Annotated in this window: 58 protein-coding genes (2 of these 58 running past the window's edge); 46 read left to right on the top strand and 12 right to left on the bottom strand. The window is 62.1% G+C overall.

Going from position 1 to position 55,923, the window contains the following annotated elements:
- The 6 genes from RTCK_RS20385 to motA form a co-directional block, all read right to left on the bottom strand.
- On the bottom strand, positions 1 to 248 hold the 5' portion of the coding sequence (locus RTCK_RS20385; RefSeq protein ID WP_142521817.1) for a hypothetical protein. The gene continues 193 nt to the left of window position 1, outside the view; 248 of the gene's 441 nt are visible here — the first part of the coding sequence; the start codon lies at positions 246 to 248; its stop codon lies off the left edge, out of view.
- Positions 249 to 253: 5 nt separating this feature from the next.
- Entirely contained in the window at positions 254 to 1,330 is a 1,077-nt protein-coding gene (gene flhB, locus RTCK_RS20380; RefSeq protein ID WP_142521816.1) for a flagellar biosynthesis protein FlhB, read from the bottom strand.
- 152 nt (positions 1,331 to 1,482) lie between these two features.
- On the bottom strand, positions 1,483 to 2,526 hold the full coding sequence (fliG, locus tag RTCK_RS20375; protein ID WP_142594216.1) for a flagellar motor switch protein FliG: 1,044 nt from the start codon (positions 2,524 to 2,526) through the stop codon (positions 1,483 to 1,485).
- 28 nt (positions 2,527 to 2,554) lie between these two features.
- On the bottom strand, positions 2,555 to 3,166 hold the full coding sequence (fliN, locus tag RTCK_RS20370) for a flagellar motor switch protein FliN (RefSeq protein ID WP_142594215.1): 612 nt from the start codon (positions 3,164 to 3,166) through the stop codon (positions 2,555 to 2,557).
- A 64-nt stretch (positions 3,167 to 3,230) separates the two neighbouring features.
- On the bottom strand, positions 3,231 to 4,184 hold the full coding sequence (locus RTCK_RS20365) for a FliM/FliN family flagellar motor switch protein (protein ID WP_408004580.1): 954 nt from the start codon (positions 4,182 to 4,184) through the stop codon (positions 3,231 to 3,233).
- Positions 4,184 to 5,056, bottom strand: coding sequence for a flagellar motor stator protein MotA (motA, locus tag RTCK_RS20360; protein WP_142521812.1), 873 nt, complete (start codon positions 5,054 to 5,056; stop codon positions 4,184 to 4,186). Before motA ends, RTCK_RS20365 begins: the two co-directional genes overlap by 1 nt.
- 164 nt (positions 5,057 to 5,220) lie before the next feature.
- On the opposite strand from motA, the gene RTCK_RS20355 reads away from it, so the two are divergent.
- From RTCK_RS20355 to folD, 40 genes are all read left to right on the top strand, one after another.
- Positions 5,221 to 5,997, top strand: a complete 777-nt coding sequence (locus tag RTCK_RS20355; protein ID WP_185928083.1) for a DUF1217 domain-containing protein — start codon at positions 5,221 to 5,223, stop codon at positions 5,995 to 5,997.
- A 1-nt stretch (position 5,998) separates the two neighbouring features.
- Positions 5,999 to 6,733, top strand: a complete 735-nt coding sequence (gene flgF / locus RTCK_RS20350) for a flagellar basal-body rod protein FlgF (protein WP_142594213.1) — start codon at positions 5,999 to 6,001, stop codon at positions 6,731 to 6,733.
- 13 nt (positions 6,734 to 6,746) lie between these two features.
- Positions 6,747 to 8,150, top strand: coding sequence for a flagellar protein export ATPase FliI (gene fliI / locus RTCK_RS20345; protein ID WP_142521810.1), 1,404 nt, complete (start codon positions 6,747 to 6,749; stop codon positions 8,148 to 8,150).
- 3 nt (positions 8,151 to 8,153) lie between these two features.
- The gene (locus tag RTCK_RS20340) at positions 8,154 to 8,726 is read left to right on the top strand and encodes a flagellar protein (RefSeq protein WP_408004579.1); all 573 of its coding nucleotides are present in this window, start codon (positions 8,154 to 8,156) and stop codon (positions 8,724 to 8,726) included.
- Positions 8,727 to 8,778: 52 nt separating this feature from the next.
- Entirely contained in the window at positions 8,779 to 9,165 is a 387-nt protein-coding gene (gene flgB, locus RTCK_RS20335; protein ID WP_142521809.1) for a flagellar basal body rod protein FlgB, read from the top strand.
- 4 nt (positions 9,166 to 9,169) lie between these two features.
- Entirely contained in the window at positions 9,170 to 9,589 is a 420-nt protein-coding gene (gene flgC, locus RTCK_RS20330; RefSeq protein ID WP_142521808.1) for a flagellar basal body rod protein FlgC, read from the top strand.
- The gene (locus tag RTCK_RS20325) at positions 9,586 to 9,915 is read left to right on the top strand and encodes a flagellar hook-basal body complex protein FliE (RefSeq protein WP_142521807.1); all 330 of its coding nucleotides are present in this window, start codon (positions 9,586 to 9,588) and stop codon (positions 9,913 to 9,915) included. The genes flgC and RTCK_RS20325 overlap by 4 nt, the downstream gene beginning before the upstream one ends.
- A gap of 18 nt (positions 9,916 to 9,933) precedes the next feature.
- Positions 9,934 to 10,722: a flagellar basal-body rod protein FlgG gene (gene flgG / locus RTCK_RS20320; RefSeq protein ID WP_142521806.1), complete on the top strand. Its 789-nt coding sequence runs from the start codon at positions 9,934 to 9,936 to the stop codon at positions 10,720 to 10,722.
- A gap of 18 nt (positions 10,723 to 10,740) precedes the next feature.
- Positions 10,741 to 11,223 carry a flagellar basal body P-ring formation chaperone FlgA gene (gene flgA / locus RTCK_RS20315; RefSeq protein WP_142594212.1) on the top strand — a complete coding sequence of 161 codons (483 nt, stop codon included), beginning with the start codon at positions 10,741 to 10,743 and terminating at the stop codon, positions 11,221 to 11,223.
- On the top strand, positions 11,220 to 12,341 hold the full coding sequence (locus RTCK_RS20310) for a flagellar basal body P-ring protein FlgI (protein WP_142594211.1): 1,122 nt from the start codon (positions 11,220 to 11,222) through the stop codon (positions 12,339 to 12,341). The genes flgA and RTCK_RS20310 overlap by 4 nt, the downstream gene beginning before the upstream one ends.
- The gene (locus RTCK_RS20305; RefSeq protein WP_142594210.1) at positions 12,338 to 12,874 is read left to right on the top strand and encodes a MotE family protein; all 537 of its coding nucleotides are present in this window, start codon (positions 12,338 to 12,340) and stop codon (positions 12,872 to 12,874) included. Before RTCK_RS20310 ends, RTCK_RS20305 begins: the two co-directional genes overlap by 4 nt.
- Positions 12,871 to 13,587 (top strand): flagellar basal body L-ring protein FlgH, encoded by a 717-nt coding sequence (flgH, locus tag RTCK_RS20300; protein WP_142594209.1) that lies wholly within the window; start codon positions 12,871 to 12,873, stop codon positions 13,585 to 13,587. Before RTCK_RS20305 ends, flgH begins: the two co-directional genes overlap by 4 nt.
- Before the next feature lie 28 nt (positions 13,588 to 13,615).
- Positions 13,616 to 14,113 (top strand): flagellar basal body-associated FliL family protein, encoded by a 498-nt coding sequence (locus tag RTCK_RS20295; RefSeq protein WP_142594208.1) that lies wholly within the window; start codon positions 13,616 to 13,618, stop codon positions 14,111 to 14,113.
- 109 nt (positions 14,114 to 14,222) lie between these two features.
- Positions 14,223 to 14,960: a flagellar type III secretion system pore protein FliP gene (fliP, locus tag RTCK_RS20290; RefSeq protein WP_142594207.1), complete on the top strand. Its 738-nt coding sequence runs from the start codon at positions 14,223 to 14,225 to the stop codon at positions 14,958 to 14,960.
- A 226-nt stretch (positions 14,961 to 15,186) separates the two neighbouring features.
- Positions 15,187 to 16,206, top strand: a complete 1,020-nt coding sequence (locus RTCK_RS20285) for a flagellin N-terminal helical domain-containing protein (protein WP_142594206.1) — start codon at positions 15,187 to 15,189, stop codon at positions 16,204 to 16,206.
- A 399-nt stretch (positions 16,207 to 16,605) separates the two neighbouring features.
- Positions 16,606 to 17,796, top strand: coding sequence for a flagellin N-terminal helical domain-containing protein (locus RTCK_RS20280; RefSeq protein ID WP_142594205.1), 1,191 nt, complete (start codon positions 16,606 to 16,608; stop codon positions 17,794 to 17,796).
- Between the two features lie 246 nt (positions 17,797 to 18,042).
- A complete protein-coding gene (locus RTCK_RS20275) occupies positions 18,043 to 19,236 on the top strand; it encodes a flagellin N-terminal helical domain-containing protein (RefSeq protein WP_142594204.1) in 1,194 nt (397 codons plus the stop codon).
- 297 nt (positions 19,237 to 19,533) lie between these two features.
- On the top strand, positions 19,534 to 20,526 hold the full coding sequence (locus tag RTCK_RS20270; RefSeq protein ID WP_142594203.1) for a flagellin N-terminal helical domain-containing protein: 993 nt from the start codon (positions 19,534 to 19,536) through the stop codon (positions 20,524 to 20,526).
- A 189-nt stretch (positions 20,527 to 20,715) separates the two neighbouring features.
- On the top strand, positions 20,716 to 21,354 hold the full coding sequence (locus tag RTCK_RS20265; RefSeq protein WP_142594202.1) for a hypothetical protein: 639 nt from the start codon (positions 20,716 to 20,718) through the stop codon (positions 21,352 to 21,354).
- Positions 21,351 to 22,634 carry a MotB family protein gene (locus RTCK_RS20260; protein ID WP_142594201.1) on the top strand — a complete coding sequence of 428 codons (1,284 nt, stop codon included), beginning with the start codon at positions 21,351 to 21,353 and terminating at the stop codon, positions 22,632 to 22,634. Before RTCK_RS20265 ends, RTCK_RS20260 begins: the two co-directional genes overlap by 4 nt.
- Before the next feature lie 2 nt (positions 22,635 to 22,636).
- The gene (gene motC / locus RTCK_RS20255) at positions 22,637 to 23,920 is read left to right on the top strand and encodes a chemotaxis protein MotC (RefSeq protein WP_142594200.1); all 1,284 of its coding nucleotides are present in this window, start codon (positions 22,637 to 22,639) and stop codon (positions 23,918 to 23,920) included.
- A complete protein-coding gene (fliK, locus tag RTCK_RS20250; protein WP_142594199.1) occupies positions 23,917 to 25,287 on the top strand; it encodes a flagellar hook-length control protein FliK in 1,371 nt (456 codons plus the stop codon). The genes motC and fliK overlap by 4 nt, the downstream gene beginning before the upstream one ends.
- Positions 25,217 to 25,792 carry a transglycosylase SLT domain-containing protein gene (locus RTCK_RS20245; protein WP_142594198.1) on the top strand — a complete coding sequence of 192 codons (576 nt, stop codon included), beginning with the start codon at positions 25,217 to 25,219 and terminating at the stop codon, positions 25,790 to 25,792. The genes fliK and RTCK_RS20245 overlap by 71 nt, the downstream gene beginning before the upstream one ends.
- A 283-nt stretch (positions 25,793 to 26,075) precedes the next feature.
- The gene (locus tag RTCK_RS20240) at positions 26,076 to 26,747 is read left to right on the top strand and encodes a response regulator transcription factor (protein ID WP_142594197.1); all 672 of its coding nucleotides are present in this window, start codon (positions 26,076 to 26,078) and stop codon (positions 26,745 to 26,747) included.
- Positions 26,748 to 26,850: 103 nt separating this feature from the next.
- The gene (locus tag RTCK_RS20235; RefSeq protein WP_142594196.1) at positions 26,851 to 28,077 is read left to right on the top strand and encodes a flagellar hook protein FlgE; all 1,227 of its coding nucleotides are present in this window, start codon (positions 26,851 to 26,853) and stop codon (positions 28,075 to 28,077) included.
- Between the two features lie 27 nt (positions 28,078 to 28,104).
- Positions 28,105 to 29,571 (top strand): flagellar hook-associated protein FlgK, encoded by a 1,467-nt coding sequence (gene flgK, locus RTCK_RS20230; RefSeq protein ID WP_142594195.1) that lies wholly within the window; start codon positions 28,105 to 28,107, stop codon positions 29,569 to 29,571.
- 2 nt (positions 29,572 to 29,573) lie between these two features.
- A complete protein-coding gene (locus RTCK_RS20225) occupies positions 29,574 to 30,695 on the top strand; it encodes a flagellar hook-associated family protein (protein ID WP_142594194.1) in 1,122 nt (373 codons plus the stop codon).
- A 33-nt stretch (positions 30,696 to 30,728) separates the two neighbouring features.
- Complete coding sequence (flaF, locus tag RTCK_RS20220) at positions 30,729 to 31,076, top strand: flagellar biosynthesis regulator FlaF (protein ID WP_142521786.1); 348 nt, start codon at positions 30,729 to 30,731, stop codon at positions 31,074 to 31,076.
- On the top strand, positions 31,073 to 31,522 hold the full coding sequence (gene flbT / locus RTCK_RS20215) for a flagellar biosynthesis repressor FlbT (RefSeq protein WP_142594193.1): 450 nt from the start codon (positions 31,073 to 31,075) through the stop codon (positions 31,520 to 31,522). The genes flaF and flbT overlap by 4 nt, the downstream gene beginning before the upstream one ends.
- Complete coding sequence (gene flgD / locus RTCK_RS20210) at positions 31,513 to 32,028, top strand: flagellar hook assembly protein FlgD (RefSeq protein WP_142594192.1); 516 nt, start codon at positions 31,513 to 31,515, stop codon at positions 32,026 to 32,028. Before flbT ends, flgD begins: the two co-directional genes overlap by 10 nt.
- A 40-nt stretch (positions 32,029 to 32,068) precedes the next feature.
- Positions 32,069 to 32,335 (top strand): flagellar biosynthesis protein FliQ, encoded by a 267-nt coding sequence (fliQ, locus tag RTCK_RS20205; RefSeq protein WP_142521783.1) that lies wholly within the window; start codon positions 32,069 to 32,071, stop codon positions 32,333 to 32,335.
- A 98-nt stretch (positions 32,336 to 32,433) separates the two neighbouring features.
- A complete protein-coding gene (gene flhA, locus RTCK_RS20200; protein ID WP_142594191.1) occupies positions 32,434 to 34,521 on the top strand; it encodes a flagellar biosynthesis protein FlhA in 2,088 nt (695 codons plus the stop codon).
- Between the two features lie 28 nt (positions 34,522 to 34,549).
- Positions 34,550 to 35,302 (top strand): flagellar biosynthetic protein FliR, encoded by a 753-nt coding sequence (gene fliR, locus RTCK_RS20195; protein WP_142521781.1) that lies wholly within the window; start codon positions 34,550 to 34,552, stop codon positions 35,300 to 35,302.
- An 8-nt stretch (positions 35,303 to 35,310) separates the two neighbouring features.
- Entirely contained in the window at positions 35,311 to 35,727 is a 417-nt protein-coding gene (locus tag RTCK_RS20190) for a hypothetical protein (RefSeq protein WP_142594190.1), read from the top strand.
- A gap of 105 nt (positions 35,728 to 35,832) precedes the next feature.
- On the top strand, positions 35,833 to 36,387 hold the full coding sequence (locus RTCK_RS20185) for a rod-binding protein (protein ID WP_142594189.1): 555 nt from the start codon (positions 35,833 to 35,835) through the stop codon (positions 36,385 to 36,387).
- Between the two features lie 25 nt (positions 36,388 to 36,412).
- The gene (locus RTCK_RS20180) at positions 36,413 to 36,778 is read left to right on the top strand and encodes a hypothetical protein (RefSeq protein WP_142522955.1); all 366 of its coding nucleotides are present in this window, start codon (positions 36,413 to 36,415) and stop codon (positions 36,776 to 36,778) included.
- Positions 36,778 to 37,317 (top strand): hypothetical protein, encoded by a 540-nt coding sequence (locus RTCK_RS20175; RefSeq protein WP_142594188.1) that lies wholly within the window; start codon positions 36,778 to 36,780, stop codon positions 37,315 to 37,317. Before RTCK_RS20180 ends, RTCK_RS20175 begins: the two co-directional genes overlap by 1 nt.
- Positions 37,318 to 37,417: 100 nt before the next feature.
- Positions 37,418 to 38,134 (top strand): hypothetical protein, encoded by a 717-nt coding sequence (locus RTCK_RS20170; RefSeq protein ID WP_142594187.1) that lies wholly within the window; start codon positions 37,418 to 37,420, stop codon positions 38,132 to 38,134.
- Positions 38,135 to 38,223: 89 nt separating this feature from the next.
- Entirely contained in the window at positions 38,224 to 39,894 is a 1,671-nt protein-coding gene (locus RTCK_RS20165; RefSeq protein WP_142594186.1) for a GumC domain-containing protein, read from the top strand.
- A 95-nt stretch (positions 39,895 to 39,989) separates the two neighbouring features.
- A complete protein-coding gene (gene folD, locus RTCK_RS20160; RefSeq protein WP_142594185.1) occupies positions 39,990 to 40,889 on the top strand; it encodes a bifunctional methylenetetrahydrofolate dehydrogenase/methenyltetrahydrofolate cyclohydrolase FolD in 900 nt (299 codons plus the stop codon).
- A 15-nt stretch (positions 40,890 to 40,904) separates the two neighbouring features.
- Here folD and RTCK_RS20155 read toward each other — a convergent pair whose 3' ends face one another.
- Positions 40,905 to 41,927, bottom strand: a complete 1,023-nt coding sequence (locus RTCK_RS20155) for a LacI family DNA-binding transcriptional regulator (RefSeq protein ID WP_142594184.1) — start codon at positions 41,925 to 41,927, stop codon at positions 40,905 to 40,907.
- A 230-nt stretch (positions 41,928 to 42,157) separates the two neighbouring features.
- Here RTCK_RS20155 and RTCK_RS20150 point away from each other — a divergent pair, with 230 nt between their 5' ends.
- The 6 genes from RTCK_RS20150 to RTCK_RS20125 all read left to right on the top strand — a co-directional run bounded on the left by RTCK_RS20150 (position 42,158) and on the right by RTCK_RS20125 (position 49,120).
- Positions 42,158 to 43,519: an ABC transporter substrate-binding protein gene (locus RTCK_RS20150; protein WP_142594183.1), complete on the top strand. Its 1,362-nt coding sequence runs from the start codon at positions 42,158 to 42,160 to the stop codon at positions 43,517 to 43,519.
- A gap of 100 nt (positions 43,520 to 43,619) precedes the next feature.
- Positions 43,620 to 44,633: a carbohydrate ABC transporter permease gene (locus tag RTCK_RS20145; RefSeq protein ID WP_142594182.1), complete on the top strand. Its 1,014-nt coding sequence runs from the start codon at positions 43,620 to 43,622 to the stop codon at positions 44,631 to 44,633.
- A gap of 1 nt (position 44,634) precedes the next feature.
- The gene (locus tag RTCK_RS20140; protein ID WP_142594181.1) at positions 44,635 to 45,798 is read left to right on the top strand and encodes a carbohydrate ABC transporter permease; all 1,164 of its coding nucleotides are present in this window, start codon (positions 44,635 to 44,637) and stop codon (positions 45,796 to 45,798) included.
- Between the two features lie 32 nt (positions 45,799 to 45,830).
- The gene (bglA, locus tag RTCK_RS20135) at positions 45,831 to 47,486 is read left to right on the top strand and encodes a beta-galactosidase BglA (RefSeq protein ID WP_142594180.1); all 1,656 of its coding nucleotides are present in this window, start codon (positions 45,831 to 45,833) and stop codon (positions 47,484 to 47,486) included.
- 13 nt (positions 47,487 to 47,499) lie between these two features.
- Positions 47,500 to 48,594, top strand: coding sequence for an ABC transporter ATP-binding protein (locus tag RTCK_RS20130; protein WP_142594179.1), 1,095 nt, complete (start codon positions 47,500 to 47,502; stop codon positions 48,592 to 48,594).
- 169 nt (positions 48,595 to 48,763) lie between these two features.
- Positions 48,764 to 49,120 (top strand): hypothetical protein, encoded by a 357-nt coding sequence (locus RTCK_RS20125; protein ID WP_142594178.1) that lies wholly within the window; start codon positions 48,764 to 48,766, stop codon positions 49,118 to 49,120.
- Positions 49,121 to 49,146: 26 nt separating this feature from the next.
- On the opposite strand, the gene edd is transcribed toward RTCK_RS20125, so the two are convergent.
- The 5 genes from edd to RTCK_RS20100 all read right to left on the bottom strand — a co-directional run.
- On the bottom strand, positions 49,147 to 50,964 hold the full coding sequence (edd, locus tag RTCK_RS20120; RefSeq protein WP_142594177.1) for a phosphogluconate dehydratase: 1,818 nt from the start codon (positions 50,962 to 50,964) through the stop codon (positions 49,147 to 49,149).
- 85 nt (positions 50,965 to 51,049) lie between these two features.
- Positions 51,050 to 51,748 (bottom strand): 6-phosphogluconolactonase, encoded by a 699-nt coding sequence (gene pgl, locus RTCK_RS20115; protein ID WP_142594176.1) that lies wholly within the window; start codon positions 51,746 to 51,748, stop codon positions 51,050 to 51,052.
- Positions 51,749 to 51,751: 3 nt separating this feature from the next.
- Complete coding sequence (gene zwf / locus RTCK_RS20110) at positions 51,752 to 53,224, bottom strand: glucose-6-phosphate dehydrogenase (protein ID WP_142594175.1); 1,473 nt, start codon at positions 53,222 to 53,224, stop codon at positions 51,752 to 51,754.
- 90 nt (positions 53,225 to 53,314) lie between these two features.
- On the bottom strand, positions 53,315 to 54,604 hold the full coding sequence (locus tag RTCK_RS20105) for an NAD(P)/FAD-dependent oxidoreductase (RefSeq protein ID WP_142594174.1): 1,290 nt from the start codon (positions 54,602 to 54,604) through the stop codon (positions 53,315 to 53,317).
- 9 nt (positions 54,605 to 54,613) lie between these two features.
- Positions 54,614 to 55,923, bottom strand: the 3' portion of a protein-coding gene (locus RTCK_RS20100) for a glutamine synthetase family protein (protein ID WP_142594173.1). Its footprint extends 142 nt past the window's final position; only the last 1,310 of its 1,452 coding nucleotides appear in the window; its start codon lies off the right edge, out of view; it ends in the stop codon at positions 54,614 to 54,616.

Raw genomic sequence — 55,923 nt, 5'->3', positions numbered from 1 at the left:
TCAAGAACGACCTGCGGCTGACCGCTCCATTCGAGAACGTATTCGCCGCCGGCGCCGAAGTTCACGGTGCCCGGATGGAAATAGAGCTCTGCAGCCGACGACACCAGATCGGCCAGGTTCCCGTAGCACTCCAGGCGGAGCAGGGCGATCAGGTCACCGGCATCGAGCAGGCGTAGCTCCGTTGCCACCGGACTGATCGCCTCGGCCAGTATTTTTTCCCGTTCCGCAGAGTGGTCGCATTTTTTCATCGCGCTCAATGTGTCCGTTGCTTGAGCGACCGGGAGGCATAGACCCGGTGCACGAGTTCCGCCACCGCCTTGTAGAAGGCTGGCGGAATGACGCTATCAACCGAGACTTGCGCAAACATGGAGCGGGCGAGTGGGGGATCCTCGAACACGGGTATGCCGTTTGCCTCGGCGATCTCTCGGATCTTGAGGGCGATCAGGTCCTGCCCCTTGGCCACGACCACCGGCGCGTCGTTCTCTTCCCGGGCATAACGCAGCGCCACGGCGAAATGGGTCGGATTGGCGATGACGAGGGTGGCGCGGGGCACGCTGTCCATCATGCGGCGGCGGGCGCGGTCGCGCGCCAGAGAGCGCTGGCGGGACTTCACGAGCGGATCGCCCTGGGCCTGCTTGTATTCGTCCTTCACTTCCTGCTTGGTCATCTTGAGTTGGGTGAACCAGTGGTGACGGGACCAGGCCACGTCCGCAGCTGCCAGAAGCGCCGTCGCCAGCAGGATGATCACCATCATCTTCCGCACGATGGCGTCGAGCTTCACCAGGATGACCTGCGGGTCGGAGAACATTGCATTCAACGTGGCGAAGAACTCGCCGCGCAACGCAAAATACATGATCGCGGACACGATCAGGATCTTGAAGAACGATTTGAGGAATTCCACCAGTCCGGGAAGGCTGTAGATCCGCTCAAAGCCCTTTTTGGGGGAGATGCGCGAAGCCTGGGGTCGAATCCGCTCCAGCACCATCGACGGCATGTTCTGGGCGAGGGAGGATCCGAGCCCGAACAGAACGAAGAGCAGCATGACGGGAACCAGGAAGCCTGCCACCGCCCACGCAAGATGCACGCCCAGCGAAACGACGTCGGGCGTATTTTCAAGCCGCCACTGATCCGGTTGGGAGAACAGGTCCTTCAGCGTTTCCGTAAGGTCGGCAACGCCCGACGGCAGAAAGAAGATGAGAAAGATGTAGAAGGCCAGCGCCGACGCGAATATCGGCACTTCGCGGGAGAAGGGGACATTGCCCTTGGCCGCCGCATCCGTCAGTTTCTTGGCGGTCGGGTTTTCTGTTTTACTGTCTTTATCTTCTGACAAGACGTCTCATCCCGACGAATCGATCATGCTGGAAGCACGCTACAGCATGGCTGCGCTAGACGAGAATCGAGTCCACAAAAAGACTGTGGGTTGCTGCCGCCGAACATCGGCGCCAGGCGAGACGACTGCGGCCTCCGAGGTTGACCGCCGGGCTACGCCGCCTGGACGTCGCTGCCTTCTTCGGGCTCCTTGAGGAGGATCTGGCCCGAATTGGCCAGCCGGATGGCTTCCTGTGCCACGGCCCGTCGGGCGATCGCCACTTCACGCGGATTGAGTGCAGCAGCCGGTACGGCGAGATCGGATTCGATCATGCGGCGCTGGCGCGGACTGATGGCGGACAGCACGCATTCCTTGATCTCGTTGCTGGCCCCGCGCAGCGCCATCGTCAGGATGTCGGCCGCGACGTCGTTGAGGAGCAGCACGCGACTGCGCTGCGGCATGTAGAGCAGGTCCTCGAACAGGAAGATCTTCGGACGAACCTTGTTGACGGCTTCCTTGCTGATCGTACCCAGCGACGTGAGCAGCGTGTCGACCTGCGGCTTCTCCAACTCGTTCATGAGGTCCGCCACCTTCGCCGTACCATTCGAGTTGCGCTCGGCTTCGATTGCATTGATCAGCTCGACGACGCGGTTCTCGATGATCTGGGCGGCCTTGGGACTGACGTCCTTCATGTTGACGGTACGGTTCATGATGTCGGCGCGCCGGCTCTCGGGCAGCTGCAGCAAGACTTTTGCGCCGAAGGAAGACGGCAGCATCGACAGGATATAGGCCATTGTCTGCGGATGTTCGCGCGACAGGAACTTGCCGATGAAGGCAGGCTCGGCATCCTGCAGCCGGTCCCATATGGACGATTCATAGGCCTGGAAGGCGGTACGCCGGCCGAGCAGCCCGTCGACTTCCTCCGGCGTGAGACCTTCTTCGAGGATGGCCTCGATCGCTGCGGCATTGTCCATGAGGCCCGTTCCTTCCGTGAACAAGTCCTCGAATTCGTTGACGAGCAGGAGAAGCTCGTCCGGAGGGATGGCGCGCAGGCGCTGGGCCGACGCGATGATGGTCTGCAGTTCGGCCTGCGTAAAGTACTTCAAGAGCTTGCCGGCCACGCCTTTGCCCATCGCCAGGAGCACGGCGGCTGCCTTTTCGGCTTGGGACAACGGCTTCTCGGCAACAGCGCCACCGAAATCGTCAAAGTCCATCATGGTCTTCCCTCTCTGTCCCTAACCGGGATCAGGCTTTTTTCGTACTGAGGACTTCAGTCACCTTCACGCCGAACCGCGTGTCGTCATTCTCCAGGACGGTGATTTCACCTTTACCAATTCGACGACCGTTGACCATGATCTCGACCGGCTCGCCGATCTTCTTGTCGAGAGCGATCGTGGCGCCCTCCTCCAGGTCCATCAGACCGGAAACCTGCATCCTGCTGGAGCCGAGGACGATCTCGACATCGATCGGGATGTCCATGATAAGGTCGAGATTGGCGGTCAATGCGCTTCCCGGCTCCTGATCGCTGGTGGCGAAGGAGGGTTCGTCGAAGCTCGATCCGCCGAAGCTCGATCCGCCGAGGTCCGATGAACCGAACTCGCCGCCGCCGAACTCGCTGCCGAAGTCGGAGTTGCCCGTTCCCGCAAGGTCCGAGCCGAATTCAGCGCCGAACGAAGGCATCTCGCCCGCTACCGGATCACCTCCGACGTTGCCGAAGTCGGCATCGAATCCCGGAACGCCGCCGCTGTCGGCCTTCAGTACGCCGCGCAGGTCGTCGATCGCCTGATCAAGCTCGCCGCCTGCCAGGTCCGACAGCACCGCGTCATCTTCGGTCACTGGTGTTTTCTTCGTAGCCATGCGCTCATTATTCCCGTTGAAACTTGCGTCAACCTGCCTTGCGAACGGATCACCGTTCGCCGCTTCAGCCCATCAAGTGATTGAGGATCTCGTCGTCCGTACTGATGTTGTCCTTTACGCGAACGGTGTAGCGCTCGCCGGAGCGCCCCAGTTCGCAGGAATACATGTCCTTGCCGTTTGCGCTTACCTGCACCGAGACATCCTTCTTGTCCTGGAAGGTGATGACGTCGCCGACCGCGAGCCGCGAAATCGTGCCGAGCGTCAGCGGTTGCAGGCGGATACGTGCCTGGAGCGTCACATGGGAGCGCCGGACCTGTTCCTTGATCCGTTCGTGCCACTCCTCCTTGCTCTTGGAGGATTGGCCTTTCGCCTTCGGCATCACGACCTTCGTCTTCAGGAAGGCGCGCTGCGGAATGACCAGGGCAAGCTCCGAGGTGACCTTGCCGAGCTCGATCGTCATGCGGATGGTCACGCCGAACTCGGCCGGAATCCCCTCGTCGGGTTGCGGCCGGTCCTCCGCGTTGTGCGCGCGCTCCAGCAGCGCCTCGAAGCCGCCCGGTGCATTCACACCCGACCTCAGCACATCGCCCATCTTGCCCACGACCATCTGGGCAAGGTCGAGTTCGATGTCGGACAATGGCCGTTCGAAAGGCTGCTCGACCGTTTCCGGCAGCGCCCCGAGCATGCGTTCCATCAGGCCGATGACGAAGCTGTTGCCGCAGGCGAGCACGAAATTGGCGCACCAGTTGCGAAGTGAGCCATCTGCCAGGGCGAAGGTATCGCCGAGATCGGTAATCAGGTCCGTCATGAGCCCGGAGGTGCAGCCGGTATAGGTCACCTCGATCGGGATGCCGGTCTCGCTGTTGAAGACGTCCGGGAGAAAATCGGCATAGAGCCGCCCGAAATCGCCGGCGATCCGTTCGACCGTTTTCCGGTCGCCCAGCCCCCCCGTCAGCTTTGCGAGAAGGGCGTAGTCCATGGGAGCCGGGGAGCTCTGCCTGGCTTCAGTCGTCGTCATCATGCCGCCTTGTGGTCACCGCCTGGATTCATCATTTCCTGCTCGACCGCGTCGATCGAGGGGCGCTCGTAGTTGGAGATGGTCTTGCGGCCGTATTCCAGGGCCACTTGGGGCACGGAGCCGTTCATGTAGGCGAGCAGCGTCTGCTTCACGATGATGAAGAGGCGATGCTGCTTGGAGCGCACCACTTTCACCTGCGAGGCGAGCGGTGTGCAGACGGAATAGGAAAGAACGATACCGAGCATGGTGCCGACGAGCGCCGCGCCGATCAGGCCGCCCAGGACCTCTGGCGACTCGTTGATCTTGCCGAGAGCCTTGATGACGCCGAGGACGGCGGCCACGATGCCGATGGCCGGGAAGCTGTCGCCCATTTGCGAGATCGCGTTATACGGCTTCATCTTGTCGTGGAGCAGCGTCTCCAGCTCTTCGTCCATCAGCGCCTCGATCTCGTGCGAGCGGGCGTTGCCGATGATGATCAGCCGGACGTAGTCGCAGATGAACGAGGTGAGTTCCTTGTTCTTCAGGAGGTTCGGCGCCGTCTGGAAGATCGAGGATTCTTCCGGATTGTCGATGTGTGCTTCGATCTCGTTGCGCGATTTCGTCCGCAGGTCGCGCATCAGGGAATAGAGCACGCCGAGGACGTCGAGATAGTTCCGCTCCTTCGGCACGGCGTTCTTGAAGACTTCGCCGAGCGCCTTGCCGGAATCCTTCACGACCTTCATCGGGTTCGCGACGATGAAGCCGCCGAGGCCGGCGCCGCCGATGATCATCAGTTCGAACGGCTGGAACAGAACGTCCACGTGCCCGCCCATGGCCATGTAGCCACCGATAACACAGCCGAACGTGATCACCATTCCGATTAGAATATTCATCCGCGTACCTGCATCGAAATTAAGCTTGTCCATCGGGAAATACGGCCTCTGGCTTGCGTGAGGCTGATTGGGGAGGCGGGGCGGGGTACAGCTTCGCACAAGTCTTTGCCCCTACTGGTGGCTCCAATTGGCACAGTGCCCGTCCGGGACCTGAGGAGCGGAACGTGATCACCACCTATGCGAGCTACTCGATGATCAGCAGGGACCTGCCCGGCTCGCTGGCGCGGGTTGCGGAAAAGCCCGACGTCGCCCGCGAGACCGAGTACTACCTGGCCAATATCGGGAGGATAAAATCCGTCGATGATTTCATGGCCGACAGCCGCATCTACAACTATGCGCTCAAGGCGCATGGGCTGGAGGACATGGCCTATGCCAAGGCCTTCATCCGCAAGGTGCTGACAGAAGGGGTCGCCGACGACAACGCCTTTGCCCGCAAGCTTGCCGACAGCCGCTATGCCTCCCTTGCGGAGACCTTCAACTTCGAGGCGTTCGGTTCCTCCGCGACCTCGTTCGAGAAGGCCCAGAAGGGGGTCGTGGAGCGGTTCCAGCGGCAGACGCTGGAAGAAGAGGCCGGAGCGGAGAACCCCGGCGTCCGTTTGGCGCTCTACTTCGAACGCATGGCGCCTTCGATCAAGTCGGGGATGGAGATACTGGCGGACGACGCCCTGGTCGAGGTCGTGCGCACCGTCCTCCAGTTGCCGGACGAGATCGCCGCGCTCGACCTCGATCGTCAGGTGGAGTTCATCGAAGAGGCGGTTGATATCGCCGATTTCCAGGATCCCGCAAAGGTTTCCAAATTCCTCGAGCGCTTCTCCGCGCTCTGGGAAATGGAGAACAGGGTCGAGCCCGTGTCGGCTGTCTCGCTGTTCTCTCCGTCCACGCAAGGCATCTCGGCCGATCTTCTCATCTCGATCAATGCACTGAAACTCGGAGGCAAATGATATGCAATCCGGACTCTATGTCGGTATCTCGTCCCAGATCGCGCTGGAGCGTCGCCTGAACACGATCGCCGACAACATGGCCAACATGAACACCGTCGGCTTTCGTGCGACGGAGGTGAAATTCGACGAGGTCCTCAGCAGCACCCGCAACGAACTCAATGCCAAGGTGGCCTTCGTCACCCAGGGCAACGACTACCTTTCCACGCGCCTAGGGCAGTTGCAGCAGACGGGTAACGCGCTGGATTTCGCGATCAAGGGTGATGCCTGGTTCGCGATCGATACCCCGGCCGGGCAGGTGCTGACGCGGGATGGCCGGTTCACGATGCGCGAGACCGGCGAGCTCGTCTCGCTGATGGGCCATCCGGTGCTCGATGCCGGTGGTGCTCCCATCCAGCTCAACCGCAACGGCGGTCCTCCCACCGTGGGTGCCGACGGCCGCATCATGCAGGACGGGCAGCCGGTCGCGACCTTGGGGCTGTTCTCGGCAGACATCTCGCAAGGCTTCCTGAGAGCCGACAACAGCGGGATCATCCCGGTGGATGAGCCGCAGCCGGTCGTCGACAATTTCCAGTTCGCCGTGGTGCAGGGCTACATCGAGGGCTCGAATGTGAACGGCATCAGCGAAATGACGCAGCTGATCCAGGTCAACCGCGCCTTTGAAGGGATCTCTGCCCTGATGCGGGATACGGAAGCGACCTTTGACGAGGCCATCAAGACCCTGGGCGGCAGCCGATAGGACCTGAATGCCCATGTTTGACCAGGCGGCCATCCTCCAGACGATTACCGGCGGCAAGCTCGCGCAGCTAGCCGACATTTCGGAACGCTACGCCGATCCGGCCTTTTCCGTTGCGCGCGGGGGGCATGTGCGCACCATTGCCGCGGGCCACTACACGGTCGCCGGTCTCTCCCGCCATGTCCGGCTCGGAGAATTCGTCGCTCATCGCAGTTCGACGGGAATTCATCTGGGCGAGGTCGTCCGCGTCGAGCCGGATGTCGTCTATGTGTGCCCCATTGAACCGGGCGAACCCATCGGCATCGGCGACACGGTGATCCGCAAGGGCGCTTTCCGCGTGGCGCCGGACGACAGCTGGTGCGGGCGCACCATTAACGCACTCGGCGAGCCCATCGACGGATGCGGGCCGTTGACCAAGGGCAGGGTCCGCCGGTCGATCTCCAACACCGCGCCGCCATCGATGACCCGTAGCCGCGTCGAACAAGGCTTCATGACGGGCGTCCGGGCCGTGGATATCTTCTCGCCGCTGTGTCTTGGCCAGCGTCTCGGCGTGTTTGCAGGCTCCGGCGTGGGCAAGTCGACCCTCCTATCCATGCTCGCGCGGGCCGATGCCTTCGACAAGGTCGTCATTGCTCTCGTCGGCGAACGCGGCCGCGAGGTTCGGGAATTCATCGAAGACACGATGGGCCCGCATATGGCCAAGGCGATCGCGGTGGTTGCCACCAGCGACGAGAGCCCGATGCTGCGCAAGATGGCGCCCCTTGCGGCCGTAACCATTGCCGAGCATTTCCGCGATCAGGGAGACAACGTCCTCTTCATCGTCGACAGCGTCACACGCTTCGCCCATGCCATTCGCGAAGTCGCCGTCGCATCCGGCGAACCGCCTATCGCACGCGGCTATCCGGCCTCGGTGTTCACCGAGCTGCCGAGGCTCCTGGAGCGGGCAGGCCCGGGCGCGGAGGGCGCCGGCACGATCACGGCGATCATTTCCATCCTCGTGGATGGCGACAACCACAACGATCCGATCGCGGATTCGACGCGCGGCATTCTCGACGGGCATCTCGTGCTGGACCGCAGCCTGGCGGAGGAGGGACGTTATCCCCCGATCAATCCGCTGGCGTCCATCTCTCGACTGGCCCGAAAGGCCTGGACTGCGGATCAGGAGAAACTCGTCTCGCGCCTGAAGGCTCTGATCCACCGTTTTGAAGAGACACGGGATCTGCGGCTGATCGGAGGATATCGCCCCGGTAGCGACCCTGATCTGGACATGGCGATCAAGCAGGTGCCGGTGATCTACGAGGTACTGAAACAGACGCCCGGCGAGCCGCCGGCCGCCGACGCCTACGGCGATCTTGCGGTTGCCCTGCGAAGCGCCGCGGCGCAGGCACCGGCAGCGCCGGTCAACAGACAGAGGGGATAAGGGATGTCCGAGGCCGATATGCAGGAGGCGGGGGACCTTCATCACTCGACGAAGGACGCGCCGCGGCTCGGTGACCGGCTGCTTGCGGCCACGGGGATCGCACTTGCGGCGGCTTCCGCCTTCTTCCCGTGGTACGTCTTCTTCAACGAGGAGAAGTTCGGCATCCGGACGGAAAGTTTCGAACATACCCGGGACCTGCCGCCGGGACAGCCGCGTAACGTCATGAGCGTCTCGCCGCTGGCGATGACCGACAACTCGCAGGAAGACGAGCAGCCCGTGGCTCCGGAGCCGACGGATTCGCTTACCACGGCGACCGTGTCCGCACTCGGCGAAGACGAGCAGCGGGGCCAGTTGCAGGAGCTGCAGCCCTTTCCAGGAAAGGGTTCCTTCAAGCTACTGCATGTCACCAATGGCCGCGCCCTCATCCAGGACGGCTCGGGCATGTACATGGTGCGCGTGGGATCGATCCTGCCGGACAACAGCAAGCTTGCGCGCATCGAGCAGCGCGAAGGGGCGTGGGTCATCGTCACCTCGTCCGGCGAGGTTTATCAGGACGGGACGACGGAACGTCCGTAAGTCCCACGCAAGATTACCTGCATAGGCTCCGGAAAGAACGATGGAGAAGCCTATGCAACCGATCCAACTATTCGCGCTCGCATCCCGGCAGGCTGAATGGCTTTCGGTCCGCCAGGAAGTCGTGGCCACCAATATCGCCAACGCCAATACCCCCGAGTTCCGGGCCAAGGACATCACGCCGTTCAACGCTGTTCTGGACGAGACGCAGGTCCGTATGGTGCGGACCCACGCGGGCCATCTCGCCGAAAGCCAGTACAGCCAGGATATCGGTGTCAACGAGAATGAGCTGAACAACGAGATCGGCATCCAGGAGTCCGGCAACACTGTGGCCCTTGCCGAGGAACTCTCCAAGACGGGCGAGATCAAGCGCCAGTACGAACTCAGCACCAGTCTCGTGAAGTCTTTTCATAGCATGATGCTCATGACGGTAAGAAGGTAAGCAGATGGATCCGCTTTCAGCCGCTTCCAAGATCGCAGGATCGGGCCTCGAGGTTCAGGCAACGCGCCTGCGCATCGTTTCCGAGAATATCGCCAATGCGCGCTCCACCGGGGACACGCCGGGCGCCGACCCATACCGCCGCAAGACGATCACGTTTGGCGCGGAGCTCGACCGGGCCTCGGAGGTCGAACTCGTGCGGGTCAAGAAGCTTGGCACGGATGCCTCCGATTTCATCGAGGAATACGACCCCAACCACCCGGCGGCGGATGAGCGCGGCATGGTGAAGCTGCCGAACGTCAACATGCTGATCGAGATGGCGGACATGCGCGAGGCCAACCGGACCTATGATGCCAACCTGCAGACCATCAAACAGACGCGGGAACTCATCGCCGCGACGATAGACCTCCTGAAGAGCGGACAATGATCGACAACATCACCCAGATAAGCTCGCTGTCGCCGACGCGTAACGTGAAGGAACTGGTCGAAACCAGCTCCTCCCTCAACGGCACGTTGGCCCCTGGCGAAAACGCCGGCATGAACTTCGCCAGCGTCCTCGGCAGCATGGCGACGGACACGATGGACAGCCTTAAGTTCGCCGAGGCGAAGTCCTTCGAGGGCATCCAGGGCAAGGCGAATACCCGCGAAGTGGTGGATGCGGTCCTGCAGGCGCAGCAATCGCTGAACACCGCGATCGCGCTGCGCGACAAGATCGTGAACGCCTATCTCGAAATCACCAAGATGTCGATTTAACGGACCGGAGACCAGGACATGAGAGCGCTTGCCGTCGCAGCGACGGGCATGGATGCCCAGCAGACCAATCTCGAGGTCATCGCCAACAACATCGCCAACATCAATACGACGGGCTACAAGCGTGCCCGCGCGGAATTCTCCGACCTGCTCTACCAGACGGAGCGGGCGCAGGGTGTTCCGAACCGCGCGAACCAAGCGATCGTGCCGGAAGGCGCCAATATCGGTCTCGGCGTGCAGACGGCGGCCGTGCGCAACATCCATACCCAGGGTCAGCTGACGCATACGGAAAACAGCCTCGACCTCTCTCTGGTCGGCCGCGGCTGGTTCCAGATCGAGGCGCCCGACGGCACGACGATGTACACGCGCGCGGGCTCGTTCAATACCAACGCGGAAGGGCAGCTCGTCACCATCGACGGCTACACGGTCGTTCCGAATATCGTATTCCCGCCCGACGTCAGCGAGACCGTCATCAGCCGCACCGGACAGGTGAGCGTCCGCGTCGGCAATGCGAACGAGTTCCAGGAGATCGGCCAGCTGACGCTCGCCAACTTCGTCAACGAAGCCGGCCTTCAGCCGCTGGGCGACAATCTCTTCGCCCAGACGCCAGCCTCGGGCGAGCCGATCGTTGCCGTCCCGGAGGACCCGGGCTTCGGCTACATCAAGCAGGGTTATCTGGAAGCCTCCAACGTGGACGCGGTGAAGGAAATCACCGACCTCATCTCGGCGCAGCGTGCCTATGAGATGAACTCCAAGGTGATCACCACGGCAGATGAGATGGCTTCCATCGTCAGCAAGAACCTGAAGTAACCAGGGGGACGGGCAGACATGATGTTTCGCCGCAGAATGAGGATCGTCAACGGGAAGCTCCTCCCGTCCGTCGTCGCATTGCTCCTCGCGATGCCCGCCGCCGCAGCTGCCGGCATGGGAACCGCGGTGGTGCCGAAGCAGATCATCTATCCCGGCGAGGAGATCTCGGTGGCCGCGGTAGAGGAGGTCGACGTGACCAATCCGAACCTCGCAGGCGGATACGCGCGCACGGTCGAGGAGGTCAGTGGGATGGTGAGCACCAGGACCCTGCTGCCCGGCCGCACCATCGCCCTTTCGGGCCTGCGGGAGCCCTATGCGGTCCGCCGCGGCTCCTCTGTCCGTCTGACGTTCAGCATCGGGAATATGACGATCTCGGCCGGGGGCACGCCGCTTCAGGACGCCTCCGTCGGAGACCTCATCCGGGTCCGGAACACCGATTCGGGCGTTACCGTGAACGGTACGGTGATGGCGGACGGCACGGTACAGGTGATGGCGCGATGAAAAGCATTCGTTGGATTGCCGCGGTGGTTCTGGCAGTTGCCGCATCCTTGTCGGGAGCCGCGCCGGCAAGCGCCGATGCCGCCCGGATCAAGGACATCGCTTCGCTTCAGTCGGGTCGCGACAACCAACTGATCGGCTACGGTCTGGTCGTCGGCCTGCAAGGCTCGGGGGACAGCCTCCGCAGTTCGCCGTTCACGGACCAGTCGATGCGGGCGATGCTGCAGAACCTGGGGATTTCGACCCAGGGCGGCCAGTCGAACGCCAAGAACATTGCGGCTGTCATGGTCACCGCCAACCTGCCGCCTTTCGCAAGCCCCGGCAGCCGGCTCGACGTCAACGTCAGTTCGCTCGGCGACGCCACGTCGCTGCGAGGCGGCACCCTGGTGATGACGTCCCTTTCCGGCGCGGACGGCCAGATCTACGCCGTAGCCCAAGGCGCGGTGATCGTGTCCGGATTTTCTGCACAGGGCGAGGCGGCGACGCTGAATGAAGGCGTCACCACGGCCGGTCGCGTGCCGAACGGCGCCATCATCGAACGGGAGCTGCCGTCGCGCTTCAAGGACTCCGTGAACCTGGTCCTTCAACTGCGCAATCCCGATTTCTCCACCGCCGTCCGCATGGCGGATGCCGTGAACGGCTTCGCAGGTCGCCGCTATGGCGGGCCGATCGCGGAAGCACGGGATTCGCAGGAGGTCATCATTCAGAAGCCGAAGGTCGCCGACCTGACGCGGCTGATGGCGGAGATCGAGAACCTCGTGGTCGAGACCGATACGCCCGCCAAGGTGGTCATCAACGAACGCACCGGCACCATCGTGATCGGCGCCGATGTCCGGGTGTCGCGCGTCGCCGTCAGCTACGGCACCTTGACGGTGCAGGTCACGGAAACGCCGCAGATCATCCAGCCGGAGCCCTTCTCCCGCGGGGTCACGGCGGTGCAGCCGGAAACTGACATCATGGCGATGAAGGAAGGCGGGCCGGTGGCGATCCTGGACGGGCCCGATCTGCGAACCCTCGTTGCCGGCCTCAACAATATCGGCGTCAAGCCGGACGGAATCATCGCCATCCTTCAGGGCATCAAGTCCGCCGGCGCCCTTCAAGCGGAGCTCGTCCTGCAATGACTGCGAACAAGCCCTTCCTTACGATCTCACGGCCCGCGGTCCAGAGGCTCCTGCTCCTCGGTACGATTCTGCTCGTGGTGCCCCAGGTCAACGCGCAGGAGCCCGTCACGGTGTCGTCCACATCGACGCAGGACGAAATCAGGCAGTTCTGCACGAACATTGCCGACGCCGCGAAAGATCAGCGGTATCTGCTGCAGAAGCAGGAGCTCGAAAAGCTGCAGTCCGACGTGGACGAACGAATCGCAGTCCTGGAAGATCGCAAGGCTGAATACGAGGACTGGCTGAAGCGGCGGAACGACTTCCTCGTGCGTGCGGAAGCCGGGCTCGTCGAGATATTCAAGACGATGAAGGCCGATGCAGCCGCACCTCAGCTCGAGGAGATGAACCTCGAAGTGGCAGCGGCCATCATCATGAAGCTGCCGGCGCGTCAGTCGGGCCTCGTGCTCAGTGAAATGGACCCGCAGAAGGCCGGCATGATCGCCACGATCATCGCCAGCGCTTCCGATCCCAACACCTCGAAAGAACCCTCATGACGAAGCGCATTTCAGCTGTCGTGGCTCTCCTTCTCCTCGCCGGCTGCCAAAGCCAGACGGTGCGGGAGATCGGCAACGCCCCCTCGATGAGCCCGATCGGCAGCGGCCTGCAATACGCCTCGGCGCCGCAGATGGCATCCTACCCGAAGCAGCCGCGGCAGCTTTCGAACGGTTACTCCCTTTGGAGCGATTCCCAGGCGGCGCTCTTCAAGGACGCCCGCGCTCTCAACGTCGGCGATATCCTCACCGTCGACATCCAGATCAACGACCGCGCCTCCTTCGACAATGAGACGGAGCGCAGCCGCACCAATGCCGGCGGCCTGTCCTGGCAGACCGGGATAGACAATCTCTTAGGCTGGACCCCGGATCCGATGTCGGGCGACCTGAGTTCCAGCTCCAGCACCGACACCCAGGGCAAGGGCTCCACCGAACGGTCCGAGAAGCTGAAGCTCCTGGTTGCCGCGGTGGTGACCGGTATCCTCGAGAACGGCAATCTGCTGATCAGCGGCTCGCAGGAGGTGAGGGTGAACCATGAGATCCGTATCCTGAACGTCGCCGGCATCGTTCGTCCGCAGGACGTGGATGCCGACAACACGATTTCCTACGAACGCATTGCCGAAGCCCGTATTTCCTACGGCGGACGGGGCCGCCTGACGGAGGTCCAGCAGCCACCGGTGGGCCAGCAGGTGGTGGATCTCTTCTCGCCCTTCTGAGAAGGCGTTTGGAGCAGGGGACTGGACGATGGATGAAGCACAGGGCGCAGATGGCGCCAACAGGAAGAAATCGCTTCTGTTGCTGATCGCCGGCATTGCCGGCCTCACCATCCTGGGCGGTGGCGGTGGCTGGGTCCTCGGCGGCATGATCGCGCCGGCGGTTCCGGAGCCTGAAAAGCCTGCGGCGAAAGGCGGCGAGCACGACGCCAAGGAAGAGGGCATCCCGAAGATCGCCACGGAAGCGAACGGCGTCGTCCTGCTCGACCCGGTGACGACCAATCTTGCCTATCCCTCCGACAGCTGGATCCGGCTGGAGATCGCGCTTGCGTTCAATGGGCCGCCGGAGCTGCCGCTGGCGGAAGACATCCACCAGGATATCCTGGCCTATGTCCGGACCGTTTCCCTCCAGCAGATCGAGGGGCCGCGCGGCTTCCAGTACCTGCGCGACGATATCCAGGAGAGAGTGGCGCTCCGCTCCCAGGGCAAGGTGTCGAAGGTGATGTTCAGGACCATGGTCATCGAATAGGCCGCAGATCTGCCGTCGCGGCGATAACAGGGGATGACCCGCGGCGCCGGTTGACCTCCATTGCCTGCGATGGCTATCGAAGTCCGATGTCCAGAACCCTCGTGATCGCATGATTCGGCTGATCGTCCTGCTGGCGGCCATGATGGCGGCGCCCGGTCTCGCAATGGCGCAGCAATCGCCGGCGGACCTTCTGAACCTGCCCGTCGACGGCTCGGCGGCAGCCTGGATCATCCGCACCTTCGGACTGCTGACGGTCCTTTCCGTCGCCCCCGGCATCCTCATCATGGTGACGAGCTTCCCCCGCTTCGTCATCGCCTTCTCGATCCTTCGTTCGGGAATGGGGCTCGCCACCGCTCCTTCCAACCTGGTGCTGATCTCCATGGCGCTGTTCATGACCTTCTATGTCATGGCGCCGACCTTCGACCGCGCCTGGAACGAGGGGGTGCAGCCGCTGCTCGAAAACCAGATCCAGGAGGCCGAGGCCGTGCAGCGTATCGCCGAGCCCTTCCGCGCCTTCATGAGCGTCAACACGCGCGACAAGGATCTCGCCCTGTTCGTCGATCTGGCACGCGAGCGCGGCCAGAGCGTCGGAACGCCGGAGCAGGTGGATTATCGGGTGCTGATCCCGGCCTTCATGCTCTCCGAGATCAGGCGCGGCTTCGAGATCGGCTTCCTGATCATCCTGCCTTTCCTCGTCATCGACATGATCGTCGCCGCCATCACCATGGCCATGGGCATGATGATGCTGCCGCCGACCTCGATCTCGTTGCCGTTCAAGATCCTGTTCTTCGTCCTGATCGACGGCTGGAACCTGCTCGTCGGCAGCCTCGTACGATCGTTCGGCTGACCGTTAACCAAGCTTTCTAACCGCCTGTTTACCATGCCCGTACTGCCCCTCCGAGGGCGGTTCGGATTTAAGACGTTGGCAAGAATTGGCGTGCGAATTTTCCCTCACACGACGGGTTTGGTAGCCAAAGATGCGGCACCGAGTGGCATGACGCCGGGCTGTCGTGACCGGAAGGGAAACCCGCCCGGTATGTCCCCATTCGTATTTTGTCAAAGGGACAAACATTATGTCGAGCATTCTTACCAACGCTGCCTCGATGGCGGCTCTTCAGACGCTCCGTTCGATCTCCAACAACATGGCGACGACGCAGGACCGCATTTCCTCCGGTATGCGCGTCGGCGGCGCATCGGACAACGCAGCCTATTGGTCGATCGCGACGACCATGCGTTCGGATAATGCTGCTCTTGGTGCTGTCCAAGATGCGATGGGCCTCGGCGCAGCCAAGGTTGACACCGCTTACGCCGGCATGGAGTCGGTTATCGAAGTAGTCAAGGAAATCAAGAACAAACTGATTACCGCGATGGAGCCGACGGCCGACAAGGCCAAGATCCAGAAGGAAATCTCGCAGCTTCAGGAACAGCTGACTTCGATTGCGGACTCTGCATCCTTCTCTGGCGAAAACTGGCTGAAGGCCGAGCTCAGCGATGCAGCCGGTGCGGCTGTTAGCGGTGCGGATCTCGCTGCCCTGACGAAACAGGTCGTTGGTTCTTTCACTCGCGAGGGGACCACAGTCAAAGTTCAGACGATCGACATCGAGTTGAGCGGCACAAATGTTCTCTTCGATGTGGGCGGCGTGGCTGCCACCGGTACGACTGGCGCATTGAAACGTGGTATCTTGGACATTGAAGCGGGAGGCAATCAGGCTGCGGTTGCATTTACGTCTGTCTCCACTTTGGATATCACCAAGCTTGCCACGTACAAGAACGACACCACTGGTCTTGTAGATGCAGATGCGACGGACAACGATGTGCTGCAAGCGCTCATCAGTCATGTTGACACGCAGCTTGAAGCCCTGAACAGCGCCGCTGCCGATCTCGGCTCGACCTCTATGCGGATCGATATGCAGCAGGAATTCGTCTCGAAGCTGTCCGATTCACTCGATCGCGGCATCGGTCGTCTTGTCGATGCCGACATGAACGAAGAGTCGACCCGCCTCAAGGCCCTGCAGACCCAGCAGCAACTGGCCATCCAGGCGCTCTCGATCGCAAACAGCGACTCGCAGAGCATCCTGTCGCTCTTCCGCTAAGCAGGAGCGAAGACCGGCTCACCTAGCCGGAACTGAATTCCTAACGCGAAGTGTACCCCGGGGGCTGACCGGGGAGGTAAGCGGGAGGAAGAGCCATTCACCGGAGGCTGAACCGGTCAAATGCTCAAGGAAGCCGCGTCTGTGAAACAGGCGCGGCTTTTCCGCTTTATTAATGATGATCTGTTACGCGCGCGCACGCGCCGCGGTTGCGGTATTTTCTGGAAAAGGTCACGCGTCGGTCTGTCTTTAGCTCTTCATTAACCTTAACAGAGTTATCAAGCTCTCATCGAAGCGGCGGCTAACCATTTGAATTCAGCCGGTTTGCAAGCATGATGCTGCGCGCCGCTCCCGGTGAAACCGGAATGTCCCTTCTTATCAGCCATTCAAGGGGCAACACTTATGACGAGCATTCTCACCAACATCGCAGCCATGTCGGCCCTCCAGACGCTGCGCTCCATTAACTCCGGCATGGAAGAAACCCAAGCGCGCGTTTCCTCCGGCCTGCGCGTTGGCTCCGCTTCGGATAACGCCGCTTACTGGTCGATTGCAACAACCATGCGGTCCGACAATGGCGCTCTTTCCGCCGTTCAGGACGCTCTAGGGCTTGGCGCAGCAAAGGTGGATACGGCTTACGCCGGTATGGAATCCTCCATCGACGTTATCAAGGAAATCAAGAACAAGCTCGTTGCTGCCCGCGAAGCCGGGGTTGATCGGGCCAAGATCCAGGAAGAAATCGATCAGCTTCAGGACCAATTGAAATCTATCACGGACTCGGCCTCTTTCTCCGGTGAGAATTGGCTGAAGGGCGCGATCGGCCAGGCCTCTGCGACCCCAGGCGCCCTCGCTACCGACGTGACCGTGAACAAGCAGATCGTCGGCTCATTCACGCGCGACAGCGCAGGGAACGTCAAGGTCCAGACGATAAATATTGCCCTGAATAACTCGAATGTATTAATCGATTCGAGCGGCAACGGTAAAGGCATCCTTGATGCTGCGGCTCTAAAGGCTAACGTTGCTCAATGGACTGATGGCACCTTCCGTACAGCCACCACAACCTTGGCTGCGGGTTTCTCCGAAGGGGCTAACGGTGTTTGGTCCAATGGAACAGACTTTTACAAGCAGATTGCCGATGGAAAGTGGCTTCGAGTCACTAACGCGGCGGCTACAACCTTGGACGGCAGTGTTCCCGCTGCGTTGGCAACGACGGCAGCCGTGTATGCCACCGGCACGTCGATCCTCGACTTGGATATCACCAAGCTGGGTGATGCAAGAACCGCTTTCGATCTGCCCGCCGCCGCCTCGGATGAAGCGGTTCTCGACAAGCTGATCTCGCACGTAGATGCTCAACTTGAGGCGGCTATCAGCGCCGCTGCAGACCTCGGCTCTGTTGCAATGCGCCTCGACTTGCAGGAAGACTTTGTCGCCAAGCTCTCCGATTCGATCGATAGCGGTATCGGCCGTCTCGTCGATGCCGACATGAACGAGGAATCGACGCGCCTGAAGGCCCTGCAGACGCAGCAGCAACTTGGTATCCAGTCGCTGTCGATTGCCAACACGTCTTCGGAAAACATCCTGCAACTCTTCCGCTGACCGGATCATCCGTTGGAATTATCGGAAAGGCCGCTCCCTTAGGGCGGCCTTTTTTGCGCCGTGGGTGGCGCGATTTCCTTAACTCGGTAGATTGTGTTTAAGATCTGTTAACCATTCTCACCTTAACTGCACCCATCGCAACGATGGGTTAACCAAGACGAAGAAGCGGTTAACGGCATCAGGCCATGCCATCGTTCCCGGCGCATCCGGGATGTCCCTCATCTAGCCAATACAGGGGCAACATCAATGACTAGCATTCTCACCAACATTGCAGCTATGGCTGCTCTGCAGACCCTCCGTTCTGTCGACGCTAAGATGGAGGACACTCAAGCGCGTGTTTCCTCCGGGCTACGGGTGGGTACCGCATCCGACAATGCGGCCTATTGGTCGATCGCAACGACCATGCGCTCGGATAACGGCGCACTCTCCGCGGTTCAGGATGCTCTCGGATTAGGCGCTGCCAAAGTTGACACCGCCTACGCAGCCATGGAAAGCACCGTGGACGTTGTGACGGAGATCAAGAATAAGCTCGTGGCGGCTCGCGAAGCGGGCGTGGACAGAGCTAAAATCCAGGAGGAAATTGTTCAGCTTCAGGACCAGCTGAAAAGCATCGCGGAGTCGGCCTCATTTTCTGGCGAGAACTGGCTCAAAGCTGGTATCAATGGGACTGTCAACGTAACCACCGGCCTTATCGACTCTGATACAATTGTAAAGCAAGTGGTAGGTTCTTTCATCCGAGATTCGAACGGCAACGTCTCGGTGAAGACGATCGAGATTCCGTTAGATGCCTCGACCGTGCTGTTTGATACGAGTGGCGGAAACGCGGGCATACTTGATGCCGAGGCGATGATCGGAGCGCGTAAGGTCAGGAATGAATCGACCGGCCTTGATGAATACCTGATCACATTGACAACAGTTGATGACACTTGGACCGAGGTTAACGGCGTTTGGGTTGACGATATCACCACGCCGACAACATATGCCGTGAAAGTAGCCGGTGCGTACGTGAAAGCCACCGGCGCTTCCGGCGCAATAGACTTCACTGCAGATGCCGCCGCGGCAGACGTTAGCTACGCTACTGACGTCTCGGTTTCCGAACTGGATATCACTAAGCTCTCAACCTACGCGACGGACATGCAGCTGGCGAGCGAGGAGGATGTCCTCGATTACTTGATACAGTTCGTTGACACTCAGCTAGAAGCTATGACCAGTGCAACTGCCGCGCTAGGTTCTGTGTCGATGCGTATCGAGCTGCAAGAAGATTTCGTCTCGAAGCTCACGGACTCCATTGACTCCGGCATCGGCCGCCTGGTCGATGCCGACATGAACGAAGAGTCGACGCGCCTGAAGGCCCTGCAGACCCAGCAGCAACTTGGTATCCAGTCGCTCTCCATCGCCAACACCGCATCCGAAAATATCCTGACTCTCTTCCGCCAGTAAGCGGAGCCCGGCTAGGGGCATCTTCGTCCCGCCCTGCGGATTGAAAGTCAAGATGGAAGCCGCGCCTCGAGAGGGGCGCGGTTTTCGCGTTTCCGTAGCTTGCGCGAAGCCTGACACCGCCTTCGCGCAAGCATTTCATCGCTTGCCACGAGCAAGCCTCGCCTGTTAACTGTCGTCGTTAGCGATTTGTTAACGTACGACAGACCGCCCGCCCATGAGAGGCAAGGGGCGGCCGAGCATGAAGCCCTTTTGTCGTCCTCCCGATGCGTACCGGCATTCAAGACAGAGGCAAGGGCCATGACCAGCATCCTCACCAACATCGCCGCCATGGCGGCGCTCCAGACGCTCCGCTCGATTGACCGGAACATGGAAGATACGCAGGCGCGGGTGGCCTCCGGTCTCCGGGTCCAGACGGCGGAGGATAATGCCGCGTACTGGTCGATCGCGACGACCATGCGATCGGACGGCTCCACGCTGGAGACGGTCCAGGATGCCCTTGGCCTGGGTGCTGCGAAGGTGGACACGGCTTATGAGGCCATGGAAAGCGCGATCGCCACGGTCCAGGAAATCAGGACCAAGCTGGTCGCCGCTTATGGCGTCGGAGTGGATCGTGCGAAGATCCAGGAGGAGATCGACCAGCTCCAGGAGCAACTCAGAAGCATTGCCGAATCTGCCAGCTTCTCCGGCGAGAATTGGCTGCAGGAGAGCATCAGCGTTGGAGCCGCACCCTCTACTCCGAAAGAGGTTGTGAAAAACGTGGTTGCTTCCTTCACCCGGGATGCAGAGGGCGGTGTCGCCGTGACAACGGTCGATTATGTCCTCGACGAGAAAACCGTCCTGTTCGACCTGAATGGCGGCAAGTTCGGCATACTGGATAAAGAGGCGACGGCAGGGTCGCCTGCGGACTCTCTCGGCTTCTCGGTATCAACGATCGATCTCAAAAATCTGACGGGGATAGCGACGCAGCTCGACACGCTGGTTCCACCTGGGCCGCACACCGAAGAGGATGCGCTGGATACGATGGTGCAGTTCGTCAGCAGTCAGCTGGAGGCGATGACCAGCGCGGCTTCCAGCCTTGGCTCCATCCAGAGCCGCATCGATCTGCAGGAGGATTTCGTCGCCTCCCTCATCGACGTGATCGACAAGGGCATCGGCCGTCTGGTGGATGCGGACATGAACGAGGAATCGACAAGGCTGAAGGCCCTGCAGACGCAGCAGCAGCTCGGCATCCAGTCGCTGTCCATCGCCAATACCAACGCCGAAAACATCCTGACGCTGTTCCGGCAGTAAGGAAGCACGCGGCTCGTCGAACCGCCCGCCGTGCTACCTTCATCCTCGCACAAGCTTGGAATTCTAGCCTGCGGTCAGATGCCCGGCATCGCCCGTGGGTGGGACGGCACATCAGCTGGTGCCGACGGTAACTCTTTGTTCCGTCCGGTACGTTAGGCTTGGGCGAGACAGGAAAAACAGGTTCCAGCAATGACAGCCTCTATAGCGCGGTATCTGAAGGATTTCAGCGAGCTTCCACCGGCTCCGCCCGTGTTGCTGGAGCAGGACGACGCCTTCGATTTCGCTGATTTCGCCGGCGCGGAGGCGGAGCCGACGATCGATCTGGAGGCGGAGCGTTCCGATGCGCACCGTCTGGGCTACGAAGCGGCCACCGAGGAATTGCAGTCGAAGTGGGCCGAGGATCGCGAAGCGATGAAGGCCGCCCATGCGGCTGAGCTCGCCGCCCTTCGGGAGCACTACGAGACGGAACTGGCCGCGCATGTCCGCGCAAAGCTCGGGGAGATGGCGCTTCTGGTCGCCGAAGCCGTCAGCAATCAGACCACGCGCGTTCTTGCGCCCCTGGTGGAGGAAGCCCTGGCGGGGAAGGCCGTTGCCGATATGGCGGATCTGATCCGTGCCGCCATCCTGGACGGCGAAGTGGCGACGATCACGATCCGGGGGCCGCAAGCTCTGCGCGATCGCCTCGCCGCCGCGCTGGGTGAGGAGCCTGCAGTGACCATCCGCTATGTCGACGCGGCGGATCTGGATATCTCGGCAGATCTCGGGGACGCTGCACTGGTGACGCGCCTGTCCGCCTGGTCGGCTCGTGTGAGGGAGCTGCTCGCATGAGCGAAGCCGAGAACCACCACCACGGCAAGAACGAGATCATCATCGTCAAGAAGCACCGCGGTGACCATGACGGCGCCCATGGCGGTGCGTGGAAGATCGCCTATGCCGACTTCATGACCGCGATGATGGCCTTCTTCCTGGTGATGTGGCTCGTCAACGCCGCCAACGAGGAAACCAAAGCCTCGATGGCAAGCTACTTCAACCCCATCAAGCTTTCGGACGAGACGCCGGCGGAGAAGGGGCTGGAAAAGCCGGTGGACAAGTCGGAAGGGCAGGAGCAGCAGGAGCGCTCCAAGGTCAAGGCCGAGGAAAATACGGTCGGATCGGCAGCGGCTACCGGCGAGGATATGACCTCGACCTCCGGGGACGAGACCAATTATTCGGAAGCCGATTTCTTTGAAAATCCCTATTCCGTTCTGGCGGAGATCGCCCAGGAGGTCGGCCAGCAGGCGAATATCAGCGCCAAGGGAGAGGGGGGCGCCGCCGATTCCGGCCCCGCGACGGGCGCGGACGGTGGTGAGGCATACCGCGACCCCTTCGATCCCGATTTCTGGACGCAGCAGGTTCAGGTTACGAGCAGCGAGAAGCAGCAGGAGGCGCAGCTCTCCGCATCGCAGGAAGTGGAGGCCCCGGCCGAGGACGAGGTCGCTCTCGCCATGCCGCAGCCGCGAGCCGATACGGCCCTGCCAGAAGCAGAGGTAACAGACAAGAAAGCCGCCGAAGCGGACAAAGCGGAAGAGGATGCGGCGGACAAGCAGCATGACCATGCTGAGGCAGGCGCGTCCGACGCGGAGGCGCCGGCCGGCGGCAAGGGCCAGGTCGAAGCCGAAACGCTCCGCCGCGAGATCGAGAAGCAGATCGGCGGGCTGGCGGGCAAACTTGCCGAAGGATTGGTCGTGACCTCTTCCGAGGGCGGCTTGCTCGTGACGATCTCCGACCAGGCGGCGGACCCCATGTTCAATGTCGGCTCCGCGGTGCCGCGGCGCGAAATGGTGCTGGCGATGGAGAAGATCGGCAAGATACTCCAGCAGCGCAAGGGAGCTATCCTCGTGCGCGGACACACCGACGGCCGCCAGTTCAAGGGTGACGACAACGACAACTGGCGCCTTTCCATGGCGCGCGCCCACAGCGCCTATTACATGCTGGTCCGTGGCGGGCTGGAAGAGGGGCGGGTGCAGCAGGTCTCTGGTTTCGCGGATCGCAGACTGCAGGTGCCCGACGACCCGCTGGCGGCGGCGAACCGGCGTATCGAGATCCTCTTGCAGGCTGACGAGGGATGAGCATGCCGCTTGCGGTTCTTCGTCCGGTCGCACTGGTGGGGGTCCTCCTGACGGGGGCGGCACTGGCGCGGCCCGCTGCGGCCGAGAACGCGCCGGAACTTGCTCCCTACGTCATGCTCCGCTCGCTCCAGTTCGTGCAGGACACGGTCGCGCTCGGTGACCATTCTGCCGGCGAGATGCAGCGTTTCATGCTCGGCAAGATCGACCGGGCCTTGCGGTCGGCACATCCTTCGACCTACGACGATCCGCGCAATGTCGACGCCGCCCTTATCTACGCGATGAGCGGCGGCAATCCCGAGACCCTGGAATACCTGGTCGAGAGGGATGTCTCCGGCAATTTCGACAGCCGGGTAGCGGACCTTCTGCGCAAATATGTCGGCGGCCAGGGGACGCTGGTGGCGAAAAGCCTAGGCGAGATGGCCAAGGAATATCGTGACGAAGCGATCGGCCCCTATATCGCTCTCGTCAGCGGAAACGTCACGCTTCCTGTCGATCCGAAGGAAGCATTGGTTTTCTACGACTTGGCGCGGCTGGGTGCTCCGGGCACCATCGTCGAAGAGGCAGCCTTGCGACGGTCGGTGGCGATTGCCGTCGATGCGGACATGGTCGGCGAGGGTCTTGCCTATTCCCGGAAGTATGCGCGCCGCTTCGTCCACTCTCCCTATGCGAGCCAGTTCGTGGACTTCTTCGTCCAACTGGTCGTGGAGCATTATCCGAGCGTTGCGGAGCATGACATCGACGGCACCGTGGAGTTCATGGATGTGGATCGGCGGCGGGAGGTCTTCCTTCGCATCGCCAGAAGATCGACGCTCGAGGGCAAGAATGAGCTGGCGCGGCTTGCATCGGGACGGGCTGCCGCCCTCTCCGGTCTTGAGGGTGAGCCTCCGGAGGCGCTGGCACGGCTTTACGGAGGCGTGGCGAACATCCCCACCTCCGACGTGACTTCGGCGGTGCGTGATCTGGCAGCCATCCCGGAAGACGAACTCTCGCCCCGGGATCGCGCGCTGCGGGCAGCGGCGCAGGCCATAGCCGAGGAAGTGCTCCGCAAGCCGCGGCCCGAAAGCCTCGCACAAGATGCCGTCGTCACACTTCCCTCGACACCAGACGCCGTTGCCGCAAAGGCGTCACCCGGAGATGACCCATCCGGGCCTGCCGACACCGGGCGCCCCTTGCCCGCGGGCAGTACAGTCAAGTTTGATTCCGAAATCCAGAATTTCGTCGAATCCGGCCGTTCCAGGCTGAGCGAGATCGATGAACTGCTGAAGGAAGAAGGCGTTCCTCAATGATGCTGGATGGTCTGTCCAAGGCAAACCCCGCCGAGCCGGCGCTGAAGGGGAACGGACGAACGGGCAAATCCGACAGCGAAGACGGCTTTTCCAGCGCCTTGTCCCGATTGGGCAAAGAGGATGGCGGCAGCGGCAACGCCAAGGCGGGGCAGAACGCCGACGGAGTGGATGGCACGACTGAGCCGCTGGTGGATGCGGATGCCCTTGGGGCTCGGTCCGGCAGGATGAGCCTTGCCGATGGTATGGAAACGACGCGGGCTCGCACCGTCCGTACCTCCATCACGCAGGCCTCGTCCTCCATCAAGGAAGCACAGGCCTCTCTGGTTGCGGGAAGGGTCCGGGCAGGTGAGATGCCGGCGCGCGAGCAGGAGCTTGCGAATGGGGATGGAATTCAAGAGGATCAGTTGGATGGGGGCGAAGCCAGCCGAGAGGTCCAGGCGGAGCAACCCGGCCCCGGCGGCGCCTCCGAGGTCCTGAGCATTCTCACTAATGGCCAGCAACCCTGGGCAGCCGCCGCCAACGGCGCGGACACGACGGATGGCAAGACCCGCAAGGGCGATACCGCCGGACCATCGAACCGGATTGACCGGTCTTCGGCGGCAGGCCAGCGGGATGTCAGCGCCGATGAGCTTGTCGATATGCCGACCGATCCGGAACTCCCTGCAGGACAGGAGCGTGTCTTCCGATTTTCCGACGCGAAAGGCGGAGCCGTCGCCGGCGAACTGACCCAAGCCGCTGCACGCGACAAGGGATCAGAGGGCAGGAGCGGCCCGGCGCTCATCGAGAATGTTTCCATCATGGAATCCCGGCGCTTCCTCGGCCTTGCCCCGAACTCGAACGGCGCATCGCTGCTTGCCGGCATGACGGGTGACGCTGGTTGGTCCGCGGCCATGCAGGCAGGGGCACTCGGATCGGATCTCGCCGCCGGCGGGCAGACGGGGTCCGCGGTCCACATGCTGAAGCTGCAGATGAACCCGCACAGCCTTGGCTCGGTGACGGCGACGCTGCGCCTGATCGGAGAGGAGCTCCACGTCCATCTGACCGTGGAGAACCGGGCGGCGCACCAGCAGCTCAGCGAAGACAGCAGGGGAATGCTCGACGCGTTGAAGTCGCATGGCTTCTCGGTGGATCAAGTGACCATCAGCATCTCGCCGGCTGCCGAAGCCGATCCGCAGAAAGGGCAGCAGAACGCCCAGACGGGTCAGCATATGGCCGGCAACGGTGAGAGGAACGGCAATGCCCAGAACCGCGAACAGCAGCGCTTCGCTTTCGGCGCGGAATTGAATGGAGGAACGGATGACGTGGGTTCGGACAAGGCGACTGTTGCCGATCCTGTCGGCTCTCGCTCTGGCCAGCTTTACCTCTGATGCATCGGCATCGGCAGGTGCCTGCGAGCAGGAAATCCAGGCGGCCGCAGCCAAATACCGCGTTCCCGAAGGCATCCTCTATTCAGTCGGCCTGACCGAGACGGGCCGAAAGGGCAGCCTCTATGCCTACGCGATGAACGTCGAGGGCAAGGCCTATTACCCCGCGTCGCGACAGGAGGCGCTGGGGGTCTTCGAAGCGGCGCGGCGCGAGGGCCGGAAGCTGATCGATGTCGGATGCATGCAGATCAACCACCACTTCCACGGCGAGAACTTCTCCTCCGCGGCAGAGATGTTCGAGCCCCGGCGGAATGTCGAATATGCGGCGAAATTTCTCCGCAACCTCCACAACCGGCACGAGACCTGGACGATGGCGGTAGCACGATACCACGCCGGTCCGAACAACGACCCCGCCCAGAAGAAATATGTCTGTCGTGTGATCAGCAACCTGGTCGCCACCGGCTACGGAAAATGGACTGTGAACGCCAAGCAGTTCTGTCACGAATGACAACCTGAGGCTGCAGAGAGCCGTCCTCCGGACTCGTTTCCCGATATGTGGCGCCTTTTGGGCAAAATTGGGCAGTGCAAGCCCTTCTTCGCCCAGGTGTTAATTTGTCCACCGCTAAAATTGTGCCTTTCAAGCGTTGACATACTAGATATAGTGCAAATCGCGGGCGGGTGGTTAATCAACTATTAATTTGTTTGGTTAACTTCCCACAGCTTGTGCCCGATTCTCCTGATTCGTACCCATAGCCTCATCGAAACACCACAACTGATTCGGAGGCGGACGAATGATCGTAGTGGTTGATGAGCGTGAGCTCGTTAAGGACGGCTATACTTCCCTTTTTGGGCGCGAGGGCATCCCCTCGACCGGTTTTGACCCGGCGGAATTCAACGAATGGGTGAATACCGCAGCAGACGGCGACATAAACGCCGTAGAGGCCTTCCTGATCGGGCAGGGCGACTGCATGCTGGAACTGCCCCGCACGATCCGGGATCGTTCCCAGGCGCCGGTGATCGCAGTCAGCGATCAGCCTTCCCTCGACGCGACCCTGGCGCTTTTCGACAGCGGCGTCGACGACGTCGTGCGCAAGCCGGTCCATCCCCGTGAGATTCTTGCGCGGGCAGCGGCTATCCGGCGTCGCCTGAAGGCGATCGCCAACTACACCGACGTCGGCCAGATCCGCGTCTTCTCGGACGGCCGCGATCCCGAGATCGCCGGCGAAGTCTTCCCCCTGCCGCGCCGCGAACGGCGCATCCTGGAATATCTGGTTGCCAACCGCGGCCGGCGTGTTTCCAAGACGCAGATCTTCAACGCGATCTACGGCATCTTCGACGACGAGGTCGAGGAGAACGTGGTGGAAAGCCACATCAGCAAGCTGCGCAAGAAGCTGCGCAAGAAGCTCGGCGTCGACCCGATCGATTCGAAGCGCTTCCTTGGCTACTGCATCGATTGGGATTGAAGCCTGAAACTCTTCACATCCGACGACGAAGCGGGATTTCAGACAGCTTCACGCAAGGCCCACCCCCTACTCTGCGGACATAAAGCTACAACGAGGATTTGATATGAGCCTCTACGGAACCATGAGAACCGGTGTGTCCGGCATGAACGCACAGGCGAACCGCCTGGGTACGGTTGGCGACAACATCGCCAACGCCTCGACGGCCGGTTACAAGAAGGCATCAACGCAGTTCTCGTCGCTGATCCTTCCCTCGGCGGGTGGGGCCTACAATTCGGGCGGCGTGAATACCACGATCCGCTACTCGATCTCCGACCAGGGCACCTTCTCGTATACCACGTCCGATACCGACCTCGCCATCAACGGTCGCGGGTTCTTCATCGTTGAGGGCACCGACGGCGTGGAGTACCTGACGCGCGCCGGCTCGTTTCAGCAGCTTTCCGACGGCTCGCTCGTCAACGCGGCCGGGTTCAAGCTGATGGGTTATCCGTATCAGAACGGCGTCGACCCGACCATCGTCATCAACGGTTTTGACGGTTTGAGTGAGATCAATCTCAAGGCGAGTGGTATGAACGCTGTGCCTTCGACGGAAGGCTACACCACGGCGAACCTGCCGGCCAATGCCGCCGTTGGCGACACGGAGAAGACCTCGCTGATCGCCTATGACAGCCAGGGAAACAGCCGGAAGCTTGACTACACCTACACCAAGACGGCCGACAACGAATGGGAGTTGACGGTCACCTATCATGACGCCTCGGTGACGCCCGCCGTTGACATCAACATGCTGCCGACATCGCCGCTCACCCTGGAGTTCAACGCCGTGGGCGAGCTGATCGTGCCGGCGGGTGGGACCTTCAACACGAATCCGCTTCCCATTGGTGGCGCCAACCTGAGCGGCTTGACCATCGATATCTCGGGTATGACGCAGCTCGGCAAGCCGTTCTCGTCCACCGGAGACATCAACGGCAGCGGGGCAAGCTCGGTCATCGGCTATGAGATCAGCGAGGATGGGATTGTCTCGCTGAAGTACGAAAGCGGCGAACTCGTGCCGACATACCGGATCGCCGTCGCCGACGTCCAGAGCCCGGACAAGCTGAATCCTTTGGCCGGCAACGTCTACTCCCAAAGCCAGGACTCCGGTGTCGTGGTGGTCGGTTATCCTGCCAATGGCAGCTATGGCTCCATCCTGTCGGGCGCATTGGAGGATTCCAATGTCGATATCGCCGAAGAGCTGACCGGCATGATCGAAGCGCAGCGCAACTATACCGCAAATTCCAAGGTCTTTCAGACCGGTTCAGAACTTTTGGAAGTTCTCGTCAATCTGAAGAGATAACGGGAATTCGTTCCTAGAGGCCACCAGATGTCACTTTCGTCCGCACTTTCCACCGCGCAATCGATCTTCAACAACACCGGTGCCCAGTCCGGTGTCGCGTCGAGGAATATTGCCAACGCCCAGAACGCCAACTACGTGCGGCGGTCGGCGGTGCTGACAACCGGTGGGAACGGGGCTCTGGTGGTCGCCATCGAGCGGTCGCAGAACCTCGCGCTCTACCGCCAGACGATCGAGAGCTCCTCCCTCTTCGCCGGCCAGCAGGTTCTTCTGGCGGGGCTGGAGGAAGTGAAGTCGCTCATGGGCGGGAACGACTACGAGTTGTCTCCTTCGCAACTCATAGGCAACCTGCGCAATACGCTGCAGACCTGGGCAAGCAAGCCGGGCGAAACCACTGTGGGTGCAACGACCGTCTCGACGGCGCGCGACCTCGCGAATGCGCTCAACAACGCGTCGGCGCAACTGCAGGAAATCCGGCAGCGAGCGGACGCGGATATCAAGCAAAGCGTCGATGATCTGAACGGGCTCCTCGCCAAGTTCGAGCTTGCGAACAACAAGGTGAAGCAGGAGGTCGCCGTCGGCGGCAATCCCAACGACGCCCTGGACGAACGGGAAACCTTGCTCAAGCAGATTTCCCAGGTTGTCGGCGTGACGACGGTTCGTCGTGAAAACGATGACCTTGCGCTCTACACCACGGACGGAACGGTCCTTTTTGAAACCGTTCCTCGCGCCGTCACCTTCGTGCCGACGTCCGCCTATGGGGCGGCCACGACCGGCAACGGAATCTATATAGACGGGATCGCGCTGAAGCCTGGCAGAGGCCCGGACACAAGTGCCAAAGGCTCGCTCCAGGCGCTTCTTCAGCTACGCGACGATATCGTTCCGGTCTATCAGAGCCAGTTGGACGAGGTTGCTCGCGGTCTGATCGTGGCATTCGCCGAAACGGATCCTGATCCCGCCAACCCGCCCGCATTGCCCACCTTGCCGGGCCTGTTCACCTGGGATCTCGGGACGATACCGGCTGACGGGACGGTGGAGCCGGGGCTTGCCAATCGCATCAGGGTCAACCCGGCGGTTATACCGCCCTCGGGTGATCCCATGCTCATTCGCGACGGCGGCATCAACGGTCCGGACTATGTGGTCAACATCGGCAAGTCGACCGGTTTCTCCGACCTGCTCAACAAGTTCGACGATGCATTCGAGGTGAAGATCGACTTTGCCGAAAGCACGCAGGTCGGCGGAAAGCTGGACCTGCAGTCCTTCGCAGCCGACTCCATCGGCTGGCTCGAAATGCTTCGCAGCACGGCGACGTCGGCGACCGAAAACAAGCTTGCCATGTATAGCCGCGCAACCGACGCCTATTCCAGCGAGACCGGGGTGAGCCTCGACGAAGAGCTTTCCCTCCTCCTCGACATCGAGCAGTCCTACAAGGCGGCGGCGAAGCTGATGTCGACGGTCGACACGATGATGCAGGCACTGCTCGAGGCGGCGGGCTGATCATGAAGACTTCGTTCATCTCATCGCTCAGCATTCAGACCACGATGCGCTACGCCGTGGCGAAGGCGCAGCAGGATATCGTTGCGGCACAGCAGGAGGTGACGACCGGTCGCCACGCCGACGTCGGCGTCGCCCTGGGCGCCACAACCTCGCGCAGCCTCGATCTCACCCGCGACGTGCTGCGCATCAAGTCGATGCTGACGACGAATTCGCTCGCCACCCAGCGGCTGGAGTCGTCGGAAGAGGCGCTGTCCAAGATGTCCGACCTCGGGCAGAAGATCCTCGACTCGCTGATCGGGATCGGCGGCAGCAGCGATGCGACCAACCTGAAGGTGGCGCGCACGTCCATCCAGTCGGCGCTGGATACCTTCTCCAGCTTCGTCAATACCTCGGTGAACGGCGAATACCTTTTTGCCGGCATCAATTCGGATGTGAAGCCGTTCGAGAATGTGGCGGCCGCGGGTTCTGCCGCGCAGGTGGCATTCGACGCCGAGCTGACGCAATTCCTGTCGGACAACGGCATCGCTTCCAGAGGCGACATGACCGAGCAGGACATGACGGATTTCCTGGACCGGATGGAGCGGATGTTCAACGCCGATCCCGCCGATCCCGCCGATGCTCCATACCTTCTGACGGCCCCGCCGCATGATCCGGCCGTGACGGGCCAGGATTTTTGGAGTGCATTCGTTTCGAATGCGTCCGGCGAGAATATGAAGAGCCGCATCACGCAGAGCGAGATCGTCGAAACCTCTACCAATGCCAACACCGAAGGCATGAGGAAGTTCGTGCTGACGTCGCTGATCTCGATGGAGTTCCTGTCCAACGACATCTCCGATGATGCCCGTGGCGTGGTGACCAGCCGTGCTCAGGCCTACATCGGCCAGGCAATGTCGGGCCTCACCGGCGAGCGGGCTCGCCTCGGTCTCTCGGCCGAACGGGTGAAGAAGGCGGACGAGACCCTCCAGGCCCAGCAGAAGATCATCGAAACGCATCTCAATGATCTCGAGGCGGTGGATGCCTATGAAGCCTCCACTCGTATGAAAGGCCTCGAGGCGCTGGTGGAGACGGCCTACACCCTCACCGCGCGCCTGCAGCAGCTAAGTCTGGTCAACTTCCTCAGATGATTGAGGAAGTACGTGAAAATGAAGGATACATGAATGTACCAGTTTTCATATGCCGAGATCATGGAGGATGGCGTCGCCGACGCCAAGGACCGTGAACGGCAGGCGCTGGAACGATCGATAGAACTTCTCATAGCCGCTCGTGACGCAGGAGAATACTCCCGGCACACCATCGAGGCGGTCTACTATACCAGGCGTGTCTGGATCGCGTTCATCGAGGACCTGAAGCAGCCGGAAAACGAACTGGGTGCCGAACTGCGCGCCAATCTGGTTTCCATCGCTATCTGGATACTGAAGGAATGCGAGCGGATCAGGAAACGGCAGTCGACGAACTACCAGGGCATCATCGACGTGACCACCATCATCAAGGATGGACTTAAATGAAAAGTACGCTGCGCATCTCGCTGAAATCCGGTGAACGCATCTTCATCAACGGCGCAGTGCTGCGTGTTGATCGAAAGGTAGCCCTCGAGTTTCTGAACGACGTGACATTCCTTCTGGAAAACCACGTGCTTCAGCCGGAGGACGCCACGACGCCGCTGCGGCAGCTCTACTTCATCGCGCAGATGATGCTGATCAACCCTGAAGGCAAGGATCAGTCCGTGGCGCTCTTCCGCAAGTCGGTGAGCATGCTGCTGAACTGCTTCCAGAACGAGGAAATCCTCGCCGAGCTGAAGCGGATCGACGGCATGGTCGCCTCCGGCCGGGCCTTCGATGCCCTGAAGGCGATCCGCGGCCTCTACCCGATCGAGGACCGCATCCTGAACAGCCAGGAAATGACGCCGGCGACGGTCGAACAGATCCGCAAGGAGATGGCTCCATGGCGGTAGATCCGGTAACTACGGCCGCTTCCAACCCCTGGGCGAACGCGGCCGCCACCACTACGGACGCCAACAAGGCGAGCCTGAACTACGACAGCTTCCTGCAACTCCTCATCGCCCAGATGAAGAACCAGGATCCGACCGATCCGATGGATGCCAGCGAGCAGATGTCTCAGCTCGCCTCGTTCTCGCAGGTCGAGCAGACGATCCAGACCAACGCGCACCTCCGCAGCATGCTGCAGGCGGAAGCGCTGACCCGGGCGGGCGACCTCGTCGGCAAGTACGTCCAGAGCGCGGACGACACGGTGATGGGCAAGGTCAAGGAAGTCGAAGTCTATTCCGACGGCGTCATCGTCATCACTGAAGACAACGAAAAGGTCCTGCTGCAGGCCGGCGTCGTGATCTCCGACAACCCCATCGTCAAGACGCCGCCGGGAGAGACCTCGGACGAGACTGCCGATAGTCCGGCCGGCGACGGCTCGACTGACGACTCCGACGGCGGTACAACGAGCTGATAAAAGCATGGCCCGAATGATTCGGGCCGGAGTGGGCGACATGAACGAAGCCGATGCCCTGGATATCATGCAGGCGGCGATCTGGACCATTCTCGTGGCATCAGGTCCCGCCGTCTTGACGGCCATGGTCGTGGGCGTGGGCATCGCGATCCTGCAGGCCCTGACCCAGGTGCAGGAAATGACACTCACCTTCGTGCCCAAGATCGTCGCGATCATGGTGGCGATCGGCATGTCGGCGCCCTTCATCGGCGCCCAGATCAATCTCTTCGCAAATCTCGTCTTCTCACGGGTGCAGTCCGGTTTCTGACCGGTAGCGCCATGACACCCTCGCGCAAGCTTCGCCGTTTAGGCAGGCGGTGAACTGGCAGTATTTCTGCCGCCATCTCATGAAGAGACGGAAGCATCATGGCGCAACCACCTGCACTCTCAATCCCGAAGGTCGCACCCAACGGCCGCGACATCGGCTTCGCGCTGGGCATCATCGGGATCCTGTGCATCCTGTTCCTGCCGATCCCGACCTTCCTGATCGACATCGGCCTCGCCTTCTCGATCGCCTTCTCCGTGCTGATCCTGATGGTGGCGTTGTGGATCCAGAGGCCCCTGGATTTCTCGTCATTCCCGACGATTCTCCTGATCGCGACGATGATCCGCCTGTCGCTCAACATCGCGACGACCCGCGTCATCCTTTCGCACGGCCACCAGGGGCACGATGCCGCCGGCGGCGTCATCGCCGGCTTCGCAAGCCTGGTGATGTCGGGCGACTTCGTGATCGGGATCATCGTCTTCATGATCCTGATCACCGTAAACTTCATCGTCATCACCAAGGGTGCCACCCGTATTGCCGAAGTCGGTGCGCGCTTCACCCTGGATGCCATCCCCGGAAAGCAGATGTCGATCGACGCCGATCTCTCGGCTGGCATCATCGATGAGAAGGAGGCGCAGCGCAGGCGCGGCGAGCTCGAGCAGGAAAGCTCCTTCTTCGGGGCTATGGACGGTGCCTCGAAATTCGTGCGCGGCGATGCGATCGCGGGCCTGATCATTACGGCCATCAATATCTTCGGCGGCATCATTATCGGCTATTTCCGCCACGGCATGGAAATCGGCGAGGCCGCCGACGTCTTCGTCAAGCTCTCCGTCGGCGATGGCATCGTCTCCCAGGTCCCGGCCCTGATCGTCTCGCTCGCCGCAGGTCTTCTGGTGTCGCGAGGCGGCACGTCCGGCTCGACGGACAAGGCCGTGGTGGACCAGTTGAGCGGCTACCCGCGCGCTCTTTCCATGGCCGGCGGTCTGATGGCTCTCCTGGCATTCGTCCCCGGCCTGCCTTTCCTGCCGTTCATTGCCTTGGGCGGCATCATGGGTTTCGGCGCTTGGTTCGTGCCGCGCCGCATAGAGGCGGAGAACAGGTCCCGCCGCGAGGACGAGGAGAAGAAGGTCGTCCAGAACAAGGAAGCCGAGAAGGATTCGGTCAAGAGCGCCTTGAGGACCGCCGAGATCGAGCTGGCGCTGGGCAAGCAGGTCTCCACGCGCCTTCTGGGTGCGCATCAGGAACTGGCATTCCGCGTCGGCAAGATGCGCAAGAAATTCGCAACGCAATACGGATTCGTGGTTCCGGAGATCAAGGTCTCCGACGACATCATGATCCCGGAGAAGTCCTACCAGATCCGCATCCACGGCACGACAATCGCGTCCAATACGCTGCGCGTCGGCGATGTTCTGGTGGTGACCGGTTCCGGCCGCAAGCCGAGCATCCCCGGCGACGAGATCAGGGAACCCGCGTTCGGCATGCCTGCGGTATCGATCCTCGAAACCTTCGCCGAAGACCTGAAGCGCGAGGGCTTCCATCCGATCGACAACGTCTCGGTCGTGCTCACCCACATGTCCGAGGTCATCCGCAACAACCTGCCGCAGCTCTTGTCCTACAAGGACGTGAAGGTCCTCATCGATCGCCTGGACCCCGAGTACAAGAAACTGGCCGACGAGATATGCTCCTCACATATGTCCTATTCCGGCCTGCAGGCGGTGCTGAAGCTCCTGCTCGCCGAACGCGTCTCGATCCGCAACCTGCATCTGATTCTAGAAGCGGTTGCCGAACTCGCCCCTCACGTCCGCAAGACGGAGCAGATCGTCGAGCATGTCCGCGTGCGCATGTCGCAGCAGCTTTGCGGCGACCTCGCCGACAACGGTGTCCTGCGCGTCCTCAGGCTCGGAACCAAGTGGGACATGATCTTCCACCAGGCGCTGAAACGTGATGCCAAGGGCGAGGTCGTCGAATTCGACATCGATCCGCGCAGCCTCGAGGAGTTCAGCGAGCAGGCAACGAAAGTTATCCGTGAATTCATGGACCGCGGACTGCCGTTCGTGCTTGTCACCTCGCCGGAAACACGGTCCTATGTCCGCATGATCATCGAGCGGCTGTTCGCCACGCTTCCGGTTCTCTCCCACGTGGAACTTGCCAAGGGACTCGAGATCAAGATTCTGGGCGCCATCTCCTGATGGCCGAGCCCGGAGAGGGATCGTCCTGATGATAACCGACCCGCAAGGGACAGTTCTGGCGCTTTTTCTCGCGTTCTGTCGAATGGGCGGATGCATCATGGTGCTGCCCGGCTTCGGAAGCGCGCGCGTGCCGGCGAACATTAGGCTCTTCCTCGCGGTCGCCGTGTCCGTAGCTGTCCTGCCCTTGCTCTGGGACGTCATCTACCCACGGGCCTCATCCCCAGGGGCGACCTATGTCGGACTTATCGTCAGTGAAACGATGATCGGCGTGGTCTACGGCCTGATTGCCCGTCTCTATACGCTCGGCATGCAATATGCGGGCGCAATCCTGACCATGTCGATCGGCTTTACCGCGCCGGGAGGGCAGGACGTCCTGGAAGACACGTCGGAAAACCAGCTGACCAATCTTCTGAGCCTCAGTGCCTTGCTCATGCTGTTCATGCTCGATTTCCACCACGTGGTGTTCAGGGCGCTGGTCGAATCCTATGCGGCGACGCCAGTCGGCAATCTGGTGGATCCCCAGAAGATGTTGATCACACTGACGGATACCCTGCGCGCGTCGACCGACCTGATGCTGCGCCTTGCAAGCCCTTTTCTGATCTACGGCTTGATGTTCAACGTCGGTATTGGCCTCATCAACAAGCTGGCCCCGCAGATTCCGGTCTTCTTCATCTCGACGCCGTTCCTGCTCGCGGGCGGGCTTTTCCTTCTCTATCTCTCGATCGCCGCCCTCATCCGCCAGTTCGCGGATGGGTTCCCGATGGTCTTTCTTTCCTTCTGAGGGGTTCGATGGCGGACGAGCAGAATCGGTCCAGGAAGTTGAAGCGGCTCGTCGCGGTCCAGCGGCATATGGAGAAGATGGCCGAACAGGAACTGGCTGTCACGACGCAGCATCGCGCGGAGGTAGCTCAATCCATGGAGGTGGTGATCGAGGCGATCGGTTCGATGGACCCGATTCACCGGACCTTTTCGCAAAATTACGCCGAACGCTTCGGGCGCCTGACCATCAAGGAAGGGCAGCTTCAGAATATCCAGCAGATCCAGGAGATGAAGGTGCTCAAGGAGCGCACCAAGGGCGATCGTCTGGAAGACCACATGAAGAAGGCGCGCGAACTCGAAGACCGGCAGGCGGCCGATCAGGCGATCTACGATCTTCTCGAAATCACGCTTGCCTCGCCAGCCTCCAGCAAGCTTCAGCCGTCATAGTCTTGTCCACGAACGCGCAGGGGACATGAAGCGCCTGCAGATCATCGAACCGTTGCTGCCGTCCCGTCTCGATCCGGTGGCGCAGCCGTGGCGAAAGGAATTGACGTGGCGATCTCACCCCCGAGCGACCTTGTTCTCGACGTGGTACGGGCCGCAGACCCGGCCGAAGTTCAGGCGGCGCAGGCCAAGCTGAAGGCGAGCAAGGCTGCCTTCGCGGCCAGCAGCCTTGCCGAGGCGGGAGCGGGTTTCGGCGCCGCCCTCGACGTCATCTCGACACCTGCCACCGACGCGGGTCTCGGCAATGCGGAGCCGGCGAAGAACCTGTCGAAGATGCCTGAGGAGTACCGCAAGTTCGAAGCGGGCATCCTCCAGAACTTCGTCAACTCCATGCTGCCGAGCGACAGCGAAGAGGTCTATGGCAAGGGCTCTGCCGGTGAGTTCTGGAAGAGCATGATGGCCGAGCAGATTGCCGACGGCATGTCGAAGAACGGCGGCATCGGCATTGCCGAGCAGATGTATTCGCAGGCGCTGGCGCGGCAGGAAGGTGCGGTGGTCAACGCCACGACCGATGAAACCGATCGCGATCGCGCGATGAGAATGATTACGGATTTTGAACGTCAGGTTCTGGGTCTTGCCCCCACGGACAGGAACGAGGCCTGACATGACCGATACTGGGGCAGGACATATGGAAGTTGTTTCTAACGATCATCGGATCAAGACGGTGCTCGGTCGGCTGGAGATGATCGTCGACAACGAGAACCAGCGGCTGGGCAACGATGCCGAGTTCGATCTGAAGGTTTCGAACGCGCACAAGAGCCGTTGCCTCTACGAGCTCACCATGCTGTTCCGGAGCACGGATCCGAAGGAACTGGCGGTCGTCCACATCGACCAGATGCACAACCTCAAGGAAAAGCTGGCGATCAACGCGCGCCGCGTCGAGGCTCACCTCCACGCTGTCCGCGCCGTCGCCGATCTCCTGAAGAATGCCGCCCGCGAAGCGGACGGGGACGGGACCTATACCCAGGAACAATTCCTCTACAGCGAGATGTGATGCTCAAGCTGCTTCTGACCGGTCTATGGGTTTGCCTCGTCACGCTCGGCGCTGTCTACTTCTCCGTCAAGGCGTCTGCTCCACCGCCGCCGATCGACGAAGAGGCCGCGAGGAAGGAGGCGTTGCAGCTCGTCAGAGGCGAATCCCTGACCATCCCGGTTATCAACGACGGCATGATCACCGGCTACTTCCTGGGCCGCTTCTCCTTCATGATGGACAAGGAGAAGATCAAGGGCCTGGAACTGCCGATCACTGAGCTGACGACGGACCAGCTCTTCACGCTGCTCGTCGGGGAAAAGATGATCGACCTCGGCAATCCGGGAACCTTCGATCTAGAAACCTTCCGCACGCGCATCAAGGACGATTTCAACGCGAGGCTCGGCGAGGGACTGGTCTCGGAGGTGCTCGTGGAACAGCTCGACTTCATGTCCAAGGATGACATACGCGCCAATATCGCGCGTGAGGGCAAGCGTCCCGTTGCTCCCACCAAGATCGTCGAGGGCACTGTTGTGGAAGAGCCCGCCCCCGCGACGCACTGATCCGGTGGCTTCGCGTCTTATCGATCGAATTTGATTGAACTGCTTGGCAAGCCGTTCACCGCCACCTGCTACACCCTTCGCAGGTGGAGACGGATGAGCGATGCGGATGTCCAGTGGCAGGCAAGGATACCAGGCGGATACGGCGATTTCGATCCCGATCCGTCCGCAGGCCGGAGAGCGCGAGCGCTTTTCGGGTCTAGGTCCGGGCGCTCGGGATGCCTCCGGCTCCGGGTCTACCGACCGCGATCCTGCCCCGACCTATGCCCTCGTGGAGGCGATGGCTCTGCGGGGCGGAGCGCCGGCCAGCATTTCCTTCCTCGACGCCAGGAGCGCCTTGCGCGGGCTGATCGACAAGACCTATAGGGAATGGCTGCGGTCTCACCTGCTTCTGCCGTCATGGGGCGTGCCGGGGCGACTGGCGGCCCGGCTGAGGCTGGGCAGGACCTGTGCCGATTACGCGCCGGAAACCTTCATCCCTGCGCTGCTGACCTTTGTCGAGCACCCCCTGAGGGTTTTGGTGCTGGGGCGGGCGGAGCAGGAAGCGGACGCGCTTTGCCATCGTCTGCATCGGCATGCGCCGTGGCATTGTTTCCTGTCTGCTTCCATCGATCGACTGCCTGGCCCTTCGCCCTTCGACCTGGTGCTGATCGTCGTGCCGGATGTCGGCCTGCAGGATCGTCTGCGGCTGGCGACGATACCTGCCAACCTGCGGATATTCTGCGGCAGGAGCCTGAGACTGTCTGTCGTTCCGGGTTCGGGCGGAGGGATTGCCGGGACGGCAGACCGTTCGCGAAGGACGGACCGCAAGGCCGCGTGAGCTGTTCCCTGCGTTAAAACTTTGTTTGCCGTGAGTGTTTAGGGTTCGTTCATCGATTGCTTCCGCATGGAACGACCTTGAGCCCGGTTATGATCATCGACCCACACGACGAGGAAGTGCCCGCACTCCCGGAGTTGGAAGGCCGGGCCACGTCCTGGACCTTCAAAGGCGTCCTCGGTTTGTCCGCAGGCGCGATACTGGCTGGCGCGCTTGTCGCGCTGCCGTTGGCCATCTGGTTGCCCCGCGAGACCCAGGCGGAGGCGACGCTGAAGGTTGCCCAGGGAGAGCTTTCCTCCTCCCAGGTCGACGATCTCTCCCGGCTTCTGACCTCGGATACCGCTCTCGACCGGATTGCCGGGGAGTTCGGACGCCGCGGCTTTGGTCATCCGCAGCCGATGTCGGCCCCGGCATTCATTCTGGATCTCCTGCTTGGCCGCGCCGATACTGCCCCTAGCCGCGCGGACTCGCTTCGTGACCTTCTGTCCGGTTCCGTGACACTCGCGGCGGCAGATGGCGGAGCCAGGCTGGTGATAACGGCCAATGCGCCGGACGCCGATCGCGCGTCGGATATCGCCAATGGCGTCGCCGCCGTACTGGTGGATCGTGAGAACCCCGTCTTTCCGGTTGGTGACTTCGGGTTAGCCAGGCTGGAGGAGGCGTCGCGCCGAGCCGAAACCGAGCTTCGGCAATTCGAAGCCGGGAGCGACGAAGAAAAGCTCGAGGCCGCAAGGCGTGCCGAGGCCGAAAAGCAGGAGGCGAGCCAGGAAGCCGCGGCAACCGAGGCCCGCATCGCGGACCTCGACAGGAAGATCGAGGAGGCGACGTCGCTGACCGTGGCCGATGTGCTGGAAGGACAAGTGCCCGACAGTCTGGAATTCACCGCCCTGGAATATCATCGCCAGCGCCATGTCGAGGCGAAGCTGGCCTTCGACCAGCTCTCCGTGCGACTCGGACCGCGCCATCCTCGCCTGCAGAATGCGGCAGGTGCGGTCGAGACCGCCAGAAACGATCTCGATGAGGAACTGGCACGACTTGTTGCCAATCTGAGGCAGCAGAAGGCCGAGACCTCGCACAAGCTTGCCGCGTTGCGGAGCCGGGATGGGGCAGTGCCCCCGGATGTCCGGGACCTGGCCGCGAAACTGGCTTCGCTCGAGGCTGCCTCGCAAGCGGCGCGGCAGGAGTATGAGAAGGCGGTCCGGGCGGCCCGTGCCGATGATTCCGACCAAGGACCGTTCCTTTCCCTGGAGGTGGAGGCGCATCCCGAGCGTGCCGCCGTGACCGGTTGGTCCCTGCCCGAGGCGATGGGGCTGGGCGGGGCCACGGGTCTTGCCGTTACCATCGCGCTGGCCCTGAGACGCCGCAATGGGGCGGACGACGCCGAGGTACCGGAACCCGACCACGGTTTCGCGGAGGCGCACGGGCTCGTGGCGGACCGTCCGGTCCCGGACCATGTGCCGGAGCCCATCCCGGACGGCCTTTCGGAAGTCGATACTCAGCCGGATGACGAGGTGCCGCTCCCGGAACGAATCCGGGATATCCTGTATCGGAATGCCGTTCCCGCTGCATCGGCAAGGCCTGTGCCGCCCCTGGTCGGAGCAGTGCTGGAAGGTAGGTTGTCGGCGGGCGGCGGCCAATCCTCGCGGCATGCCCCCGATCCGGCGAACGACAGGGACCTGCTCGATCCGGAAATCCTGGAACTCCGCGACCACCTGGCAGCCCTTCGGGAAAGGGTCGGGCAACGGTCGCATGCGCGTCGCTGACGGCATTTTTGTTGCATTTGTCTCGTAGGGAACGCATTACCCAGGCTTGGGCCTGGTAGCCTGTACCTCAACCCGCCTGACACTTCGGGGGACACATGACGACGATCATCGACGGCAAGGTTGCCGCCGCATCCGTGATAGAGACCGTGACAAGCACTGCAGCCGCGCTGGAGCGCGAGGTGGGCGAGAAGCCGGGCCTGGCGGTGGTCATCGTCGGTGACGATCCCGCCAGCCACACCTACGTGAACTCGAAAAGCAAGATGGCCAAGCAGTGCGGCTTCAACTCCTTCCAGCACAGCCTGCCCGAGGGAACGACGCAGGAGGAGTTGGAGAAGCTGGTCGCCGAGCTGAATGCCGATCCCGCCATTCACGGAATTCTCGTCCAGCTGCCCTTGCCGAAGCATCTGAAATCCGAGCCGGTCATCCAGTCGATCGCGCCGGAGAAGGACGTCGACGGGCTCAATGTCGTGAATGCCGGCAAGCTCGCCACGGGCGATCTCGCGAGCGGGTTGATCTCCTGCACGCCGGCCGGCGCGCTGATCCTGATCAACCGGATCCATGGCACCGATCTGTCGGGTCTCAACGCCGTGGTTATCGGGCGGTCGAACCTGTTCGGCAAGCCGATGGCGATGCTGCTCCTGTCCTCCAATGCGACCGTCACCATGGCGCATTCCCGCAGCAAGGACCTGCCCGGCATCTGCCGCGGTGCCGACATCCTGGTCGCCGCCGTCGGCCGTCCCGACATGGTGAAGGCCGCCTGGGTGAAGCCGGGCGCCACCGTCATCGACGTTGGAATCAATCGCGTGCCGGCGCCGGAAAAGGGCGAAGGCAAGACGAAGATCACGGGCGACGTGGCATACGCAGAATGCGCGGAGGTGGCGGGGGCGATCACGCCTGTTCCGGGCGGCGTTGGGCCTATGACCATTGCCATGCTGATGGCGAACACGGTCGTCGCCGCCTGCAGGTCCTTCGGTCGGCCGGTTCCGAAGTTCTGATCGGCAGAAGCCGTTTCAGCGCGGTGCTGCGCCCGTGGAACTGCGTACGATCAGTTCCGCCTTCCACAACTCCTGCTCCGGCCCGGTCTCCACCCCCTTGATGCGGTCGATCAGCCTTTGGCCGATGCGCACGCCTGCTGCCCGGAGGGAGGAGCGGGTGGTCGTCAGGGGAACGGAGAAGTCCTCCGGCTTGAGGAGCGGCAGCACGTCGTCGTGGGCGATCAGCGAGATGTCGCGGCCGAGGCGAAGGCCGGCCTGGTTCACGGCGCGAATGGCCCCGAGCGCCAGCACGGTACTGGCGCAGAGGACGGCGGTCGGCGGTGTCTCCTGCTCCAGAAGCTGACGCATGCCGCGAAAGCCGAATTCGTCGGTCATCGCCGTATGGTGGACCTGCGCCGGATCCAGCACGAGCCCTTTGGCGGACAGGGCGGCTTCCACGCCTTTGCGGCGCCGGATGGTGAAATCGAGACCGTCCGGCCCGTTCAGCAGGGCGAGCCTCCGGTGGCCGAGTTCCAGAAGCAGATGGGTGGCATCGCGGAACGCCGCCTCGTTGTCGACGTCGAGAAAGGGATAGTCCTCCGCGACGCCGATCGAACGGCCGTGGATCAGGAACGGCATATCGAGGGAATGCATCAGGGGTATCCTCGGATCGTTTTCCTGCATATAGGCGAGGTAGACGCCGTCCACGCTGCCGCTGGCAGCGAGCCACCGTAGCGCGTCCTCCTCCTCGCCGGGTTTCTTGGGCATCAGAACGAAGTGGAAATCCTGGCGAGCGGCCTCCTCGCCGAGCCCGCTTAGGAACTCCGCAAAATGGATGTCGGCATAGTAGTCGGGGGCGGCAGGCATCACCAGGCCGATCGACCCGGCGCGCCCGGTGGCCAGGCGCCTTGCGGCCGCATTGGGTCGGTATCCGGTTTCTTCCGCAGCCTTCAGGATCCGCTCCCGCGTAGCCTGCCCGACCTCGGGATACCCGTTCAACGCGCGGCTGACCGTGGTTTGCGACAGCCCCAGCAGTTCTGCCAACTGCTTCAGGTTCACCGTTCTCCTCCACCAAGCTTTCAAAGCGCTTTGGATTACTATCAGTCGTCGACTGCAACCTCAAACGAAAGCTGGGCGGACTGAACCATCCCATCCAGGAGGCGATGCGGGTTCTCATGCGGAGGACTTGACAGCCGCAGTTGGGAGAACACATGACTAGGCATCAAAGCGCTTTGGGCAACCGGCGATGTGCGACGGGGCGCGTTCAGGAAACAGGGAGGATTCTGATGATGAGAAAGTCACTGTGGATGGGTGTCGCGTTGACTGTGCTGCTGGCCGGCGGTGCCGCGGCGCAGGAGATGAAGTTCGCTCCCGGCGAGGATTCCCGCTTCAACTGGCAAAGCTTCGAGGACTTCAAGACGGCACATGCGGACCTGAAGGGGCAGAGCCTGACGCTGTTCGGCCCTTGGCGCGGTGACGACGAGATCCTGTTCAACAGCGTGCTCGCCTATTTCCGCGAGGCCACGGGCGTCGATGCGCGCTATTCGTCCTCGGAGAACTACGAGCAGCAGATCGTCATCGATACGCAGGCAGGCTCCCCGCCGAACATCGCCATCCTGCCGCAGCCCGGCCTGCTGGCCGATCTCGCGTCCAAGGGCTTCCTCGTTCCCCTTGGCGATGAGACGGCAAACTGGGTGAAGGAAAATTACGGCGCCGGCGAGAGCTGGATCGGTTACGGCACCTACAAGGGCAAGGACGGCGCCGAGGCTTTCTATGCCTTCCCCTACAAGGCGGACGTGAAGTCCCTCGTATGGTACGTGCCCGAGAACTTCGAGGAGGCCGGCTATGAAGTGCCGGAAACCATGGAGGACCTTTTGGCCTTGAGCGACCAGATCGTCGAGGACGGCGGGGTTCCGTGGTGCATCGGCCTGGGCTCGGGCGGCGCCACGGGCTGGCCGGCGACCGACTGGGTCGAGGACATGATGCTGCGAACCCAGCCCGCCGAAACCTATGACAAGTGGGTCAGCAACGAGATCAAGTTCAACGACCCGGCCGTGGTCGGCGCCATCGAGGAATTCGGCAAGATCGCGCGCAACGAGAAGTATGTCAGCGGCGGCGTTGCCGCGGTCGCCTCGACCGACTTCCGCGACAGCCCGAAGGGGCTCTTCGACATTCCGCCGAAGTGCTACCTGCATCATCAGGCCTCGTTCATCCCGTCCTTCTTCCCGGAAGGAGTGGAGCTCGGGACGGACGCCGATTTCTTCTACATGCCTACCTACGGGGCAAAGTCGGATCTGGGGACGCCGGTGCTCGGCGCGGGCACGCTCGTTGCGATCACCAAGGATTCGCCGGCGGCCCAGGCTTTCATCGAGTTCCTCAAGACGCCGATCGCCCACGAGGTCTGGATGGCCCAGGCGGCCTTCCTGACCCCCTACAAGGGCGTCAACGTCGAGGCCTATGCCAACGATCCGCTGAAGAAGCAGGGCGAAATCCTCACCTCCGCCACGACGTTCCGCTTCGATGCTTCCGACCTGATGCCGGGCAAGATCGGCGCCGGCGCCTTCTGGACCGGGATGATCGACTATGTGGGCGGCAAGGACGCGGAGGCGGTCGCGACGGACATCCAGAACGCCTGGGACGGACTGAAGTAAGCCATATCCGTGCTGCGCCGGGTGAGGGCGCAGCACGGCCGCTGACCGGGTAACGGAACAAAGGCCGGCCGACTGCCGGACAAGGTGGGGGAGGGGAGTGATGGCGTCACAGATCATATCGGCCGTCGGCGTCATGGTCGTCGGCGTTTTCGTCTGCGCGCTCTACTACTGGCTTTCGGACAAGATCCTCCAGCTTCTCTTCCCGACACCCCGCGACAATGTCCAGCTTGCTTCCCGCAATCTCAACCGCCGCGCGGTAGTTCGGCCCTGGCTTTTTCTCGGACCTGCCCTCATCCTTCTTGGGGTCTATCTCGTCTATCCGGTCGTCGCCACGTTCATCCTGTCCTTCTACGACCGCACGGGCACCGTCTTCGTCGGCTTGGCGAATTACCGATGGGCCTTGTCGGATGCCGTTTTCCGGCAGTCGATCTTCAACAACTTCCTGTGGCTGCTGGTCGTGCCGGCCGCCTGCACCTTCCTCGGTCTCGTCATTGCAGTGCTGACCGACCGCATCTGGTGGGGCAATATCGCCAAGAGCCTGGTATTCATGCCGATGGCGATCTCTTTCGTCGGCGCGTCGGTGATCTGGAAATTCATCTACGAATACCGCGGCGCCGGTGAGACCCAGATCGGCCTCCTGAATGCCGTCGTACAGTTCTTCGGCGGCGATCCGCAGGTCTGGATCGCCCTGCCGTTCTGGAACAACTTCTTCCTGATGGTGATCCTCATCTGGATACAGACCGGATTTGCCATGGTGATCCTTTCGGCCGCCCTGCGCGGCATCCCCGAGGAAACCATCGAGGCGGCCGTGATCGACGGAGCGAATGGCTGGCAGATCTTCTGGAAAATCATGGTGCCGCAGATCTGGGGCACGATCGCCGTCGTCTGGACGACGATCACCATCCTGGTGCTGAAGGTCTTCGACATCGTGCTGACCATGACCAACGGCCAGTGGAACACGATGGTCCTCGCCAACCTGATGTTCGAGTGGATGTTCCGGGGCGGCGGTGACTCGGGCCGCAGCGCCGTGATCGCGCTGATCATCATGGCCGCAGTCACGCCGATCATGATCTGGAACATCCGCCAGGCGAACCGCGAGACGGGAGGACACTGAGATGACCGCAGTCGCAGCCCGTATCCGGCGGATCGGCCTTCCCCGTCTCTTCGTGCACCTCTCGGTCCTGCTGATCGTCATCATCTGGCTGGTACCCACCCTCGGCATATTGGTTACCTCCATCCGGGACCGGGACCAGATCACCACATCCGGGTGGTGGACGGCATTTTCGAGCTCGGCCCAGACGGCGGCCGTCCGGCTGGCGGAACCTTCCGCCCAGCGGCAGGAAGGTGCGAACTACGTAATTTCCGGCAGCGTCTTCGAAGAGGGAGCCACGGGCACCGTGAGGGCCTTCGGCGTCAGGGTTCAGGAACCAGGAGCCTACGAGGCAGGCGAAACGGCGGATCTGGGGGACGGCGAAACGCTGACGGTGAACGATGACGGCAGCTACGTCCATTCAAGCACGGCGCCCTTCGAGGGAAGCCGCGGCCAGCGCGTCTACCTGACGGTGGCGACGCCGCCGGAGTTTACCATGGAGAACTATCGCACGGTGGTGAATGCGGAAGGGCTCGGGCAGTCCTTCATCAATTCGCTGACGGTGACGATCCCGGCGACGATCATCCCGATCCTGATCGCAGCCTTTGCGGCCTACGCGCTGTCCTGGATGGAGTTCCCCGGACGAACCGTCATCATCGCGACAGTCATCGGCCTGATCGTCGTCCCGCTGCAGATGTCGCTGATTCCGCTTCTTCGGATGTACAACGAGATCAGCATACTCTTCGGCGTTCCTTCCAAGACCTATGCCGGGATCTGGCTCGCCCACACCGCCTTCGGCATGCCGCTTGCTATCTACCTGCTGCGCAACTACATCGCCGGCCTTCCCAAGGAGATCATCGAATCGGCCCGTGTCGATGGCGCCAGCGATTTCGAGATTTTCATGAAGATCGTGCTCCCGCTCTCCTTCCCCGCGCTCGCCTCCTTTGCGATCTTCCAGTTCCTCTGGGTCTGGAACGACCTGCTCGTGGCCATCGTCTTCCTCGGCGCCAGTCGCGACCAACTGGTTCTCACCGGCGCGCTGAACGCGCTGCTCGGCTCGCGGGGAGGAAACTGGGAAATTCTGACTGCTTCGGCCTTTATCACCATCATTGTGCCCCTCCTCGTGTTCTTCGCGCTCCAGAGATATCTGGTCCGCGGCCTCTTGGCGGGATCGGTGAAGGGCGGCTGAAGCACCTTCTTCGCATGACAACAGGACATTGAATGACCATTATCGCAGGAACGCCCGCGGCACCGGACAAGGACTGGTGGCGCGGCGCAGTCATCTATCAGATCTATCCTCGCTCCTTTCAGGACTCCAATGGCGACGGCATCGGGGATCTGAAAGGCATCACCGCCCGCCTACCGCATGTCTCGGCGCTCGGGGCCGATGCGATCTGGATCTCGCCCTTCTTCCCGTCGCCGATGAAGGATTTCGGCTACGACGTGTCAAACTATACCGAGGTCGATCCGATGTTCGGTACGCTCTCGGATTTCGACGCGCTCATCGCCGAGGCCCATCGATTGGGCCTCAAGGTGATGATCGACCTCGTGATGTCGCACAGCTCGGACCAGCATGCCTGGTTCATCGAAAGCCGGTCGAGCCGCGTCAACCCAAAGGCGGACTGGTATGTGTGGGCGGACGCCAAGCCGGACGGAACGCCGCCCAACAACTGGATGTCGATCTTCGGCGGGTCTGCATGGCATTGGGACCCGACCCGCATGCAGTACTACATGCACAACTTCCTGACATCCCAGCCGGACCTCAACCTTCACAATCCGGAGGTCCAGGACGCGCTTCTCGATATGACCCGCTTCTGGCTCAAGCGCGGCGTCGACGGCTTTCGGCTCGATACCATCAACTTCTACTTCCACGACAAGGAACTGCGCGAAAACCCCGCGCTTGATCCGTCGCGCCGAAATGCGTCCACGGCTCCAGCGGTCAACCCATACAATTTCCAGGAACACATCTACGACAAGAACCGGCCGGAAAACCTCGATTTCCTGAAGCGGTTCCGAGCGGTACTGGACGAGTTCCCGGCGATTGCAGCCGTCGGCGAGGTGGGCGACAGCCAGCGTGGGCTGGAGATCGTCGGCGAATACACGTCCGGCGGCGACAAGATGCATATGTGCTATGCCTTCGAATTCCTGGCCCCGGATGCCCTGACACCGTCGCGCGTTTCGCAGGTGCAGACAGCCTTCTCTGCCGCAGCACCCGAAGGCTGGGCCTGCTGGGCCTTTTCCAACCACGACGTCGTGCGGCATGCCAGCCGCTGGGGCGCCGAAATCCAGGACCGGGACGCCTACGTCAAGATGCTGGCGGCGGTGCTGATGACGCAGCGCGGCTCGATCTGCATCTATCAGGGGGAGGAACTGGGTCTGACGGAGGCCGACATCGCCTTCGCCGACCTGCAGGACCCCTACGGCATCCAGTTCTGGCCGGAGTTCAAGGGGCGGGACGGATGCCGCACGCCCATGGTCTGGGACGCTCAGGCACTCCATGCCGGATTCTCCACCCACGACCGGACCTGGCTGCCGATCCCGATCGAACACCAGTTGCGGGCCGTCAGCGCTCAATACGGTGATCCTGACTCCGTATTGGAGCAGTACCGCCGCTTCCTCGCCTTCCGCAAACAGCATCCGGCGCTCGCCAAGGGGGAGATGGAACTGTTGGCGTCCGAGGGCTCGCTCCTGCAGTATGAAAGGCGCTACGGCAACGAGATCGTTCTCTGCGTCTTCAACATGGCGCCGGAGCCGGCGTCGGCGGAACCGCCGCGCGGCGACTGGGAGGTGCTGGAGGGCCATGGCTTCCAGAGCATGGTGGAAGGCAACCGCATAAACCTGCCCGCATGGGGGGCGTTCTTCGCCCGTCGGGCCTAGAGGAGGGGAGAAAATGGCTGGCGTCGTTCTGAAGGACATCCGCAAGGCCTACGGCCAGGTCAAGGTGATCCACGGCATCGATCTGGAGATCAGGCAGGGGGAATTCGTCGTCTTCGTCGGCCCCTCCGGTTGCGGAAAGTCGACGCTGCTTCGTATGATCGCGGGACTGGAGACGATCACCGGCGGCGAGATGTATATCGACGGGCAACTGGTGAACGAGGTGCCGCCTTCCAAGCGCGGTATCGCCATGGTGTTCCAGTCCTATGCGCTCTACCCGCACATGACCGTCTACGACAACATGGCCTTCGGGATGCGCATCGCCAAGGAGAACAAGGCCGAGATCGACCGGCGCGTCCGCTCCGCTGCCGAAATCCTGCAACTGACGCCTTACCTGGACCGCTTGCCAAAGGCGCTGTCGGGCGGTCAGCGGCAGCGTGTCGCCATCGGGCGGGCGATCTGCCGCGACCCGAAGGTATTCCTGTTCGACGAGCCGCTTTCCAACCTCGATGCAGCCCTTCGCGTTGCGACGCGTATCGAGATCGCCAAGCTCAACGAGTCCATGCCGGACACGACGATGATCTACGTCACCCACGACCAGGTCGAGGCGATGACGCTGGCGGACCGCATCGTCGTTCTGTCGGCTGGCCGGATCGAGCAGGTTGGAGCTCCACTGGAGCTCTACGAGCGGCCCCACAACCTGTTCGTTGCCCGTTTCATCGGATCTCCGGCAATGAACATCCTCCCGGTGACCATCACCGAAACGGGCGAGGCGACGACCGTCAGCCTCGGCGACGGTAAGCCGGTTCGCGTGCCGATAGCGACGAACGCCTCGCAGCGCGGCAAGCCGGCAAGTTTCGGCGTGCGCCCGGAGGATCTTTCCGTGGCAGCCGGCGAAGACTTCTTGTTCGAGGGCAGGATCGCGCTCGTCGAGGCGCTGGGCGAGGTGACGCTTCTCTATATCGAGGGCCTCACAGAGCACGAGCCGCTGATCGCGAAGTTCCCCGGCATCTGGAGCGGCAGGAAGGGCGATGTGGTGCGGCTTTCGGCATCGCCGGACAAGCTTCATCTCTTCGATGAGGACGGCCATACCTATCGGACTGAACGATGATGTCCCGTCTGCGGAGTGCCTGAAAGGTGCATGGAGTTCCGATTGGTGGCATCAGAAACATACCCTCTGTTAAACTTCGGCCTGTAGCCTTCCCTTATCGAGAAGGAGACGGTCGGTGGGTGCTTTCAGTGGGGGCAAGAATCACTTCCTGAACAAGGAAGAGTCTTTCATGTATGACCGTGAAACGCGGTTTCGGATGGAAGATACGCTGAATGCCGCCCGCATCGAGTACACCGAGAATGGCGTGCTCAACATGGCCGCCCGCCGCTGCGAAATCCTGCGCATCTCCATGAGCGGGGCCGTCATAGGCATCCTGACCCAGTACAAGCTGCCCGAGCAGTTCTATCTCGATATCCCCGACGCTCGGATCTCCAAGATCGGTTGTCTTCTGATGAAGACCTTTGCCAACAACACGATCGAAGTCCGCTTCCTCCGGCTGTTGAGCCAGAAGGAACTGGACCGGATCTTCGTCTTCAGCACGCACCCCGCCCATCGTGACAAGGTCCTGGACATCCGCTCATGGTAGCGGGGACGCGATAGGAAACGGAGCACTCAGGCGAACACGCTGGCCCCGTTGTCGGCCGTTCCCGCATTCTGCCGGAAGATCGCGAAGAGTTCGCGGCCCATCCCGAATTCGTTCTGCATGAGGTCCGCGGTCGCAGGCGTTCGCGCTGCAAGCTCCGCCGCGTGGACAAGCACCTCCAACGTGCCCTTGGCCGCATCGAGCCGGATCATGTCGCCGTCCATGATCCTGGCGATTGCGCCGCCGTCGGAGGCCTCCGGCGTGACGTGGATCGCGGCCGGCACCTTGCCGGAGGCACCGGACATGCGCCCGTCCGTCACCAGTGCCACCTTGTAGCCCCGGTCCTGGAGGACGCCGAGCGGCGGCGTCAGGCGGTGCAGTTCCGGCATGCCGTTCGCCTTCGGCCCCTGGAACCGCATCACGGCCACGAAATCGCGATTGAGGTCGCCGCGTTTGAAGGCGTCCTGCAACTCCTGCTGGTCGTGGAAGACGATTGCCGGGGCTTCGATCACATGCCGCTCCGGCTTCACGGCCGAAATCTTGATGACGGCCTTGCCGAGATTGCCCGTCAGCATCTTCAGGCCGCCATTGGACTGGAAGGGCGCTTCAATCCGGGCAAGAACCTTGGGATCTCCGCTCTCCTCCGGCGAGGGCTGCCGGACGATGCCGCCCGCGGTATCAAGCCGGGCCTCCACGGTATAGGCGTCGAGACCATGGCCATAGACCGTTCGCACATCGTCGTGAAGCAGGCCTGCTTTGAGCAACTGCCTGATGAGGAAGCCCATGCCGCCCGCGGCATGGAAGTGGTTCACGTCGGCAAGGCCGTTCGGATAGACGCGGGCCAGCAGCGGAACGATGTCCGAAAGCTCGGAGATATCCTGCCAGGTGAGGTGGATTCCGGCTGCACGCGCCATGGAAACGAGATGAAGCGTATGATTGGTGGAGCCGCCCGTGGCGTGCAGGCCGACGACGCCGTTCACGATCGAGCGCTCGTCGATCATCTCGCCTGCCGGCGTAAACTCGTTGCCGAGGGCGGTGATTGCCAATGCGCGCTTGGCGGCTTCCTTCGTCAGCGCCTCCCGCAAAGGAGTGCCGGGATTGACGAAGGAGGCGCCGGGCATGTGGAAGCCCATGATCTCCATCAGCATCTGGTTGGAGTTGGCCGTGCCGTAGAAGGTGCAGGTGCCGGGGCCGTGATAGGACTTGGACTCCGCCTCCAGCAGTTCCGCGCGTCCGACCTTGCCCTCCGCGTAGAGCTGGCGGATGCGCGACTTCTCGTCGTTGGGAAGGCCGGAGGTCATCGGGCCCGCCGGAATGAACACCGCCGGCAGGTGGCCGAAGGTCAGGGCGGCGATCGCAAGGCCGGGGACGATCTTGTCACAGATGCCGAGGAAGACGACCGCGTCGAACATGTTGTGGGAGAGACCGATGCCTGCCGCCATGGCGATCGCATCGCGGGAAAACAGCGAAAGCTCCATTCCCGGCTGGCCCTGGGTCACGCCATCGCACATGGCCGGAACGCCGCCCGCCACCTGCGCGACGCCTCCGGCTTCCTTCGCGGCCTCTCGGATGATCGCCGGGAACGTTTCATAGGGCTGGTGGGCCGAGAGCATGTCGTTATAGGCGGTGATGATGCCGAGATTGGGTACCACGTCACCAGCAAGATCCCTCTTGTCGGAGGGGGAACAGGCGGCAAAGCCGTGGGCGAGGTTACCGCAGGAGAGCACAGCGCGATGCGGGCCACGGGAAATCGCACTGCGCACGCGATCGAGGTAGGCTTCGCGGCGGGGCTTGGAGCGTTCGACGATACGGGCTGTGATCGCTTCTATCTGTGAGTGAGCAGCCATGGCGATGTCCTTGGTTCAGGGAGCAGGCCGGCTGGGAGCGGCGGATGCCGCCGGAATGCTCCGGGTGATAGTCTCGTCTGCGGCGTCAGGGCGCCCAGTAGATGTCGACCGGCGACGAGGCACGATGGAGAACGGCGCGTATAGGCATCTCGTTCTCGTCCGTGCCCTCCTGTGCCCTCGCCAGGACGTCCTTCTTCTCCTGCCCTTCGATATGGAGGACGAGAAGGCCCGCATCCGTGAGGCTGGAAAAGGAGAAGGTAAGCCGCGGTTCATCGGCGTCTTGAGCCTTCATGCTCAGTACGCGCCGCGGCCCGGCCGCCTCGAGCGCTTCCGCGAGATTGTTGCCATGCGGGAAGAACGAGGCGGTGTGTCCGTCGCCCCCCATGCCCAGGATGACGACGTCGAACGGCGGCGCGATTGCAGCTGTCGCCTCCGTCGCCTTGCGGGCGGCCTCCTCGACGCTGGGGCAGTCATGGTAGAGGGGAATGAAGCGTGCGGCCGCCGCCTTGTCCTGCAACAGGTTCTCCCGCACGAGGAGATGGTTCGAGCGGGGGTGATCCATGGGCACGAAACGCTCGTCGACCAGCGTCACCGTTACCTTCGTCCAGTCGATGTCGCGTCCGGAGAGGGCCCGGAAGAACGTCTTCGGCGTCGAGCCGCCCGATACGACCAGACTGGCCGCCCCCTTCGCCTCCAGCGCCGCGGCGAGGCGATGGGCGACCTGATCCGCAAGCTTTTCTGCCAGTACGGTGCCGTCGGCGAATTCGTGGATATTCGGTTCCATAGCTCAGCCTTCGTGCCATGTGCGGCCGTCGCGCTCGATGAGCGCGATCGCCTGACTGGGGCCCCAGGTTCCTGCCGTATAGCCTTGAACCGCCTGTCCGGTCGCTTCCCAGCCCTTGAGGATGGGATCGACCCACTGCCAGGCCGCCTCGACCTCGTCGCGGCGCATGAACAGCGTCTGGTTCGAACGGATCGTGTCCATCAGCAGGCGCTCGTAGGCGTCGGGATTGCGGACGGCGAAGGCTTCCGCAAAGCTCATGTCGAGCGAGACGCAGCGCATGCGCATGCCCCCCGGTCCCGGATCCTTGATCATCAGCGATTGCTTGACGCCCTCGTCAGGCTGCAGACGGATGATCAACTGGTTGGCTGAAATGCGTCCTGCCGCCTGGTCGAAGATGTTGTGGGGGATCGGCTTGAAGGTGATGACGATCTCCGAGACCCGCGTCGCCAGACGCTTGCCGGTACGGATGTAGAAAGGCACGCCGGCCCAGCGCCAGTTGCCGATCTCGGCCTTGATGGCAACGAAGGTTTCGGTATTGGAAACACCGCCCTCCAGTTCGTCGAGATATCCTTTGACGGGCCCGCCCGCCGAGGCGCCCGCCCGATACTGCCCCCGCACGGTCAGGTGCTCGACATTCGCCTCGGTGATCGGTTTCAGCGCCCGCAGCACCTTGAGCTTCTCGTCACGCACCGCCTCTGCGCTGAGAGAGGAGGGGACTTCCATGGCCACGAGGCAGAGCAGTTGCAGGATATGGTTCTGCACCATGTCCCGGAGCGCTCCGGCCGTGTCGTAGTATCCGGCGCGGCCCTCCAGTCCGACCGACTCGGCCACCGTGATCTGCACGTGGTCGATATGCTGCGCATTCCAAAGGGGCTCGTAGAGGGCATTGGCGAAGCGCAGCGCCATCAGGTTCTGCACCGTCTCCTTCCCGAGGTAGTGGTCGATCCGGAAGATCTGTTCTTCCTGGAAAACACGGCCGATGGTGTCGTTGAGTTCCAGAGCGGAGGCGAGGTCGCGGCCGATCGGCTTCTCGACGACGATCCGGGTCTGCTCGGTGATCAGACCGTGTTGGCGGATCTTCTCCGAGATCGGTCCGAAGATCGAAGGGGCTACGGCGAGATAGAAGACGCGAACGCAGTCCCTGCCGTCATCGAGATGTGCCTTCAGCTTGTCCCATCCCAGATCGGATTTCGCATCGACCGGAATATAGAAAAGCCGCTCGCAGAACTTCTCGACCTCCGACTCGTTGTACTCGCCGGGCTTGAGATGTTCGCGCAGTGCGTCACGGGCAAAAGTCCGGTACTCTTCGTCGGACAAGGGACTGCGGGACGCGCCGATGATACGTGTCGGCTCCAGGAACTGGCCTTCGATCTGCCGATGATAAAGCGCCGGCAGCAGTTTCCGCTCCGCAAGATCGCCCGAGCCGCCGAACACGACGCAATCAAAGGGATCGACCGGGATGATCTGGCTGCTCATGGTATCGTCTTTCGTCTTCGCCGAACTGGAGGTTTCCTAATCTAATCGATTTAAAAATTCCAGTCCCGCTGCGTATTTTTTGCTGCGTCCCTACATCCGGTCGCGGAGAGCGAACCATGTGAGCGCGAGGAACAGCAGGGGTGTGCGCAGATACGGCCCGCCCGGGAAACCCGGCACATTCAGCGCCTCAAGGTCATCCAGCGCACTGGGCTGTCCCGCCACCCGGTCGGCATAGAGCTTGCCGCAGAAATTCGACAACATCACGCCATGTCCGGAATAGCCCCCGATCGACGTGACACCCGGCATGACCTCCCGCACGAAGGGCTGCCGGGGCAGGGTGATCCCCACATAGCCTCCCCAGGCATGGGTGATGCGGACATCCTTGAGGCCGGGATAGATCTCGACGATCTGTTTGCGGATGAAGTTCGCCGTGTCTTCCGGGTTCTTCGACGAGTAGACTTCCCTGCCGCCGAAGAGCAGCCGGTTGTCGCGTGACTTGCGGAAGTACCGGACCACGAAGCGGGAATCCGCGACGGCCTCGCCCCCCGGCAGGACGCCCGGGTGCTCGTCCAGCGGTTCCGTGGCGGCGATGAAGGATCCGATCGGCATGATATGGCCTGCCGTGACGGGCTCGAGCTTTCCGACATAGCCGTTGGTGGCCAGGAGAACCCTGTCGGCCGTCACCGTGCCCTGCGCCGTCTCAAGCACGACCTTTCCGCCCGAGCGGGAAATCCCGGTGACCCGCGTCATCTCGCGGATGTCGGCCCCGACCGCCCGCGCCGCACGGGCAAGGCCGACGAGAAGCTTCAGCGGGTGGATGTGCCCCGTGCCCGTGTCGCGCACGCCGCAGTAATAGTGGCTGCTTCCCAGGCGCTCCGCCGTCTCCGCCCGGTCCATGAAGGAAAGGTGAGGATAGCCATAGCGTTCCGCGGCGATTTCTGCATTGGCGCGGTACTCCTTCTCGTGCCCGGGCTTGTGGGCAACATTCATCTGACCCGGCAGGTAGTCGACCTCGATCTTCTGGTCCGACGCGAAGTCGAGCAGATATCGCTTCGCCTGCTCGGCCATGTCGAACAGCGCCTTCGAGCGCTCAAAGCCGATCTTGTGCTCCAGTTCCTCGGGCCACCATCGCTGTCCCGTGCCCATCTGGCCGCCGTTGCGCCCGGAGGCGCCGTCTCCGACACGGCATGCCTCCAGCAGGAGGACGGATACACCGCGCCTTGCCAGGTTGAAGGCCGCCTGCAGACCCGTGAAGCCGCCGCCGACGATGGCGATGTCGACGGTCCTGGAGCCATCGAGCGGGGGATAGGCCGGGCGTTCGCCGACGGTGGATTGATACCATGAGATGCCCGGAGCGATCGGGCTCTGCCATTCGTTCACGGCGTGGCCTCACACGTTGAGAAGCAGGAACTCCCGCTCCCACGGACTGATGACCTGCATGAAGGTCTCGAACTCGCCGCGCTTCACGCCGGCATAGAGATCGATGAACTCCTGCCCCAGCACATCTGCCAGCGCTGGCTCGGACTCCAGTGCCGAAACGGCCTCCAGCAGGCCCCGCGGCAGATCGATGGAGCCCTCGTTGGCGCTGTGCTCCGTCGGCGGTTCCGGCTCCACGGCGTTCATGATGCCGAGCAGGCCGCAGCCGAGCGAGGCGGCGAGCGCCAGATAGGGATTGGCGTCGGAACTGGGCAGGCGGTTCTCCACGCGCCGCGCGGCGGCGTCCGAGACCGGGACCCGGAAGGCCGTGGTGCGGTTGTCGTATCCCCAGGCATTGTTCACGGGCGCCGCCATGTCCGGGGTCAGGCGCCGGTAGGAATTCACATAGGGAGCCATCATGACCAGGGCCTTGGGCACGTAGGTCTGCATGCCGCCGATGAAATGGAAGAACTCCTTCGACGGGGAACCCTCCTCGTCGGAGAACACGTTCCGTCCCGTCTCGATGTCGATGACCGATTGATGGATATGCATGGCCGAGCCGGCCTGGCCCTGCATCGGCTTTGCCATGAACGTCGCGTAGATGCCGTGCTTCAGCGCCGCCTCGCGGATCGTACGCTTGAACAGGAAGACCTGGTCGGCAAGTTCGATCGGATCACCGTGCCGCAGGTTGATTTCGAGCTGGGCCGGACCCTCCTCGTGGATCAGCGTGTCGATCTCCAGGCCCTGCTTCTCCGAGAAATGGTAGATGTCGTCGATCAGCTCGTCGAACTCGTTGATGCCGGCGATCGAGTACCCCTGGCCGCCGAGGATCGCCCGGCCGGAGCGGCCCTTCGGCGGATGCAGCGGATAGTCCGGGTCGTCGTTCTTGGCGACCAGGTAGAACTCGATCTCCGGCGCGACGACCGGTTTCCACCCGCGCTCGAGGTAGAGATTGACGATGTTCTTCAGCACCGCTCGCGGCGTATAGGGCACATTCTCTCCGCCGATGCCGACGACGTCGCAGATGACCTGTGCCGTCGGATCCGTCTCCCACGGCACGACGGACAGTGTCGAGAGATCGGGGACCAGCTTCAGGTCGCTGTCGCGTGGCTCGTAGCGGAAGCTTGCCGTCTCGTCCGGATATTCGCCCGAGATCGTGTGCCGGTAGAGAGCCGAAGGCAAAGCCAGCGACGTGTTCGATGTGAACTTCGACGACGGCATCATCTTGCCGCGCGGCACCCCCGCCAGGTCCGGTGTGATGCATTCGACGTCCTCGATGCCGC

This window comes from Pseudorhizobium endolithicum, from assembly GCF_902153245.2.
Taxonomy (GTDB): domain Bacteria; phylum Pseudomonadota; class Alphaproteobacteria; order Rhizobiales; family Rhizobiaceae; genus Neorhizobium; species Neorhizobium endolithicum.
Note: the sequence above shows the minus strand (reverse complement) of the source record. Positions and strands in the feature narration are given on the sequence as shown.

What these genes read in the sequence shown, in the direction of transcription:
- fliG (WP_142594216.1), bottom strand. Translation starts at nt 2,526, where the DNA reads ATGATGGACTTTGACGATTTCGGTGGCGCTGTTGCCGAGAAGCCGTTG.
- fliN (WP_142594215.1), bottom strand. Translation starts at nt 3,166, where the DNA reads ATGGCTACGAAGAAAACACCAGTGACCGAAGATGACGCGGTGCTGTCG.
- RTCK_RS20365 (WP_408004580.1), bottom strand. Translation starts at nt 4,184, where the DNA reads ATGACGACGACTGAAGCCAGGCAGAGCTCCCCGGCTCCCATGGACTAC.
- motA (WP_142521812.1), bottom strand. Translation starts at nt 5,056, where the DNA reads ATGAATATTCTAATCGGAATGGTGATCACGTTCGGCTGTGTTATCGGT.
- flgF (WP_142594213.1), top strand. Translation starts at nt 5,999, where the DNA reads ATGCAATCCGGACTCTATGTCGGTATCTCGTCCCAGATCGCGCTGGAG.
- fliI (WP_142521810.1), top strand. Translation starts at nt 6,747, where the DNA reads ATGTTTGACCAGGCGGCCATCCTCCAGACGATTACCGGCGGCAAGCTC.
- RTCK_RS20340 (WP_408004579.1), top strand. Translation starts at nt 8,154, where the DNA reads ATGTCCGAGGCCGATATGCAGGAGGCGGGGGACCTTCATCACTCGACG.
- flgB (WP_142521809.1), top strand. Translation starts at nt 8,779, where the DNA reads ATGCAACCGATCCAACTATTCGCGCTCGCATCCCGGCAGGCTGAATGG.
- flgC (WP_142521808.1), top strand. Translation starts at nt 9,170, where the DNA reads ATGGATCCGCTTTCAGCCGCTTCCAAGATCGCAGGATCGGGCCTCGAG.
- RTCK_RS20325 (WP_142521807.1), top strand. Translation starts at nt 9,586, where the DNA reads ATGATCGACAACATCACCCAGATAAGCTCGCTGTCGCCGACGCGTAAC.
- flgG (WP_142521806.1), top strand. Translation starts at nt 9,934, where the DNA reads ATGAGAGCGCTTGCCGTCGCAGCGACGGGCATGGATGCCCAGCAGACC.
- flgA (WP_142594212.1), top strand. Translation starts at nt 10,741, where the DNA reads ATGATGTTTCGCCGCAGAATGAGGATCGTCAACGGGAAGCTCCTCCCG.
- RTCK_RS20310 (WP_142594211.1), top strand. Translation starts at nt 11,220, where the DNA reads ATGAAAAGCATTCGTTGGATTGCCGCGGTGGTTCTGGCAGTTGCCGCA.
- RTCK_RS20305 (WP_142594210.1), top strand. Translation starts at nt 12,338, where the DNA reads ATGACTGCGAACAAGCCCTTCCTTACGATCTCACGGCCCGCGGTCCAG.
- flgH (WP_142594209.1), top strand. Translation starts at nt 12,871, where the DNA reads ATGACGAAGCGCATTTCAGCTGTCGTGGCTCTCCTTCTCCTCGCCGGC.
- RTCK_RS20295 (WP_142594208.1), top strand. Translation starts at nt 13,616, where the DNA reads ATGGATGAAGCACAGGGCGCAGATGGCGCCAACAGGAAGAAATCGCTT.
- fliP (WP_142594207.1), top strand. Translation starts at nt 14,223, where the DNA reads ATGATTCGGCTGATCGTCCTGCTGGCGGCCATGATGGCGGCGCCCGGT.
- RTCK_RS20285 (WP_142594206.1), top strand. Translation starts at nt 15,187, where the DNA reads ATGTCGAGCATTCTTACCAACGCTGCCTCGATGGCGGCTCTTCAGACG.
- RTCK_RS20280 (WP_142594205.1), top strand. Translation starts at nt 16,606, where the DNA reads ATGACGAGCATTCTCACCAACATCGCAGCCATGTCGGCCCTCCAGACG.
- RTCK_RS20275 (WP_142594204.1), top strand. Translation starts at nt 18,043, where the DNA reads ATGACTAGCATTCTCACCAACATTGCAGCTATGGCTGCTCTGCAGACC.
- RTCK_RS20270 (WP_142594203.1), top strand. Translation starts at nt 19,534, where the DNA reads ATGACCAGCATCCTCACCAACATCGCCGCCATGGCGGCGCTCCAGACG.
- RTCK_RS20265 (WP_142594202.1), top strand. Translation starts at nt 20,716, where the DNA reads ATGACAGCCTCTATAGCGCGGTATCTGAAGGATTTCAGCGAGCTTCCA.
- RTCK_RS20260 (WP_142594201.1), top strand. Translation starts at nt 21,351, where the DNA reads ATGAGCGAAGCCGAGAACCACCACCACGGCAAGAACGAGATCATCATC.
- motC (WP_142594200.1), top strand. Translation starts at nt 22,637, where the DNA reads ATGCCGCTTGCGGTTCTTCGTCCGGTCGCACTGGTGGGGGTCCTCCTG.
- fliK (WP_142594199.1), top strand. Translation starts at nt 23,917, where the DNA reads ATGATGCTGGATGGTCTGTCCAAGGCAAACCCCGCCGAGCCGGCGCTG.
- RTCK_RS20245 (WP_142594198.1), top strand. Translation starts at nt 25,217, where the DNA reads ATGACGTGGGTTCGGACAAGGCGACTGTTGCCGATCCTGTCGGCTCTC.
- RTCK_RS20240 (WP_142594197.1), top strand. Translation starts at nt 26,076, where the DNA reads ATGATCGTAGTGGTTGATGAGCGTGAGCTCGTTAAGGACGGCTATACT.
- RTCK_RS20235 (WP_142594196.1), top strand. Translation starts at nt 26,851, where the DNA reads ATGAGCCTCTACGGAACCATGAGAACCGGTGTGTCCGGCATGAACGCA.
- flgK (WP_142594195.1), top strand. Translation starts at nt 28,105, where the DNA reads ATGTCACTTTCGTCCGCACTTTCCACCGCGCAATCGATCTTCAACAAC.
- RTCK_RS20225 (WP_142594194.1), top strand. Translation starts at nt 29,574, where the DNA reads ATGAAGACTTCGTTCATCTCATCGCTCAGCATTCAGACCACGATGCGC.
- flaF (WP_142521786.1), top strand. Translation starts at nt 30,729, where the DNA reads ATGTACCAGTTTTCATATGCCGAGATCATGGAGGATGGCGTCGCCGAC.
- flbT (WP_142594193.1), top strand. Translation starts at nt 31,073, where the DNA reads ATGAAAAGTACGCTGCGCATCTCGCTGAAATCCGGTGAACGCATCTTC.
- flgD (WP_142594192.1), top strand. Translation starts at nt 31,513, where the DNA reads ATGGCGGTAGATCCGGTAACTACGGCCGCTTCCAACCCCTGGGCGAAC.
- fliQ (WP_142521783.1), top strand. Translation starts at nt 32,069, where the DNA reads ATGAACGAAGCCGATGCCCTGGATATCATGCAGGCGGCGATCTGGACC.
- flhA (WP_142594191.1), top strand. Translation starts at nt 32,434, where the DNA reads ATGGCGCAACCACCTGCACTCTCAATCCCGAAGGTCGCACCCAACGGC.
- fliR (WP_142521781.1), top strand. Translation starts at nt 34,550, where the DNA reads ATGATAACCGACCCGCAAGGGACAGTTCTGGCGCTTTTTCTCGCGTTC.
- RTCK_RS20190 (WP_142594190.1), top strand. Translation starts at nt 35,311, where the DNA reads ATGGCGGACGAGCAGAATCGGTCCAGGAAGTTGAAGCGGCTCGTCGCG.
- RTCK_RS20180 (WP_142522955.1), top strand. Translation starts at nt 36,413, where the DNA reads ATGGAAGTTGTTTCTAACGATCATCGGATCAAGACGGTGCTCGGTCGG.
- RTCK_RS20175 (WP_142594188.1), top strand. Translation starts at nt 36,778, where the DNA reads ATGCTCAAGCTGCTTCTGACCGGTCTATGGGTTTGCCTCGTCACGCTC.
- RTCK_RS20170 (WP_142594187.1), top strand. Translation starts at nt 37,418, where the DNA reads ATGCGGATGTCCAGTGGCAGGCAAGGATACCAGGCGGATACGGCGATT.
- RTCK_RS20165 (WP_142594186.1), top strand. Translation starts at nt 38,224, where the DNA reads ATGATCATCGACCCACACGACGAGGAAGTGCCCGCACTCCCGGAGTTG.
- folD (WP_142594185.1), top strand. Translation starts at nt 39,990, where the DNA reads ATGACGACGATCATCGACGGCAAGGTTGCCGCCGCATCCGTGATAGAG.
- RTCK_RS20150 (WP_142594183.1), top strand. Translation starts at nt 42,158, where the DNA reads ATGAGAAAGTCACTGTGGATGGGTGTCGCGTTGACTGTGCTGCTGGCC.
- RTCK_RS20145 (WP_142594182.1), top strand. Translation starts at nt 43,620, where the DNA reads ATGGCGTCACAGATCATATCGGCCGTCGGCGTCATGGTCGTCGGCGTT.
- RTCK_RS20140 (WP_142594181.1), top strand. Translation starts at nt 44,635, where the DNA reads ATGACCGCAGTCGCAGCCCGTATCCGGCGGATCGGCCTTCCCCGTCTC.
- bglA (WP_142594180.1), top strand. Translation starts at nt 45,831, where the DNA reads ATGACCATTATCGCAGGAACGCCCGCGGCACCGGACAAGGACTGGTGG.
- RTCK_RS20130 (WP_142594179.1), top strand. Translation starts at nt 47,500, where the DNA reads ATGGCTGGCGTCGTTCTGAAGGACATCCGCAAGGCCTACGGCCAGGTC.
- RTCK_RS20125 (WP_142594178.1), top strand. Translation starts at nt 48,764, where the DNA reads ATGTATGACCGTGAAACGCGGTTTCGGATGGAAGATACGCTGAATGCC.
- edd (WP_142594177.1), bottom strand. Translation starts at nt 50,964, where the DNA reads ATGGCTGCTCACTCACAGATAGAAGCGATCACAGCCCGTATCGTCGAA.
- pgl (WP_142594176.1), bottom strand. Translation starts at nt 51,748, where the DNA reads ATGGAACCGAATATCCACGAATTCGCCGACGGCACCGTACTGGCAGAA.
- zwf (WP_142594175.1), bottom strand. Translation starts at nt 53,224, where the DNA reads ATGAGCAGCCAGATCATCCCGGTCGATCCCTTTGATTGCGTCGTGTTC.